Genomic DNA, 57,377 nt, shown 5'->3' with positions numbered 1-57,377 from the left:
TAAAATAGCACGATGCTGTTGTCCCAGACGCCGCTTGCTTTCAGCTCTTCAATAAACTGGCCAAGCGCATAGTCGGCGTAATTTTGCGCCTTGATGTAATTGCCGACGAGCGTGTCGTCGAATGCTTTCGGAAGCGCCATTTTCACCTTCGATTCGGGAATGTCGAAGGGATGATGGGAGCTCATGGAGATGACTTGAGCGTAAAATGGCTGATCCGCTTGGTCCATTTTTTCCAATTGCTTCGCTGTTTTCGCATAGAGCACCTCATCCGATGCGCCGAACGCGACATGATCTTCGTCACCGAAGAACGCTTGGTCATAATAATGATCCCAGCCAAGCGATTTATACAGCTCCGTACGGTTCCAGAATTCGACCTTGTTGGTATGGAACGTTGCAGTCGTATAACCGTTAGCGTGCAGAAGCTTCGGCATGCTCGGGAGTGCTTTATCGACGTAATGCTCCGTTGCGGCTTCATGCTTTGGTACGTACAGCGACGTATTCACGACATATTCGGCATCTGACGTTGTGCCTTGTCCGACCATCGTGAAGAAGTTGTTAAAATGAACGTTCTCGGCCGCAAGCTTGTTCATGTTCGGCGTTACTTCTTTGCCGTCGATTTTCAGCCCGATGAGGAAGTCTTGGAATGACTCCATTTGCAGAACGATTATATTCTTGCCCTTGGCAGTGCCATAATAACGCGGCGATTCAGGCGATTGCAGCGCTTTGATCGAGTCGATCGCTTGCTGCGTAATTTCGCTTTTGTCGATAATTTCTTCATCTTCCGTGCTATCAGCGAAAATCGTGTAAACCTCATAGTTCAGGATGCCCATCTCTTCGGCTTGCTTGTTCTCGTTCATGCTGGCGCGGTTAGGCCATATATTGAACAAGCACAGAATAACGGAAATGCCAAAAACAATTGAAATAATAGGTTTGTTGATCGGCTTCATGATGGCAGCCTGTCGTATCGACTTGGCGCGTGGGCGCCATACTAATACGGCAATCACGATAATATCCAAGAAAATAAGCAAGTAATATGGGTCCAGCAGTGAGTACGTACTGTTTCCCACTTTTGTCACTTTATCGGCTTGGCTGATGGCGTGATACGTCACGATAATGCCGTAATATTTGTAATACATAAGGACGGTAAAATAAAGCAGCGAAAATAATAAATTCGCAATCATGTAATATAAAATTTTTCGTTTGGTTGCGAGCCATTCGATCAGGCAGAAAATCGCCCAGAAGAAGGGGATTTCCGTTACGAGCGTCATAGCGGAAGGGCCTTCGTCGAATACGACAAACCAGGCTAAAGCGCCTTTAATCAATAAGAGGACAGTGAAGTATAAGAATCGTCGGTTGAGTAATCTTGCGATTAGTGGCAAACCTTTCGCACTCCTTTTCAGTTGCTGTTAATTACGACTTGTATGCTCGGAGGATAAGGCTCTTGGTGCTGCGACATGCGCTAGCTCATACAGTCGAATACGGGGCGGCTTCGTCCAATCCCCACGGAAAGAGGCCGTTATTCGGCGAAACATCCCATGAGCAAATACCCCAATTACCTTCCTTTGACGCAGGCTTGCCCGAAATTGCTGGCGGCTCTCAAATTGGCCCATTAGAACGGCCATTCGGCCATCGTGGCTAAGCAATAAACTTGTTGAAACGTAGCCAGGCTGCTGACGCACATGGGCAATTGCGCGATCAAAAGAGGCAAGCAGCTCATTCTGTTTGCCTGGCGTAAGCTTGAACATGACAACGTAGTGAAACAGGCTGGAGCCTTGCTCAATCACAGAACGGTTGCTGCCGGATCTATGGTCAATTCGCTCGATGTGATAGCGGTTAGGCATCGCGTTGGCTCCGAGGCCGGATTCATCGCTTATCGCTTGCGGGCTTAATCGAATAAGGGAGAGGACATCCTTGCCGTTCAATCCTCGCAAAATGGCGCCGCTATGCGCAAAGCCTTCTTCATATACGCGGTTCAGCGAATCGATTGCATGCTGCAGCTGTTCTTTCTGCTCGTGCCGCCATACGACAGGGAAGGGCTGAAGCCTGATCCGTTGATCAGCGGCTTCGTCTAGGTGCATAGCTGGTTGCGTCAGTCCAGCCATATCTGCCCAAGGGACTACTTGTTCAGCACTCATAGGTGTGTGCTCCTCGTCTTAACAATCTACATAATTGTATTCTACAACCACTTGTCTTATTGTCAACCAATTAAAAATGGACATCTCGCGAACGAGATGCCATTGTTTGGGAGCATAGTTATTCGTTTGTTGGATTGGAAGCGGGAGCGCCAGACGCGTCGGTCGGTGCATTTGGATCTGCCGTCGTTGCAGGATTTTCGGTTGGCGTTTTAGGATCTGCCGTCGTTGCAGGATTCTCGCTTGGCGCATTTGGATCAACCGTTGTTTCCGGTGTCTCGCCGGCAGGTTCTGGATTAGTCGGTTGTTCAGGCTTCGTCTCAGGCTCAGGCGTGGTCGGCTTCGCCGGAACGGCATGCACAGAGCTTGCTTTGACCCAGTAGGAGCCTGAAGGCGTTTTGACGAGGAGCCATGTTTTCCACTTCTCAATGACAGGCAAAGCGATGCCGGCTGCGAGCGTCTTCTGGATCGGCTTAGCGTCAAGCGGCGATTGGAAGAGCGGGATTGCCTGATCTGCAATGACTGTCGGCTCGGTTATCGGATCGAAAGGGCCTGTTAGCGTATATTTGGCGTTAATCCAACGCGAACCGCCGGGAACTTTGATTTCGACCCAATCGCCTTTCGTGCGAAGCTGCGTATACTTTCCAGTGAAAATGGAGCCGAGCGGCTTCGCCCGAAGCTCAGGCGATGCGTATGAGGCCTCCGTCCGCGTTAAACGGATCGCTCCTGCTGCTTGTGCTGCCTTTTGACCGCCCATCCATAAGGAATAGGCGCGTTCTGCAAACATCCAGCCGGTGTCGCGATTTTGCCCCCAGATGCGATTCCATTCGGATAATGGCACGTGGCTGTTGCCGTTCGCTCGCCCTAGCTCAGGAGTAAGCGCTGGCTTGTGGAATTGGGTAATAAACCAATCGGTAAAGCCTCCGCCTGATGGATTAGCTGTAGGAGCGACGAGTCGGTAGCCCGTCATGGCAGCATAGGATGTCGCAATCGCACGATCGCGGTTCAGATTGGAAGCGAGCGTATGGAAATTCCAATAGACGATCTCGCCAGCCGTATGATAGGAAATTGCCAGCTCTGGATTAATCATTTTGGTCAGATTAGCCATTGCTTGCGATTCCTTCGCCTGTAAAGGGGCAGTCCCTTTGAAGTTCATATAATGAGGCGCGGAAGCCGGATTAGAAATGTGGGACCAATCGGCCGGATATTGGCGATTCAGATCGACGCCTTTGCCGTTGGCTTTCCATCGGCTGAAATTCGTGCTGCCATCGTTCATGCGAGTGAGTGCAGGGCGGTCAGCTGCTGGGAAAGCGCTTAAGCCTTGCTGCTGGAGCGTGACGCCGTCGGGATTGACCATCGGCACGATGCGGAACGTGACGTGATCAAGCAAATCGCGTACACGCAGTCCATTCCAGGAGGCATTCTCCTCGTAGGCTTTGGCATAATATTCTGTCATGGCCATCAGCCAGATCGTGGTCATCCATTCACGCGCGTGATGAGAGCCATTTAATAGGATGATTGCTGGACCTTTACCAAGCTCGAAGCTATACAGCTCTCGGCCGTATTCGCTTGTGCCGATGCTGGATCGTTTGATGAGCTCGGGATATCGGGCTGCAAGCTTGGTTAAATCGCTGGATAGAACGGAATAGCTGTACACTTGATTGGGACGAACGACGGAGGATGGCGCATTCGTCGTCGCAGCCGCTGCATAACTGTGCCCGGTAGCAGGCGTTAGATTCCATTGGGGAGCGATTCCGCCTGACCATAGGGATAGGCTGAGTGCGGCAATCGCGGTAGCTTTAACTAATTTACGGCGTGTTTGGGCATGTTGCTTCATTTGAGGTTGAAACTCCTTTCTCTCGTTGGCAATGACATAATTCGACAAATTGCCGCCTAATTCCTTCCGGAAAGACAAGAGAAGAAGTTTGACAATCCAATGAACATAATTGAAATGGACGCACCTGGCATAATTGGTATTGACAACGATAATGATAATTCTTATCATTGGTAATAGAGAATTGTTCTCAACGGAAACATCAAATCCAATGCGAGCGTGCGGGGTGAAGGCGTTGAAAATTAAGTATTGCACGAAGAATTTGAAAAACTACGATGCAAAGCCGGTTTATAAAGCGGTAAAGAGCGAGTTTCCTGATTTGAAGCATAAGAAGGAAGAGTGTCTTGGCCGCTGCAGAGTTTGCAAGCATGAATGCTTTGCGCTCGTCGGCAAGTCAACAATCGTAACTGCCCCCACGCCTAAGAAGCTGCGGAAGAAAATCCAAGCTGCTATTGGTTGATAACGGTTATCTTCATTTATGAATTTTTGTCAGCGGGACCTTTTTTTCATTGTCGATTGCAGGCGGGGTATACTATACTTAGTTCAAGCAAACGACAAGAAATGATTGGAAGGAGCGATCCCGCAATGAACGATACATTGGTTGAAGCGTTGAACGAACAGATGAACTTCGAATTTTACTCCGCTCACGTCTATCTCGCCATGGCAGCATACTGCTCGGCAGAGAGCCTTGATGGATTCGCTAACTTTTTCATCGTGCAAGCAGAGGAAGAACGTTTCCACGCGATGAAAATCTATAAGTTCCTCAACGACCGCGGCAGACGCGCGACGCTCGCTGGCATGGATACGCCGAAGAACGAATATGCATCGATGCTTGAAGTATTCGAAGCGGGCTACCATCACGAGCAGGTTAACACGAAGCGGTTTTATCACCTGTCGGACCTCGCATGGAACGACCGGGAGCATGCAACGATCGGCTTCCTGAAATGGTTCATCGACGAGCAAGTGGAAGAGGAAGCGTTGTTCGATGGCATCATCCAGAAGCTGAAGCGCATCGATAAGGATAGCAATGCCTTCTATATGATGGACGCTGACTTCGCAGCGCGTTCGTTTACACCGCCAGCAGGCGAGTAATTAAATAGGCAGCTGCAAAAAAAGAACCGAGGAGCGCGAGCTCTTCGGTTCTTTCTTTTTGATTCTGTCGTTTAAATTAAGAAGAAATGCGGTGGGTCGCGACGATCCGAGATTTTAACCCTTGCAGTTGGCGCTTGGACAACGGGAGATTTTTGTACTCGGTAGCATCGCGGCCAAGGCAAACGCTATCTTCGTTCATCGAAATTACTTTTTGCAGATTGACATAGCAATTGGATGCTACTGCAGCGAAGGTTCCTTCCTGCGTCAATTTGGCTAGCTGCTCACGGGTCATCGGTTTTTTTAAGTTATAGTTGACTCCATGAAAGCTGACAAGCCCTTGCCGATTTACTTTGAAGAATAGAATGTCTTTTTCGACCTCAAAGTCATACAAGTTGTGAACCTGTTCGGATGCTATACGCATTCTTCCTCAAGCCCCCTCGTTGGAAGATATTATTGTTAGCGCTTACATTATAACATGCCTACTTCGACATGGGAATAGGAAGTTTGGGCTAGCCTCACAAAAAAAACAGGTGTGAAGCAAATGCTTACACACCCATTTTTCTGCGATGATTATTCGGTTTTTTCTTGTTTTGCGTTTTCATTTCAGCGACGCCGTTTTGTTGATGCTGCTGCTGTCCGAAGCCTTTGCCTTGCTTCTTCTGCGCGAGAAGGGCTTTGGCTGCTTCTGCTTGGGAAAGCTTCTTAGGCTGCTGCTCTTCAGCTGCGGGTGTCACCGCTTCGTTTTGTTCGCTCATGTGCAATAACTCCTTTGGACATAACGGTTAATGTGAACGATAGCATGTCTTGGCAGCAAGGTCAAGTGGGCGAAGTGAGGTGTGTTAGATGGATTGAATAATTATTCATTTATATGTATATTTATTATAAAAAGACGAGGGAGAGGCGATCGGTACGTGCAAGCGAAAGTGGAGGAGTTTATGATGAATGCATGGCCCGCGCTGCGGACTGTCATGGTTGACGGGTGGGTGGCGCGGTTTTATGATGGCTTTACGAAGCGCGCGAATGCGGTGTATCCGTTATACAGCATTGGCAGCGAAACGGATTGGCAGGAGCGGATTGCCGTGTGCGAGCGATTGTATGCTGAGCAGGGGCAGCCTGCGATCTTCAAGATGACGGATGCGTCTGAGTGGCTACCGTTAGACGAGCAGCTTGCTCGCAATGGCTACAGCAAGGAGGGGCGAAGCACGATCCTTACGCGTGACTTGGCTGATGCGCCGGAGCCGAGCTTGTATACGGTTGAAATGAGCGTAAAGCCGTCGGATCGCTGGATCGCGCAATACTTGGAGATGTCGGGGGCGAGCGAGCCGGCTTCCGGAGCGATAATGAGACAAATATTGAACGGAATTATGCTGCCCGCCTGCTTTTTTACGCTGTATGATGAGAACTGCAACGTTGCATGCGGATCAGCTGTGCTGGAGCGGGGATATGCAGGCTTGTATGACATTGCGGTTTCGCCATCGTGCCGCAATCAGGGCTATGGGGAGCAGCTGGTGCTGAATATTTTGAAATGGGCGAAGCTTAGCGGCGCTCAGCATGCTTATTTGGCTGTTGTGAGCGACAACGCGCCAGCGGTTCGGCTATATGAGAAAACGGGCTTTCAGCTCGCTTATCGCTACTGGTATCGGACGCAGGGAACCTCGTAGCAGCGGATTGCAACCCCTACAGCAGCATTTGGAAAAAATAAAGTCCAGTTAACAAAAGACGGCTTGCCGGCGCATGACTCATGCGGATGGCAGGCCGTCTTTTTTGGTGAGCATGCGTGTTACAGCGCTGAGCAAGGAACGCCATCAATGTAATAGCTGTCCTCGCGGTACGTTCGGAAGGCAACCTCGATGTCCGTTAGGCCCAGGCTGGATAGCTGCTGCGTGACAGCTGCCGCTACTTGACCGCGCACCTCATCGCCGCGTTCAAACCACGCCACCTCGACGAAGGGGAACGACTGGTCGCCTGCTCCGCCATAGACAGCGGTCGTATGGAGGCAATCCATCGTGAAGTTGTCTGTTCCGCATTCGCAGATGTCGGCTAGCTGCTCAGCTAGCTGCTGTGCAAGGGGGCGAAGCTGCTGGGCAGCAATTCCTCGGAATAACAAGTGGGGCATACTTTTGTACAGACTCCTTTGTGCGTGCATCGATGAAGATGCGGATTGATGCTTGTATTGTAGCATGATAGGGCGCCGACCGCGCTAATTAGCCCCTTTGTCTGCGAAATTTTCTTTCAATTCGCGTCAGCGTCAGCAGCGGCCAGATCCAATTGTTGCTTTCGTAATGGACATATACCGTGCCTGCGAGCCCGGCGCCCGTCGGGTAGCGGGTTAGCTGCTGAGCAGGCGTTTCGAGCATATGCAGAAGCGCGTTCACGCCTCGCTCCAGCTCTGGCGTCAGAGCTGGCAGCGAGGCAGCTAGCGCGTCAAGCGCCCAAGCGGTTTGGGAAGGGGTGCTGAAGTTCAGCGGCACGTAATGACGGCGCTGGTCGCTATAGCAGGATTCGCCCCATCCGCCGTCTGGCCGCTGGATCGAGAGCAGCCATTTGACCGCTCGCGCAATAGCCGGATGATCAGGCGTGAGGCCGATAGCAGTCAGCCCGAGCACAGCGGCTCCCGTTCCGTGCGTGTAGGTAATTCCCCAACGGCCGTACCAGCTGCCGTCCTTTTGCTGCTGCGAGAGCATCCATCGCGCAGAGCTCGACAGCCACCTCTGCTGGGTAGACATGCCGAGCGTTTCACCGAGCATTTGCAGCGTACGGCCGGTCAGGTCGGGAGTCGATAAATCCGTTAAGATCTCTGAGGCTCCATTGAAGCCGAATAGTCCTGCCGGAAGCGGTTTGCCGTTGCGCTCGAAAGCGGGCCAGCCACCATCGTCGTTGCGCATCGAGAGCAGCCAGTTCAGCCCGCGCTCCCATGGCTCGGCAGCAGCGGCATGCCCCTGTGTCGGGGAGCCGTGAGAGCGCTGGATAACGCGCAGGGCGGCAGTCGTGCAATCACAGTCAGGGTATCTCGTATTCACATACGAGAATCCCCAGCCTCCCGGCGAAGTTCCGGGATTGCGAATGCGCCAATCGCCGTATCTCGTCTGCTGGCGCTCCTGGATGAATCGCGCTGCACGCCGCAGGGCGGAATGCGAGGGCGAAATGCCGGCTTCCCGCAGCGCAAATGCGAGCATGGCGGTATCCCATACGGTAGGCGTGGCGATTTGTACCATCGGCGGGTTGCCGCATAACAGCGTTCGTATGCCGTTTATCGCGCTAATGAGGATTGGATCGGTAGGCAGCCGCCCGACAGCGTTGAGGGCGAACAGCATGAGTACAGTAGCCGTTGAGTAAGTGAGGAGTGTGCCATCGGGCTCGATTCGTTCGAGTAGGAAGGTAACTGCAGGCTCGTATAAGGAGTCATTGCCGCCGGTCAGCAGCCCGGAGAAGGCGCCGATCAAGTTATTAAGCGCAGCAATGACAGGGGAGTCGTTGTCAAAACGAGGCGGGGCGCCGAGGAACAGGTCAGACAGGTCCGGCGTATAGGCCGTTCGCAGCGCATAACGTTTATTCGCCATGATAAGTATCGGAATCAAATGAACCCTCGCATGTCCGGACAGCTCGAACAATCTCGGGAGCGGCCCGCTTTTGTTAAAGAATGCGCTTAGCGGGATTTGAAGCGAACGAGGCCATAGGGCTATGCCAGCTGCGCAGAGCAGCGCTTGGGTTAGAAAGGAGCGCACTTTGGCAAGTCCGCCTTGCTCCCGAATGAAGCGCTTCGCGCTGACAATGATCGGATCGCGATCGGTATACACGCCGGAGAGCAGCAGCGCGAGGACCGCTTCAGCTGTTGCGTCCAAGCTCCCTTCGCGCTCATCGGGAAATAGCCGCCATACGCCATCTGGCGAACGGCGCGAGACGATTCTTGCCGCAAGAGAGCGTACGAGAGGATCGTCTCGGACATCGAGCAGCCGTAGCGCGGTCAAATAATAGCAGTCGCTCATCGTGCCGCAGTCGATGCACATCCGCCAAGCGCCGTCCGGCGACTGGTCAGCCAGCAGCTGGTTTGCCATCGTGTCTATGCGATGCCGTAATGTCGTCCAATCGATCACGCAGCTCCGCCTCCATCCGTTACAAGCATATCCTTATCTATATGCGGGGGAGGAGGCGGTTACGTCGATTTACGGTGAGTTCTGCTGCTTTTCGATCGATTAAAGGCGAGTTTCCGAGATGGCTTCGCGGACTTTCTCCATCGATTGCTTCGCATCTACGCGATCGCTCATCATAACGTTGACGTAAAGCGCGTCGATCAAGCTTAGCTGGCCGATCCGCGACGCGAGCGCTTCCGACCGATATTCGGTTTCCTCGGAGCTCGTATAGAGCGCGACATCAACCTTTTGGCTGATCGGCGACTTGGGAAACCCGGTAATGCCGATCGTCATGGCACCGTTTTCAATCGCGGTTTCGAGAATGCGTATCGTATCTTTGTTCGTGCCGGAGTGCGAGATGACGACTGCGACATCGTCCTTCGTCAGCTGCGCGGCAGACATGAGCTGAAAGTGCGAATCTAGGAAGGCGAACGACTGCTTGCCCGACCGGATAAATTTGTGGAAAGCGTCCATCGCGATAACGGCTGAACCGCCTGTACCGTAAAAATGAACGCGCTGCGCCCGAACGAGCCGCTCTACCGCACGCTTGATGGCGTTGCCGTCCAAAATCTGATACGTATTTTCGAGCGTTTGGATATTCGATTTGAACACCTTCTCGGCGACGGTTTTTTCGTTATCCTGCTCGCTGATTTGCTCGTAAATTTGTTGGACGGGGCTTCGCACCTCGGTTGCGAGCGCGATTTTCATCGCTTGATAGCCTTTGTAGCCGATCCGTTTGCTGAAGCGGAATACGGTCGCTTCCGCGACATTCAGATCCTCGGCGACTTCATTTATTGTGCTATGAATAAATTTTTCAGGGTTGTTGAGCATGTAGTCGGCGATTTTTTTTTCTTTCTCGCTGAATCTTGCATAGGAGGAGCGAATTTTGCCGAGTATGTTTTGCACCATGGCGGAACGGTCCCTTCTATTAGGAGGCTTTGCGTTAGTATACCATATTTAGAGGGAGTGAAACTTATTTTGATTTTCCGGTTTACGTTATGAAATATTTTTCGTATACTGATGATAGGAAGAAATTTTTTTTCAAGGGAGTTTACATCATTATGAAAATCGGTATCGTTGGACAAGGAAAAATGGGTTACAACCTGTCGCTTAACGCGATGGATCACGGACATCAAGTTGTCGCTTTCGACGTTGACGCAGCGGCGATCAAACGGATCGAGGAAGCAGGCGCAACTGGCGCAGATTCGCTCGAAAAGCTCGTATCGCTCATGGAAGCACCGCGCGTTATCTGGATGATGGTTCCAGCAGGCGAATTGACGGAGAACGTTATCGAGACGCTTCGTCCGCTCCTCTCGGCTGGCGACACGCTTATCGACGGCGGCAACTCTAACTATAAAGACAGCGTTCGCCGCAGCGAATCGCTGTTGCCGCAAGGCATTCACTACCTCGACGTAGGCACGAGCGGCGGCATGGAAGGCGCTCGCAACGGCGCATGCGCAATGATCGGCGGCGACGCGGCAGCTTTCAAGGCTGTTGAGCCATTGTTCGCAGACATCTGCGTAGAAAACGGCTACCTGTATGCAGGCGCAAGCGGCAGCGGCCACTTCCTCAAAATGGTTCACAACGGCATCGAGTACGGCATGATGCAGTCGATCGCAGAAGGCTTTGAAGTACTCGAGCGCAGCGGCTTCGACTTCAACTTCGAGCAAGTTGCGAAAGTATGGAACAACGGTTCCGTTATCCGCTCGTGGCTGATGGAGCTGACGGAAAACGCGTTCTCCAAAGATGCGAAGCTTGACGGCCTCAAAGGCGTTATGCAATCGTCCGGCGAAGGCAAGTGGACGCTCGAAACGGCGCTCGACCTGCAAACGGCAACGCCGGTTATCGCAATGTCGCTCATGATGCGTTACCGCTCGCTGCAAGACGACACGTTCTCGGGCAAAGTAGTAGCAGCGCTTCGCAACGAATTCGGCGGCCACGCAGTCGTTAACTCTTAATTAAAGCAACAAGAGCCTCGGCTCCTCCGGCAATACCGGTGGGGTCGGGGCTTTTTTGTGCTATCATGCCGCAGTGTTCGGAAGGGTGCGCAGTGCTCAAAAGGATGCGCAGTGGCTAACGGACTCTACGGCCGTTATTTGGAGAAAAATCGCGATTTTCCAGTTGTAACGGACACGGTGGACCTTATTTCGTGTATTTGCTGCGTTATCGGGGCATTTGCAGCTATATAAGTGCACCTGCGTCCGTTAGAAATTCTAAAAGCTGTATTTTGATCAAATAGCGGCTCCTGTGTCCGTTAGCGGTTGCAATGTGTAGGCGTAGGGGAGTTGGACCGGATGAACTCAGGCGCAGATAAGGAAGATGGAGTTTGACTGACGCAACTGCAGGTGTAGACAATGATATAGGAGTAGCGGCATAAGCATGCACTCAAACATCCATCCCATGTCCATCGGCCCTAGCGAGTCACACTGCAACAGCTAACGCATCAACAAACTTCTTAAAACCAACTTGACAGGTGTGAATTAACGGATTAATATAAGGACATCAAATTGATTCAACGCTTATTCAATTGCTGCTCATTATTTTAAAGCTAAAATAATGAATGCTGAACGAAATGAACAATAGATGCCGATTGGACGTACCAAAGGCTCGCATACGCTTCTATTTTGATGGCGCTCACGCCGTTATCGAATTGAAGCAGATGTCGAGCCTTTTTTTGTTGCCTGACGGTAGAGGAAGGGGTGCATCGCATAGATACGAGAGAGACGGACGCGCTCGGGGAACTGGATTGGCTGTTTCGCAAAATGGTCCGGAAATTCGTCAAGGAGCGCGACAAAATTACCATCGAAGGCATTACGCTGCCAGGACTGATGATTCTGAACAAAATCGTCCGCGACGGTGAACAGCGGTTAAGCGATTTGGCAGAGGAGCTTGACTTCACCTCCGGGGCGATAACCGCCCTGTGCGACAAGCTGGAAGAGCGAGGCTTCGCTGTTCGCAATCGGAAGCCAGAGGATCGGCGTACGATTTTGCTAGACATTACGGCACGAGGGCAGTCGCTTCTCGATCGCCACCAAAACATTGGGCCAAGCAGCATGGACGTGCTGTTCGGCGGCTTCTCGACGGAGGAGCTGGAAGCCCAGAAGCGGACTTACAGGCGAATGATCGACAATCTAGAGCGATTATCTGAGACGATTCTTGCGCTGGCTGAGGACAACGCAGAGCGTAAGGAAGAGGCCGAGCGGCAACAGCCGCAAGCGAAGGAAACCGAGAAGCGGCCGAGGCAGCCACAGCAGGAGAAGCGGAATTTTATCGGTTATTAAAGCGACAGCTGTCACCAATAAAAATGAGATAAGGGAGATATGAACTATGGGACATCCATCGATTTATCCGACAGGCACGACGGTATTTCATCCAGAGAAGGCATGGGGCGGCTATACAATCTTTCAAGCGGCCGATCAAGGCGCGCTGCTGATCGATATGAGCGGCAAAGAGGTTCATTTATGGAAAGGGCTGCGGGGGTTCCCGAACAAAATTTTGCCGGGCGGCTACGTCATCGGCAGCACGAAGGAGCGCGACCCGCGATTCGGCTTCCAGGATGAAGCGAATTTGGTGCAGGTGGATTGGGATGGCAACATCGTCTGGAAATTTGACCGTTATGAGTATATCGAGGACCCGGAGAACGAGCCGCAATGGATGGCGCGCGCGCATCATGACTACCAGCGTGCCGGCAATCCGGTAGGCTACTATGCCCCAGGTCAGGAGCCGCGCACGAATGGCGGCAATACGCTTATTTTGGCCCATAAGAACGTGCATAAGCCTGAGATTTCCGACAAACTGCTGCTCGACGATACGATTATCGAGGTCGATTGGGAAGGCAATATCGTGTGGGAGTGGGCGGTCAGCGATCATTTTCACGAGCTGGGCTTTGATGAGGCGGCTAAGAACGTACTGTTCCGCGATCCGAACGGCCGCTCATTCGGCAACGATACAGGCGGCGATTGGATGCATATCAACTCGATGTCCGCGGTTGGCCCGAACAAATTTTACGATGCAGGCGACGAGCGTTTCCATCCGGAGAACATTATCTGGGATGCGCGCGAATCGAACATTATTGCCATCATCGACAAGAAGTCAGGCAGCATCGTATGGAAGCTCGGACCGGACTACTCTTTGCCTGAAGTGAAGCATCTCGGTTGGATTATCGGCCAGCATCACGCGCACATCATTCCTAAAGGGCTGCCGGGCGAAGGCAATTTGCTCGTATTCGATAACGGCGGATGGGCAGGCTACGGCGCGCCAAACCCGGCGTCGACGTACGGACAGAAAAATGCAGTGCGCGACCACTCCCGCATTCTCGAAATTAATCCGGTGACGCTGGAGATCGAATGGCAGTACACGCCGACGGAAGCGGGCTTCCAGGCGCCGCTTGATTCTTACCGGTTTTACAGTCCGTATATCAGCTCCGCGCAGCGTCTGCCTAACGGCAATACGCTCATAACGGAAGGGGCGGACGGCCGCCTGTTCGAGGTCACGCGCGAGCATGAGCTGGTGTGGGAGTATATATCGCCGTACAAAAATAAACGTAACGCCAACATGGTATACCGTTCGTATCGCGTGCCGTACGAGTGGGTGCCGCAGCTAGAGAAGCCGGTCGAGACGGCGATTGAGCCGCTGGATATTGCCTCATTCCGCGTGCCGGGCGCTGCAAGCGCAGGCTCCGAATCGGTCGTTGCAATCGCGGGCGCATTTTCGTACGAGGACGGCGCATTGTGCGTCGCGCGTACCGACGAGAAGCTGGACTGACTTGCGCAGGCGCGAACGCGCGAATAGGGCATAGGAATCTGCCCTATCCGGCGCCCAATAGGGCATAGGAATCTGCCCTATTGGGCGCCACAGCGCCCGCGAGAGCGAATAGGGCATAGGAATCTGCCCTATTGGGCGCCACAGCGCCCGCGAGAGCGAATAGGGCATAGGAATCAGCCCTATTGGGCGCCACAGCGCCCGCGGGAGCGAATAGGGCATAGGAATCTGCCCTATTGGGCGCCACAGCGCCCGCGAGAGCGAATAGGGCATAGGAATCTGCCCTATTGGGCGCTACAGCGCCCGCGAGAGCGAATAGGGCATAGGAATCTGCCCTATCCGGCGCCACAGCGCCCGCGAGAGCGAATAGGGCATAGGAATCTGCCCTATTGGGCGCCATAGCACCCGCGGGAGCGAATAGGGCATAAGAATCTGCCCTATTGGGCGCCACAGCGCCCGCGAGAGCGAATAGGGCATAGGAATCTGCCCTATTGGGCGCTACAGCGCCCGCGGGAGCGAATAGGGCATAGGAATCTGCCCTATTGGGCGCCACAGCGCCCAACCAAAAAGGCAGTGCAGGAGAAACGCCCTGCACTGCCTTTTCCACATTAGAATGCCCAGTTCCCCTTGCGGAACACAGGCTCGGACGTGCCGTCGGCGAGAATGCCGTCGATGTCCATTTCGGCGGACCCGATCATGAAGTCGACATGCGTGATGCTCGCGTTGACGCCAGCTGCGACGAGCTCATCTGGCGACATTTGCTTGCCGCCCTCAACGTTGAACGCATAGCCGCTGCCAATGGCCAGATGGTTCGACGCGTTCTCATCGAACAATGTGTTGTAGAACAAAATGTTCGATTGCGAAATCGCGGACTCATGCGGCACGAGTGCGACTTCACCGAGATAATGCGAGCCTTCGTCCGTCTCAACGAGCTGTTGCAAAATATCTTGGCCCTGCTGCGCCTCGGCCGTCACGATCCGGCCGTTCTCGAACGTAATCTTGAAGTTGTCGATAATGTTGCCGCCGTAGCTGAGCGGCTTCGTGCTGGACACGTAGCCATTGACGCCGTTGCGGTAAGGCACGGTAAACACTTCTTCCGTCGGCATGTTTGCCATAAACGGGATATCGTTCTTCGTTTCGCTGGCAGCGCCGACCCACAGATGCTTCTCCGGCAGCTCAATCGTCAGGTCCGTGCCTGGCGCGCGGTAGTGCAGCTTAGCATAACGTTTGGCATTAAGGACATGAACCTTGGCATGCAGGTTTTCATTATGGGCAGCCCAAGCTTCAACTGGATTCGGCGTATTCAGGCGCACCGAGTCAAAAATCGCTTTCCACAGCTGGTCGACCGCTTGCGCGGGCTCGACATTCGGAAACACCTTGGTTGCCCAAGCTTCCGAAGCGGCGGCGACGACGGTCCATGCGACCTGATCGGATTGAATCGCGCGGCGGTAGTTTTTCAAGCCTGCGCCAGATGCTTTTTGGAAGCTGCCGATGCGGTTCGGGTCGATGCCTTTGAGCAGATCCGGGCTGGATGATATGACAGCGACGAATGCGGCGCCACGATTGATGAATGCGTCGCGCTTTTGGGTTTCCCATTCCGGATATTCCGAGAAAATGCGGTCTGCGCCTTTCTCGTATTTTAACCGGGAGGTCACTTCATCCGTCCATTCCATGTGAACGTTGGCTGCACCAGCCTGATAAGCCTGCGCGGCGATGAGTCGGCCAAGCTCGGCTTGGTCGATGGAGCAGGTGACGAACAGCTCCTGTCCTTCCTGAATATTGACGCCGACCTTCACGATCAGTTCTGCATACTGCTCAAGCTGTTGTTTGGTTACGGGCATGCTTGGTTCCTCCCTGCATATGTAGGTAATGTTCTCCTCCTATTGTATCGCGAACGCGAGCAATAATCGAATTGCTCAAGCCCTATGCCAAGAAGTGGAAGAATGCTGTCGATTGGGCGCAGGTTCGCCGATAGAAGCCATAAGGGAGGGATGAACATGGATATTGCAGCGCTTTCGACGGCGATGAGCCGCTCGGCTTTATCGCAATCCGTCGGCATTTCATTGCTTGGGAAGGCGATGTCGCAGGCGGAGACGCAAGCACAAGGCATCGTGCAAATGATGCAGCAGCAATCGGTTCAGCCGCATCTTGGCGGGCAATTGGATATTCGCATCTTATAAAGCAGCAGGCGGCATCGGCGTATCGATGCCGTCTTTTTAATAGGCCATGCGCGGTCTCGTTCAAGTTGTATCCCCCTGCTGAATCGTGTAAACTCGGCAATAGTCGTTCATCAACAAAAAACGGGAGATGGGGAGATTGAACAGCAGCGAAGCTAACGGTACAACAGGGGAAACGAAGCCGCAGCAGGAGGGCCGTATTCTAATCGTCACGGCTGTAGAAGCGGAGCGGGAGGCGGTGCTTCGAGGCTTGGGCCATTCCACGCGGTTTGAAGTAATGGCGGCGGGCGTTGGTCCCGCGATAGCTGCGGCGAATACGGCGACGAAGCTGGCTTTGTCCAGCGTTCCTTATCGTCTTGTCATTAGCGCTGGCATCGGCGGGGGCTTCCCGGGACAAGCAGAACTTGGCGATATTGTCGTCTCAACGCGAATCATCGCGGCTGATCTGGGCGCCCAGACGCAGGAGGAGGGCGGATTCCTCAGCGTCGACGAGCTTGGATTTGGTTCATCGCAAGTCGCAGTCGAACCGGCTGTCGTTTCGCGCGTGAAGGAGGCCTTGCTCGCAGCGGGCATGCAGGCTGTAGGCGGGGCGGCGCTTACGGTATCGACCGCAACAGGCACGGCTGAGCGTGCGGCGCAGCTGATCAAGCATAATCCGGACGCTGCGTCCGAAGGGATGGAAGGCCACGGCGCAGCCGTCGCAGCACAGCTGGCGGGCATTCCGGCCATGGAGCTGCGCGCCATTTCGAATGCGGTAGGTCCGCGGGACCGAGCCGCGTGGCGAATTGGGGACGCGCTGCAGTCGCTGACAAGAGCATTTGAAATTTTAACGGAGGTGCTATGACATCATGGCTCTAAATATTGCGTATTCCCCTTGTCCAAACGATACTTTCGTGTTCCATGCCTGGGCGCATGGGCTTATTCCGGGCGCGCCGGAGCTGAACGTGACGTATGCCGATATTGATATTACGAACAAATGGGCAGCGAAGGGCGAGGGACCCGAGGTGCTCAAAATCTCATACGCAGCGTTGCCCTATGTGCTCGATGAATACGCGCTGCTGCCTTGCGGAGGCGCGCTTGGACGCGGCTGCGGGCCGCTCGTCCTGACGAAGGGCGGGAAAGAAGGCGAGCCTCCAATGGAGCCGGCTGCTCTCGCAGGCAAGCGGGTGGCTGTGCCAAGCGATCGGTCGACCGCTTACTTGCTGTTCAGGCTGTGGGCAGCGGATCATGTTCCAGGCGGAAAGCTGGACATCGTCGTCATGCCGTTCCATGAAATTATGCCGGCTGTGCGCGACGGCTTGATCGACGCAGGGCTCGTCATCCATGAGGCGCGATTCACTTATCCGAATTATGGCTTGCAGCTCATGCAGGACTTGGGCAGTTGGTGGGAGTCGGATACGGGGCTGCCGATTCCGCTTGGCGCAATTATTGCCCGCCGTTCGATGGACATCGCTTCGCTTGCGCGCTGGGCGCGCGCGTCGGTGGAATATGCTTGGGCGCATCCCGAGCAATCGCAGGAGTACGTCATGTGCCACGCTCAGGAAATGTCGCCTGAGGTCGCGAAGCAGCATATTGATCTGTATGTGAACGAGTTTACGGCCAATCTCGGCGAGGACGGCTATGCAGCGGTAAGTGCATTGCTTAATCGCGCTGCGGACGAAGGGCTTGTTCCACGCGTTGATCCGAAGAAGCTGCTGTGGCAGGAAAATTCCGAACCGGTACGATAACCGTCAAAATATTCTGGAACACCTCGCAATAAAAAACCGCAGCATGCCTATCCTCCATGGACAAGCATGCTGCGGTTTTTTGGTATGTAGGATTTGGCTTATAGCATTAGCGACAGCCTAGCTACGCCTTCTTCGCCGCAACAGAGAAGATAACGGTCTTCGCGGCGTTATCGACCAGGACATTCACCGTGTCCGATCCGATCGTAATCTGCTTGGAAGCGAGCGGACGGCCAGCCGCTACCTCGGTGCAGACGGCAGCGAACCATTTGTGGAACGCAAATGCATCATAGCCGAACAGCTGGTTGCCGAACAGCTCAATCGATTCGGCATTGCGAGCGAGCGTCCCTTCGCGCAAACGAACGGTTATGCCATACGTGTTGTAAGCAGGGTCCAGCCACATCGCGACTTCCTCGGTCGGCTTCTCGGCGCCAGGCGCTCCGCCGCTTACTACTGCGTTTCGTTCATTCTGATCCTTGAACAAGCGAAGCGTCGTATTGAGCAGGTCATGATTCGCGCCGCGCAGCTCGCCAGCCTTCACGAGCGCATCGTAAGCATCCCACATTCGCTTGTCCGGGAATACGATCACCTTCTGCCCGCCGCCTGAGGTCGGAACGAGTCGTTGCAGCTTGTCCGCGGACGGCGCGACTGGAATCCGCTTGCTTTTATCCGTCAGCCGGTTCAAAATCACGAGCGATTCCGCTCGAGTCACATACTCGCCAACGCCGAATCGTCCGTTCGGATATCCCTGCATAATCCCTTTCACGAGCGATTCCGCGATAAATTTCTGCATCCGATCCGATGCGCTTGTCAGGTCGCCATAGGATTGCGCTACCGAACGGCTGAACTGCTCGTCTTCCAGATACTCGGTCTCTTGCAGCGCGTAATAAAGCACCTCCGCTACATTTTCCCGCGTCATATTTCCTTGGAAGTCGCTGTAACGGCTTTTGTTCAGAAAATGCAAATCGCTTGCCACATCGATATAGGGCTTCGCCCAGTAGTCGGTTGTGCCCGGCTTAAAGTCGTAATAGCGGTAATCCTGCGAGAGAATCGTCCGATTCTCCTCGCTCAGCGAGTCGAGAAACGATTGTCGCCAGCTGCGCTCGCCGTTCGGATGCAGATCCGTGTAGGACAAAATGAGCATTTTGATAAATTGGTCGACCTTCACGGGTTCATTCGGCCGGAAGCTTCCATCCGGGTACCCGTCCAAAATGCCGCGTGCGACCATATCTTCAATCGTCGTTTTGCTCCAATGCTTGCTAATATCTGTAAAAGAGATAGTCTGCGCGGCATGCGCCGCAGGCAGGGGCGTGTTCAGGACGCCTGTCATTAGCAGTGCGCCTATTGTCAGAATAACGGTCCAGCGTTTCATGTCGATCCTCCTAGTTGTCGTTTCATGGTTGAAATTCGACAGTATTTAATTAACCACATTCTGGTGAGATTGTGAACGGGTCCCGACGACTATTGTCGAAACTGGGGATTTGGTTATACGAGCATAAGGCGATATGCCCACTAAAATCCAACACATGCTTGTCCAGCATTAGTGTCATGGCCTTAGAGAAGATAATCGGCTGTACGTGCCTAATAACCTTCGTTAGTGCGGGGGGATGCTGGTCATTGCACTTCATACAACGAGAGCGGCCTGATTGGCTGTCTTGAAAGCTCCCGTTGCAGTTCATGCAACGAGATCTGACCTCGAAGGGGGATGTTGCACCCAAAACCTACAAGTCCCGCATATCCCGTTGCGCAAAATGCAATGAACGCCTTCTACTTCCGCGCCTCGAGCCGATTTCATTGCACGAATTGCAATGAGTAGGCTGTTGAACGATCAACGCCACCAGCGCCACCAGAGCTACCGACGCATCAACGCCATCCTACTTACATCCTCCGCAGCCCGCGCTTAACACACCGCCAACCGCTGCAGCGCAAAAACAAGGGCGTCCTTCGGCCGTTGCGGCTTTTGGGACACCCTCTGAATAATATTTCTCCTATACGCCCGAATAGGCAAGAAACCCGCCATCTACAGGCACGACGATTCCGGTTACGAAGCCGGACATCGTCTCGTCGGTCAGCCAGAGCAGCGCGCCGAGCAGATCCTCCGGCTTGCCGAAGCGCCGCATCGGCGTATGCGAGATGATCTTGTTTGAGCGCGCCGTCAGGCTGCCGTCCTCATTCATGAGCAGCTTGCGGTTCTGCTCGGTGACGAAAAACCCCGGAGCGATCGCATTGACGCGAATGCCCGCTTCGGCGAAATGGACGGCGAGCCATTGCGTGAAGTTTTCGATGGCAGCTTTCGCTGCGCTGTACGCGGGAACCTTGGTCATCGGCGAAGGCGCGCTCATCGACGATATATTGAGGATCGACGCGCCCTCGCGGCCGATCATCTGCTTCGCAAACGCCTGCGTCGGAATCAACGTGCCGACGAAGTTCAAATCCAGGACGTTACGGAAGCCAGCTACGCTAAGGTCGAAGAATGAGTTGATGTCCGGAGCTGTGACATCGCCCAGCGAGAACGTTTCGTTCGTCGTGTTCGCGCTCGGATGGTTGCCGCCTGCGCCGTTGATCAGAATGTCGCAAGGGCCGAGCTGGCTCAGCACGGCTTCCGCAGCCTGTTTGACGCTCGCTTCATCGGTAACGTCGCACGCGATCGCTAACGCTTCGCCGCCTGCTTCGCGGATTTCCGCAACGACGGCTTCGCCTTTCTCTTGCGTCCGATTCAAGATGGCAATGCGCGCGCCTTGGCGTGACAGCTCAAGCGCCATAACGCGGCAGAGCACGCCCGCTCCGCCTGTAATCACAACGACCTTGCCAGCGATGGCCGGCATCTGGATTGCGAGTGTCATGAGCCGATCACCGATCCTTTCACCGCTGCTTCCGCTGCAGTTCTGCGATAGCCGTCCCATAAGCCCCACAGGTACATAATGCCGAGCGCGCGGTCATACAGGCCATAGCCTGGGCGACACTGCTCATCCCAAATATGGCGGCCATGGTCGGGGCGGCAGAAGCCTTCGTAGCCTTCCTCGGCATAAGCTTTCACGATGCCCTCGATGTCGACGGTGCCATCCTGCGTCCGGTGGGACGTCTCGATGAAATCGCCGTTGTCGTAGACGCGCACGTTTCGTATGTGCGTGAACGGAATGCGGTCGATGAATTCATGAACCATGCTGACGATATCGTTAGCCGGATTCGCGCCGAACGAGCCGCTGCACAGCGTGATGCAGTTGTAAGGGCTGTCGTGTAAGGCGAGGTAACGACGCACGTTGGCTTGGCTCGTAATGATGCGCGGCAAGCCGAAGATCGGCCATGGCGGATCGTCCGGGTGAATCGCCATTTTAATGTCATGCTCCGCGGCAACCGGGATAATGGCGTCCAAGAAATATTTGGCGTTATCGAACAGCTGCTCCTCGGTCATGCCTTTATAAGCTTCGAACAGCTTCGTCAGGTGGGCGAGGCGCTCAGGCTCCCAGCCGGGCATCGTCAATGTCGAGTTCTCGTTAATTTGTTTGACCAGCTCAAGCGGCGCGATGTTGGCAATACGGCTTTTTTCATAAAATAGCGCCGTCGAACCGTCCGCCATCTCCTTGTGCAGATCCGTGCGCAGCCAGTCGAAGACCGGCATGAAGTTGTAGCAGATCACTTTGACGCCCACCTGCGCAAGCTTGGCTATCGTCTTTTTGTAATTCTCGATATATAGGTCTCGCGAAGGCAGGCCGAGCTTGATGTCCTCATGAATGTTCACGCTTTCAACAACGTTAAGATGAAGGCCGGCGCGGTCGGCTTGCGCTTTGATCGCCAATATTTTGTCCATCGGCCATTCATCGCCCGCAGGCACGTCATGCAGGGACCAGACGATCCCCTCGACGCCGGGGATTTGACGGATTTGATCCAGCGTTACCGTGTCGTTGCCTTCGCCGAACCATCGAAATGTCATTTTCATTAGGAGAGGCCTCCATTGATTGTCGAATTCAGCGTCTATCCTGCGGAGAGGCGCTGTTAGCTTTTGAAATAATCCGGATATTTGGCTCTGAGCAGCGATTGGTCTTCAATAGTCAAATGCATATGGGCAGTCATCAGTTCGGCAGCGTGCTGCTCATCATGGATGCGAATGGCCTCGACGATGCCAAGATGCTGCTCGAATAAATGGTCCCATTGCTGATCTGCCGCAAGGCGCAGCATCCGACTGCGGTTCAGATGGGCATTAATGCTGCCGAGCACCTGCCATGTATTCGTTTTGTTGCAGCCCTCGAAGATCGTTCGATGGAACGCCTCGTCCAATTCGAACATCAGTCGGTAGTCATGGGCTTCGATCGATGCACGCTGCTGCGAGAGGTTGCGTTCTAGTTCCGTCAGCCGCTCGGCAGGGAACTCGGCGCATGCTAGCCGTACGACGGCGACCTCCAGCTGCTCGCGCATAAACCGCGCTTCTTCAACCAAATTCATGTCAATGAGAGAGACGTAGGAGCCGCGCTGCGGATACACCTCTAGCAGGCCTTCCTGAGCAAGCCGCACGAAGCTTTCGCGGACCGGCGTTCGGCTGACGTTGAATTTGAGGGAAATATCTTTCTCGGAAATCGCTGTCCCTGGCGGCAGCTCCAGCTGCAAGATCAAGGCTCGCAGGGCATCGTAAACCGCATCGCGAGTGGACACGGGCTGGATCGGTTTTAACGTAAAGTCCAATGGATCACCTCCGCAACGGATTAGTTTGTTAAGGGTATCCTACCACACTTGTATGGTAGTGTGGTAGTGAAAACCTTTTTAATCGTCATATTCTCGTAACTATCCCGCCTTCATTATGAATTAATCGCCAAATCGCATAGTTATTGTCAACAATCCGGCATAGTCGATTAGTTGAATTCCTGTTAGTTTTGAACATATAGGAGGGATTTAGATGAGTCGATTATCGATTAGCAGCTGGAGCACCCATCGTTTGCTGAAGACAAGCTTATGGACAGCATGGGATGCAAGGAAGGCTACCCAAATTACGCATGTGGAGAGCCGCGATTCGGGCTTAACGCTGCTTGAACTTCCGAAAGCGGTTGCACAAAGAGGGATTCGTGTCCTGGAGGCTTGCCATTTTCATTTTGCATCGGATGATGAGGCTTATGCCAAGGAGTTAAGGCATGCGTTCGAGGATGCAGGCGTTGCGTTCCATACGCTATTAATTGACTATGGCGATCTCTCGTCGCCGGATGGCGTTCGAGCAGCATCAGACGAAGCGTTCATCCGCAAATGGATCGACGTGGCTGCGCATGCAGGAGCTGCGGCAGTACGCGTTGTTGCGGGCGAGCAGCAAGCGGGAGACGAGGAAGCGATCATACGCAGCGCGGCAGCGCTGAGAAGGCTCTATGCTTATGGGCAAGAGCGCGGCGTTCGCGTAGTCACGGAAAACTTCCGCGAGCTGACGGAAACCGTGGCGAGCTGGCAATCGGTCATGGAGCATGCCGGCAGCGAAATAACCGCTATCGTCGATTTCGGGAATATGAAGCCCGAGGAGAAGGAGCAAGCGATTCGGTACGGCGCGCCTATGGCGTATGCGATTCATGCAAAGCCGGAATATTCCAGTGACGGCGTGATCGATGAGGCGGAGCTGACGCGCAATCTCGCAATTGCCGACGAGCTGGGCTGCACAGCGCCGATTTCGGTCATTTTTGACCAAGAAGGCGACGTATGGGAAGGCATAGAACAAATTGCGGCCATCGTAGCTAAGGGCAGATAAGGAAGCCGCGTTTGCAGCAGCCATTGAATTAAATCGATTTCATACCTTTGCAGACGATTTGCAAAAAGGCGCATCCCATCGGCGGGACGCGCCTTTTTGTTGCATGTGTATTCGGTAATACGATCAAGATAAGGTTTCCCAACGCGCCCATAGCTCCGGCGGATTCAGCTCGTATTGCTCTTTGTCCCGGAACATGAATTGATGCATGATGAACTCTCTGCGAATCGTGGCAAAATCATCATGGAACTGCTTTATATACTCGTTTATTTCTTTCTCGGTATACGTCCGGCTTCTCTCCAGCCCTTCGACGATATGCTCAAGCGTAATGAGCTTTTTCTTAAGCTGCGACGGAATTTGCTTTAAGCGGCCGTCCTTAAAGAAGTTGCGGATGACGGACTGCTTCAGCTTCGATTGCGCTGCGTCCACGGGATGCACCTCTCCTCTTGCGTTCGCCCCGCGATAAATGAACTCGGCAGCAGCGATCGCATTGTTTTTAATAAAATAATGGTCGAGGGAGAAGTAGATCGTATTCTTTTCTCTCCGCTCATGAATCAGGCTCGCTTCCCGAAGCTTGGCGGCATGATGGGTGATGGTGGCAGGCGTGACGCCGAGCTTCTCGGCCAGCTCCTGCCCATGCCGTTCGCCGTCTGCCAGCAGCACGAGCATGCGCAGGCGAGTAGCATCGGCAAGCGCCTTGTGATAACCGACTACTTTATCAAGCTGCATAGGGTATGTTCCTTTCTGATTTGATAATCATCTAATTAGATATATGTTAAAATGAATATAAACGAAGCCCTCGGCTATGTCAATGCCGGGGGCTTTATGCCATACGCAGCCTAGCCTACCTAAGCTGACTGCTTACGGTTTTGATGACGGCGGCAATGCGGATTTCGCAGCCTTCGACCGTTCCCTGGCGCTGCGCGATGTCTTGCAGCACCGATTGCAGCGTAGTTAAGGAGCGGATTGCCGATTTGGCATCGCTCCCGCGCAGCGCGTATGTAAAGTCGCTCCATTCGGATGTTTTCTGTTTATTGAGCTGGCTGATGGCGGATCGTTCCGGTGAAATCGCCTTTTCCTCCTTATCGATCGCCGCGAGCTGGTCGCGCAGCCGTTTCATCATGCTGCTTGCGTTCGTTTTTGCCTGCTTCAGCTCGGCTTCCGCAGCTTGAATCTCGGCTTTGGCTGCTTTCGCGCGTATTTCGAGCAGATCCGCTTGCAGCTCCATAAAGGCGATAAGCGTCTTGCTGCCCAGCTTCTTGGCTGCCTTTAATTGCACAACAGCGAGGGCATATTGATCGAATATCGGCTGGCCGCTTGCTTTGACCGTCTCGACTTTGCTCGCCAGCTTCTCGATTTTTGCTTTGTCGATCAATTGGATTCGTTGGCGCAGCGTCTTTTCGTTGTCATCATTTTGCTTGCTGGCCGCCTTGAGGCGCGTATCGCGCTCCGCATTTTGCTGCTGCAGCAGGATGAAGGTGTCGTATAGCCTTTGGAGCGTGGCGGCATCAGCTGGGACGGCAGCTGCTTTCGTTTTGTCGAACTGCTTTTGAGCGGTTGACGTGAGCTGCTCGGCAGCCGCCTCAGCGATTGGCAGGGCAAGCGGGACCGATACCATCACAACCGCCAGCATCGCTGCCAATAGCACGGTGACGATCCTCATGTTGGCCCGAGATAAACGGGGCTCCATCTGGTTTACTTTCATTTCATTTCCCTCCTAGAGCTAGAATCATAGCGAAAACGACAAAAAGCACCCTTCAAACTGACCGCGGCCGGCCAGCTCGAAGGGTGCTTCCCTACGACAAACGTACGTTTTTCGCCTATGTGACTTCAATATACACGCTGAAACGAAAAGCTGTCAATATTTCCAAAAACTCCGTTCATTCGACGTATATCGGGAGCGTTCGGGGCGTACAATGCAAGAGATGCAAAAATAGGTTGCAACCCGTGCGGAAGTCGCTATTTTCTAGGATGGGACAAGAAGGAAGTCCTGCCGGATACGAGGAATATAGTACGCGTTACGCGATTGTGTGTGATTGAGGTCGTACACCATTTTATCTATAGGGAGAAGGTCAGCGTGAAGGTAGCCCCGGAAGAGTGGATCGTTGAGGCGGACATCAGAATGATGCAATCCGCTATGGAAGCGGGAACGTTAAACGCGGTGCAGCTTGTACAGCTTTATGTTGAACGAATTCGCAAGTATGATGGACCGATCAACTCGATTCTTGAGCTTAATCCGGATGCGCTTGAAATCGCTTTCTCCCTTGACGAGGAACGGCGTCGTTCGGGCAGCCGCGGCTTGCTGCATGGCATTCCGATTTTATTGAAGGACAATATTGATACGCGTGATCGCATGCATACAAGCGCGGGCTCGGTGGCATTGGCGAATTCCATTGCGCCAGCGGATGCGTTCGTTGCGGCGAAGCTTCGTGAGGCAGGGGCGGTTTTGTTAGGCAAAGCTAATATGACGGAGTGGGCGAACGCGATGTCCGACACCATGTGGGCTGGCTACAGCTCAAGGGGCGGTATCGTACTAAATCCCTATGGCCCGGGCAATGTGTTCGTCGGCGGATCCAGCTCGGGATCGGCGGCGGCTGTGGCAGCGAGCTTCTGTGCGGCGTCGATCGGAACGGAGACCTCGGGGTCTATCGTTTGCCCTGCAAGCTACAACTTCGCCGTCGGCATTAAGCCGACCGTCGGGCTTGTAAGCCGCTCTGGCATCATTCCGTTGTCCAGGAGCCAGGATACGGCAGGGCCGATCGCTAGAACCGTTACGGATGCTGCGATTTTGCTGGGCGCAATAACGGGAGAAGACGAGCAGGACGAGGCAACGCTGCATGCCAAACAGCGCGTTTATGAGGATTACACGCCTTTCTTGGATGCTCGTTTCATTCGCCAAGCGAGAATCGGAATTCCCCGCTATTATTGCGAGCAGCTGGATGAAGCGGCATTGACCATACTAGAGTCGGCAATCGCAGTGCTGCGTTCGCTTGGGGCAACGATTGTCGATCCGGTTGAGCTCCCGTGTGCAGGAATTGAGTGGGACCGCAACATGATTCGGCATGAGTTTAAGAAGGACTTGAACGATTATTTGGCTCGCTTGTTGCCTGAAGTGCCTGTGCGCACGATGAAGGAGCTGATCGCTTATAACGAAGCCAACGCTGAGGCAGCGTTGAGGTATGGCCAAGGCGGCCTGGAACGATGCGAAGAGACGAGCGGCTCGCTGCTGGAGCCTGTTTATCTGCAGGCATTGCGGCATAATCGGACGATGTCTCGCGAGCAAGGAATCGATTATGCGCTGCAGGCGCATCGGCTTGATGCATTGTTGTTCCAAGGCCATCATGGCTCGGAAATTGCGGCAAGGGCGGGGTATCCGCTTGTGACTGTGCCGGGCGGCTATGCGAGCAACGGCTCGGTGTCGAAAGCGGGCTATGTAACCGATGGGCCATACGGCATCACCTTCTCAGGCACGGCTTATAGCGAACCGACATTAATCAAGCTTGCGTATGCGTTCGAGCAGGCGACGAAACATCGCTTCCCGCCGAGCTTAAGCGCCAGCTTGCAGAATAAGCGGTTTGAGGAGCTTGCTCCTTTGTATGAAATCTAGCGAAACAGCGCAAAAAGGCGTCAAATCAACGATCGAGGATCGCGGGTTTGACGCCTTATTATTATTGCTTTGGCGTTTCCGTGCGGAATGGGCGTAAAAACGCTTTTGGAATGTCGCTTTCGAACCGCATAAGCTCGCCTGTTGTCGGATGCAGGAACGACAAGATTCTGGCGTGCAGCCCAAGGCGGCCAATTTCGCGCGAACGCGAGCCATATTTTTTATCGCCTGCGATGGGATGACCAATATCCTCCATGTGGACGCGGATTTGGTTTTTGCGACCGGTCTCCAGATGGACTTCGAGCAGGGAGTAATGCTGATTCGTTTGCAGCGTTTTGTAATGGGTCACGGCATGCTGGCCGTCGCCTTCACGGAAGCTGGAATACATTTTGAGCGTGCTGCTCTCGCGAAGCCAAGACGTGATCGTGCCTTCCGCCTTGCGGACTTTCCCGTCCACGAGCGCGATATAGGACCGTTCCTTCACGACTTCTTGCCAGTTATTTTGCAGCTGCTGCTGTGCCGCTTCGGTTTTGGCAAACATCATGACGCCTGACGTATCGCGATCGAGGCGATGAACGACGAAAATCCGATTGCGCGGATTATGGACGCGAACATGTGCCGTCAATTGACGATAAGCCGTCAATTCATTTTCTTTGTTCTCTTTATCCGATGAGATCGACAGCAGGCCAGCATCCTTCTGGACAACGACAATATCATCGTCCTCATGCAGAATGACAAGGCCGATAAGCGGCGGCGCTTCCTCGATCTTTTCTTTGCTCACCGTTACGGTGAAGCCGGGCTTCAGCGGGTAGTTATAAGCCGTTGTAGCTTGTCCGTTCACCGATACTTGCCCGCGAGCGAGAATGGACTTGACCGCATTGCGGCCGGTAGAAGAGAGGGCAGTTAGCAGGAAGGGGAGCAGCTCTCCCGCTTCCTTGACCTCATAGTTGCGCGGCGGTATTTTGGCTGGCGCCTTCGCCTGCGGCTTGGATGATGCTCCGCGCTGCGGCGCGGCTGCTGATTTTGGACGTGATTTGTGCTTAGGCTGAAACTTGGGTGCTGCTTTCTTGTTAGACATCGACCGATCCTCCTGAATGTGCATGCGAATAAGTATACCATTAACGAGAGTGACATTAAACCGACTTCCACTACGTGCAAAAAGGGGCTGGCCGCAAGTGGTGACCAATAGGATTTCGTACAGATTTTCGGAACCGGAACATCCCTTTTATCTGTTTGTTATGCCGTTGCATTCTGCACAATGGGAAAGGCAGAAGAGGCCTGTCTCGAAGGTTCCCATTGCAGTTCATGCAACGAGATACAGGCCAGAAGAGCCGCAATGCGCCCCAAAACTAGCAGGCCGTCTTACCCATTGCACGATATGCAATGATGCCTTCTCGTTTCCGCATACGAGCGGATTTTATTGTACGAACTGCAATGAGAAGGCAGCCTTCAAATCAACGCCAAGCGATGCAGCTGCAAAAATAGGGGTGTCCCCCAGCCGTCGCGGCTTGTGGGACACCCCTATGTGTCCCCCAGCCGTCGCGGCTTGTGGGACACCCCTATGTGTCCCCCAGCCGTCGCGGCTTGTGGGACACCCCTATTTTTCATTGTAATTAGTACTTCACTTCGTCCACATATACCGTAGCCTCGCCGGTTCCCGAAGGCGCGACGATTTGGAGTCCGATCGCTTGCGTCGTTGCCAGATCGACGATGCCGCTGAGAGGCAGCGTCACCGTAGCGAAGCCGCTGTCCGAAACAGCCGTTAGCCCGCTGTCGTGCCATGTCCAGCCGCTTCCGGTCTTGATGAACAGCTTCGCTTGCACGCCTGATCCCAAGCTAGCGCCTGCTGCTGGAACAACCTTGACTTTGGCTGTCAGGGCGGTTGAGCCGCTCAAGTCCGCAATTCCGATATGCTGCAAATGGAACGTTCCTCCGTTCAGCTCGAACAGCGCCTGAAGCGAATGGGTGTTCAGCGCAGCTTGGTCGGTCGTGAAGCTAAGCTGTGATGCATTGGCGGTGTTGTAAGCGCCGTTGTTATCCGTATTAATGGACCAGTTCTCTACGGATGACTCAAAATCAAAAACCGTCGCAGCTGGTACGCTTGCGGATTCGAGCAAGACATTGTCTACATAGAGGATCGCCGCACCTGAACCCATGAATTTATCCAGCGTAACGCCAATCTCGCGAACATCATCCCGATCGGCGACGCCTGCGAGTGGGAGAGACAAAGTCATGAAGCCGGAAGCATCTACTGTGCTCGCGCCGCTATCGTACCAGCTCCAGCCGGCGCCTGTTTTGATGTAGAAGCGCGCATCGGCAGTGCCTGTCGACAGCTTGACCTTCGCGCTGATCGTATCGACAGCCGACAGATCGAGCGCTGCTGTTTTCTTCACATCGAATGAAGTGCCCGCCAGATCAAAGGCGGTTTGCAGCGCGTGCGCGCCCAAAGCGGCATCGCCAGCAACGGAAGCGGGGGCAGCTGCGCTTGCCGTATTCCCGCCAAGCTCCCAGCCTGCCGCATCCGACTCAAAATCGTAAAGCGTGCCCGGCTGAGCAGCGCTGCTGCCTGAGCCTGTGCCGCCGTTCGGTACCGTTCCTGCGGCGCTGTCGAATTCGGCGCCGATGTCATCGAATACCATCGCGCTTTGGAGCATCGCGCCGCCAACCGAGTTCGTATAGATGGAAAACTGCTCGACGTTTTTCAAATTCGTCTTCGTCAGCGTACCCGTCGCGCCGTGCACAGGCACAAAATCGTTGAACGGAATGTTGAGCAGACTAGCTGTCGTTCCGGCTGCGGAAGGGTAATACTCAAAGTATTTGCCATCCACTTTGAGCTGGATTACCAGCTTTTGATTTTGACCGTCAGGCTTATACCAGAAGCTGAGCTGGTTAAACGTCGACCAGTTTACGCCCCCTAAGCTCTTCGTGACGCCCGCATAGCCCGACCCGGCAAGCGTATATTCATATTTCATTGCATATGTGCCGGTCCCGGAGATCGACGGAACGAGCGACAAGGCTGTTGCGTCTCCGCCAGCGTGGCGAATGGCCAAATTCAAGGAATCATTGCTGCCTGCATAGTATTCAAAATGATCGACAATAGCCGGATTCAGCGGTGCCTGCACGTATGCGCTGTACAGCTTCACATTGTCGATATAGATGGCGAGGTTTCCTTGGGCGCTAGCGAGCCCGCTGCCTACGAGCGAGAAGGCCAAGCCTGTTGCGCTAGCCGATGCGGAAGCCTGATTCAGATCGATGGAAACGGAATATTTGGCATATTCGACGCCGTCGATTGTCTGTTTATCTAACTCTGACAGCTTGCGAAGGGTAGTCGTCTCGCCATACTTCGTGTTCCAGTCCGGAGGCAGCATGACGATGCCGCGCAGGCTGGCGTCAGGGTTCCCTGCTCCGGCGCTTGTTGGTACCCATGCATCGAATTTCACGCGATTCACATCGGCTAACGAGACAGAGGACGCAATATCATTGAGCTCCAGCTTCAGCTCTTGCCATGTATCGGCCGCGTCCAAGCCAGACGTATCGATCCGCAATGCGCCGTCTCCATTCAGCGTGCTATGGGAGAGGGTCGTCGAAATGCTTGACGGGTAAGCGCCATTGCTTTTTACGTCAACAATGTCCTGATCGAAGCTAATCGTCTTCATAAGGAGCTCGCTGACGCGCACGAATGCCGCTGCGCGCTGCTCTGCAACCGTTCCGTCTGCCGCATAAACCTTGACGGTTATGCCGACGTTTTTGCCGTTCAGCCTTGCCTCAGGCGACCAGCTCGCGGAGTAATAGCCGTCTGCATCCGGAAGCATGATCTCCTCGGTTGACGAGCCGTCCACAAGATAGGTGACCTTCGTCGGCGTCTGGTTCAATACTCGTGCCCGCACGCGTGTTGTCGGCTCGCTGATTGTCGACATGTTTGCTGGCGAAGCGATATGGAAGAACGGCTGCTCGGCTGCTGCCGTCACCGTCTGGCTGTACACGCCGCTCAGCTCTCCACGGAACAAGGTATACGGGTCTTGATAATACGCGATAAAGTCTGGCAGCAGTTCGTGGTCGCCCAGCCCTGGCGCAGCTTTATAAGGGACGAACAGATTGCCGTCCAGATTAAAGTTCGCCCATGTTTGCATGTATGCGATACGGCTGGCATCAGGATCTGATTTAATCGCTTGAAGCAGCTTGGTGAACCATGCAAGATCGCCGTTGCCTGTCGTTTTCATCCCGCTCGGGCTATAGCCGAATTCGGAGAATGTAGCGATTTTGTGCTTGCGATCGGCAAGCTTATTGATCATGGCTAAGTCAGCTGTGAGATTGTTGAAGAAGGCTTGTGTGCCCGGAGCGCTTTGATTATCATATTGATCCATGCCGAGAATATCGACGTAATCGTCGCCTGGATAGGTCGTTAGGTAATTCGACTCGCTGCCTCCGAACGTTCCGTTAGGGGAGTAGACATACAGCATGTTGTGCACGTGTTTGATATCGCGCAAATACTCGACCGTGTACCGGAAAAGCTCGATATATTGGTCGGTCGGCGTCCAAGCTGCTCCCCACCAGAACCAACTGCCGTTCTGCTCATGAAGCGGGCGGAACATTATCGGAATCTCGGCGCCCTGGTCATCCTTGAGCTGTAGCGCGAAATCAGCAATCATGTCCAAATAATCGTTATATGCGCCGTTCTTGTCTCCGCCGGGCAAAATATGCTCAACGACGGAGCCGGCTGTATCGTTGAACGAGCCGCCTGTCACGAAGTTCGGCATATGCGCGCTTAAGGTAATGATGCCGCCCATCTGATGGGCTTCTTTCGCTTCACGCGTTAAATTCAACCGGCTTTGCTCCCGATTATTCAATACGCCAGGCACTTCTTTGCCTTCCAGGCTCAGCGTGTCCCAGCCGAACACGGCAGGGAAATCGCCGACCGCTTTGTTAACATCCGATTGCGGAGTCGAGAGGCTTGGATCAATTGTGAACCCTACGTCAGTCGAATGCTGCTGTCCGAACAGGATGCCTTTACCGCGGATGTCTGCCAAATAAGCGAACAAGGCTTTCGTTCGCGCAGTCGCATTCGCATCCACAAAATTCTCGCTTCGCACATTCCCTCCATTATTCGAGCTTCCGCCGGAGCCGCCACTGCTCGAACCGCCAGTGCTGCCTCCCGTTGTTCCGGTCGTTCCGTCCTCATTGAGGGGTTCTAGCTTGCCATCCGAATAGCGGTATTGCCCCGCAGGGTAGCTTGTGCCGTTAACAAGCGCAGAAGCTGCTGTAATCACGATGCGGTTTATGCTGCCAGGGCCAGATACCTGAAGGGAGCCGGATTGCCCAATCGTCAGGCTTCCCAACGTGCTGCTGCCACTGCCTGTGAAGCGAAGCGCTAACGGCGCATTCACCATCACCCCGTCGAAGCTGCTGTCTTTGATCGTAATGGCGTGCGCACCGCCTCCTGCGATGAAGGTTTGACCTTTTACAGCGATGCGTTCCAGAGAAACCTCTTGGTTGCCTGCGCCAGAGGTGATATAGAGGTTGCGGGTGATGCTGGCATCATGGAGCTGAACGCCTCCGGCATGAATGATGGCATTGCCGTTAATCGCGCCGCCTTCATAGCTGCCTTCTTTGTAAAAGTAAGCTGTCGTTAGCTTATCGATGAGAGCGACGGTTTCCGCACGGGTTAATAAGGACTGAGGGCGCAGCGTTCCATCGCTGTAGCCGCTAAGGATATTTTGCAGCGCATTAATGGCATCGACCGCATAAGGGCTAATCGCGTCCGAGTCTTGGAAAGAGGCTGCGAACGAAGCGCGATCAGCTGCTTGCAATTGATAGACGCGGGCAAGCAGCGCAGCTGCATCTTGCCTGGCAATGGCTTGCGCTGCCCGTGCTTCGTTATTCGGAAATCCGAGATAATAGCCGGCTTCGCGAGCGTAGGAAAGCTGATCGGCATACCAAGCGTTGGACGGCACATCGGAGAATGCCTGTTCCGAACGATGCGAAAATCCGAACAAGCGATTAATGACCGTGATGAACTCGGCGCGCGTTATGGCACGGTTCGGTTCGAAGGCTTGATTTGCGTAACCGTTTACAACACCGCGCAGCATCCAAGTATGAACGGCATGTTCTGCCCAATGTCCTTCTAGATCGTTTCTAGCATGTTCGCCGCTCGTCGATGCAGAGATAGGCGAGACCGTATTGCTAGACGCTTCACCATAAATTGGCGATGCCGTGGTGAGGGAGGAAACGGTCAGAAGGGAAGCGGTAAAAATAGAAGCTAACTGAGTTTTTGTTAGTTTCACTGTTATTATACCTCCTAAGTTGGTTGATTTGACTTTGTAAGCGCTATATCGACCATAATACTACTGAAATCGGCTGGAACACAACAGCTTTATTGAAATTTGTTTGATTTTATTAGGTTTAATTAACCTAACAAAATGTATTTTGTTAGGTTCTATGAAAGTGATTGATTGCGCGAAAACAAAATCATAAGACATTGGTCAATAGACAATAGAGTTTCCAAATGATAGGATGGATTTGATAGATTAATAGGAGAATATATGGAGGAAATACCGACGTGAAAAGACGCACCGCCCAATGGATTTTGACCCCGGTTCTGGCAGCCGCGCTTGCATTTGCACCGTTTGTTGGCGCATCGCCAACCGTGCACGCTGCAACGCCGCAAGTCGCAGCAACACAAACGCCTATTTCGGTTTACGTTGATGGCAAGAGGCTTGCCCTTACGCAAGCGCCTTATGAATCAGCGGGTTCGACGCTAGTCCCGATGAAAGCGATTTTTAACGCGCTTCATGTGACGAACATCGTGTGGGAGCAAAGCAGCAAGACGCTCATCGCTCGTAAAGACCGGCTGACGATTACGATGCAAGTTGGCTCCAAATCGGCCATTGTGAATGGCAAAACGTATAAGCTGAACGCTCCTGTAACGGTACGCAATGGAACGACCTTCATTCCGCTCCGTTTTGTAGGCGAAACGCTGGGCGCTAACGTTCTATGGGACGCCAAGGCGCGTAAAGTGACGATTACCTCGCAGGAAGCGCAGTTTGCCGCACTGCAGAAGCAATGGGAGCAAGAGCGCGCGAGCCATCTCAAGACGACTGCGCAGATCGTGCAGGAGAACGATGAGAAAATCGTGATGATTACGACGGACTTTGGCTTGGGAAGCGGCGTCGTCATCGGCGAGAATGAGATTTTGACCAATTACCATGTCATGGATGGCGCAACCAAAGCGACCGCGCTTACGGTTGATCAGGAGACGTTCGAGGTTGCTGGCGTAGTGGCGAGCAGCGAGAAGAACGATCTTGCGATTATCAGAACGAAAAAGCCGCTCAATATCGAGCCGGTTGATCTGAACTGGGACTATGACTTTGAAAAAGGCGATTCGGTCATTGCGATCGGCAGTCCATTGGGGGTTCAAAATACAGCATCGGACGGCATCATTAGTAATATTACGTTCGATGGCAGCGTGGAATATATTCAATTCAGCGCGCCGATCGACCACGGCAGCTCAGGCGGCGGCCTCTTCAATCAATATGGAGAGCTGATCGGCATTACGTCAGCAGGCTATGATGACACGAACGCGGATCTTAACTTTGCCGTTTCGATCTACCATATTGCAGAGCTGCTCGATGAGTATGATGCTCATCCGGATGCGAAGCCTGCATTCCTTCCTTCCAAGCTGCCTGCAACGCTGAAAGGCGCGTCGATGGAGGAAATTAAGGCTGTGATGGACAAGTATTTCTCTTCCATTCAGACGTCGTACGAGACTGCGGCATTGACGAACTGGACAGTGAAGCGGGATGAGAAGGGCTGGTTCGTATTCGAAGCGAAGATCGATCCGACCTTCTATCTCGTCTATGGCGAGCAAACGTCTCACCAGCTTGGAACGTGGGCGCTTAACACGGGCTACGAGCTGAAGCGAATGCTGCCAGGCGAAACGATTCAAATGACGATTAATTTTGAACAAACGGTCGAGTTTGAACCGCGCGGCTACAAGCAAGAAGAGGTGACGGCGCTAGGCGATAACAAATGGCGCGTCGCTTTCCCGGTCATCGAGTACCAAGCGAAGACGACGCCTTTGCTCAAGGTTCGTTCGTCGTAAAATAGGCATATATGAAGCAGCTGCTCTCCATAGGAGGGCAGCCAGATTGTAGAGAAACCCACGTTTTTTCAAAACGCTGGGTTTCTCTTTGTTTTATCGAGGCTGTATTTAAAGGCAAAAAGGGTGGTTTAACGCCTTACGCCCTCCTTTCGAGGTGGAGGGCAATCTTTTTCATGTTCTGCACCGCAGCGGTCATCAACGCTTGTTCCATCACGTTTTTTAACCCCCGCAAACGGCAATAGCGAAACCCGTGGAGCTGTTTAGCATCCGCGAAGCTTCGCTCAATCGTTTCTTTTCTCTTTTTGTAGAGCCTTTTGCCCGACTTACTGAGGCGGTTTAATCGCACTTGTTCTTTACTGTCTTCCCAAATATGTCTGGTGATCACTTTGCGTTTGGTAGCGGAACGTGTACACTGCTCCAGCATCGGACATGTTTCACATTGTTTTGGATCCGACGCATAATGCCGGTAGCCATGTCGATCGGTTGTTCGGTATGACAGTTCTTGCTGCTGCGGACAAACATACAAATTACGTTCTGCATCATAGATAAACTTCCATTTTGGATGTAAGCCTTGTGTGGGATGGAATCGTCGATGTGCAATGACACCAAAGATTTTACGTTTCTCTAATCCTTTGCAAATCGGAGTCGTCAAATAGCCGGAATCCAATGCAACTGCCTCTACTGTAAACCCAAAACGCTGACGTTGACGGTCTAAACGAGAAAGATACGGTACGGAATCATGGACATTGCCGGCGGTGACGAAAACATCGGTAACTAGGTTGTACTTCACATCAACTGTGCGATGATCCAAGTAGAAGAAGCCTTCCGGCTTACCTTCTCGGTACATATATCCGCTGTCCGGATCAGTCGTGCTAACCTTCACTTCCTTGTCTTCCGTCACCTCCTCCCGTGGTTTTAGTGCTTTTTTCCTTGCGATTTACGGTCTGCTTCTACCGCCGCATTCAGTTCATCCACGTAATCCCGCGTGTTCTGTTGCACTTGCTCTTTCGTGTATTTATGTTTATTCGCATTAGCCTTTACATGAGTTGAATCGGAGATCAGGACACGTCCGCCAATCATTCGATGTGACACAGCCTGAAGTACAATCTCATCAAAAATATCTTGGAACACAGACGTATCTTTGAACCGGGTTCGCCGGTTCCAGCTAATCGTCGTGTGATCAGGGACTCGATCAGTTAGTCCAAGCCCAAGAAACCAACGGTAGGCGAGGTTGGTTTGAACTTCGCGTTCCAATTGACGTTCCGAACGAATGCCATAGAAGTAACCCAGAAAAATCATCTTGAACAGCACGAGGGGGTCGATGGCTGGACGCCCGTTATCTTGGCAGTAAAGGTGGCGTACTTTCTCATCGATGAAAGAAAAGTCGATATACTTATCGATCTTGCGGAGCATATGATCAGCGGGAACTAAATCTTCAATGGAGACTAACTCATAGTTTTGTTGTTTATCTCGATTAGAACGCAGCATGCGACACCATCCGTTCATAGTTATTACCACTATTATACTATATTAACGCGGTGTCGTGTTAAATTACATGCACATAAGAAAGGCTGCCGAGACTTTCTCGACAGCCTGGCTGCTCTCCATAGGAGGGCAGCTTTTTTCATTGGAAGCAGCGGTCGAGCGAAGTAGTTTACGCAGCGGAAGTTAGGAACTGTTAAGCAGGCTCATTGTAGTTGGCGATGTCGCATTGGGGGCTGCAATAGCAGGCTGCTGTAGGTATGGATACAATTATGTAGAATTAGAACTTAAAAAGGGAACCTTCAGTGGTGGATCTGGCGAGGAGTCTAGAGTGGTATGGAGATAGAGTTGTTAACAAAATTAATCGATAATGATCTAATGTCCTGGAAAACATGAAAGGGAGAGTCCCTCACGACGAAAAACCAAAGTGCACTCTTAAAATTATCAAGATGCATCTAATCAACGAGAAGAAAACCCGACGTTAAAAACGTGGGTTTCCAGCATTGTTATGGGCGAGGGGGACGTCGGGAGAGTAATTTATGAAATCCGAGTGCGAAAGCCAAGCAGATTCAGGAAAGATTTTTTCGGAGCGGGGTGACGCTGCGAGCGTGGCGTATAGAACGGCATAGATAGCGCAGCTGCGTTCGTATGCTCTGGCGTATGCGAGCGTGGCTGGGTTTCCGATGCGGCAGCGGCCTCGAGCGTCAGGAAGCTGTCGTTGTCGAACGGGTTCGTGCCTTCGCCAGGGTCGAGCCCGTCCTCAGATGAATCATAACCATGATCATCGTTTGGAAAGCCGAGCACCTCCATCGCAAGCGACATCAACGATTCGGGCTGGGCTCTGCGCGCGCCCGCTTTGCCGTGAAGGATGACTTGCGCTTGCAGGTCCTCCTCGTTTGGCGCTATGTTTTCTGTAATAGCGCTTTCCGAGCTAGTCGACTGCAACGACGACGCCATTGCTGGGTCTTTGCTGTCCACGCTGATCATCATCAATGCCGTTGTCGAGTCCATGCCATCCGAGCTAATCGGCTGATGCTGCGCGGTGGCTGAGTCCGCGCTACCTGAGCTGACGAACTGCTGCGCAGTCGCAGAGTTAGCGTTGTCGGCGTTGATTGGCTGCAAGTCCGCCGTCGAATTGGTGCTGTCCGAGCTTATCGCCTGCTGCTGCACGATCGTCGCATCCACGTCGTCTGCGCTAATCGCCTGCTGTTGAGCGATCGCCGTATCCACGCCTTCCGCACTTATCGGCTGCAGTGCCGCCGCCGAGTCTGCGCCGACCGCGCCAATCGCCTGCTGCTGCGCGATGGCCGCATCCACGATCGCCGCATCCGCGCTGGCGGCAGCTTCGCTCAACGCGGCAATCGCTTTCGCCTTCGCGATCGTTCTCGCTGCGCTGGCTTCCAGCTGCGCCCGCGCAGCCTGCACCTCGAGCAAATAATGCTCGAATTCGTCCAAGCGAGTTGCAATTCGTTCGTTGTACTGCTGCACTTCCTGTATCATTCCATAAAGCAGCTTCATCGTTAGCTTTGGCGGCTGATCAGCATGCTCCCGTTTTTCCTCATCGCGACTGGTCCACTCCGGCACTCCCGGTTCCTTTTCCGTTCCTGCATGTTCTACCACGGCAAGGCCTCCTTCAGCGTTATTCAGTACGCATTTTTTTTCGCGCTCCACGAGCTTGTCCTTATCGTATCGCATCCGACACGGATAAGCTGTCGAACATTGCTGTCGGCTTGTTGGAACATTTGCGGCACATTGTGGCAGGAATGCCTAAGGGCTTTAGTTCTACTTCGAACGGGAAAAATGGTACAATAGAGTGCAGTATGCATTTTGTGAACAGTAGAGAGGGTATGACCGTTATGAAAATCGTTCTGGCAACGCTGAATGCCAAGTATATACACACATCGCTCGCGCTGCGCTGCCTGAAGGCGTTCGCCGAGAAGGATTTCCCGGATATCGACATTGCGGAGTATACGATTAAGGACCCTGCGATGAACATCGTGTCGGATTTGTTCGCGCGCCGTCCGGATGTAATCGGCTTCTCCTGCTATATTTGGAACATCGAAGAGACGATCGTCGTCATCGACATGCTCCGCAAAATTATGCCGGAGGTAAAGATTCTCCTCGGCGGGCCGGAAGTGAGCTACGACACCGAGTTTTGGATGGAACGCATTCCGCAGGTCGATTTTATCGTCGTTGGCGAGGGAGAAGAGACGTTTCACCACATGCTGCAGGAGCTGGAGACGACGCGCAAGTTCCATCTCGTGTTTGGTCTGGCGTATCGCAAAGAGAAGGAGGGCAAGAGCCAGATCGTCGTTAACCCTGGCCGGCCGAAGCTCGATCTTGCGACGCTGCCATCTCCTTATCGATTCGAAGAGGATATTCCGACACTCGCCAATCGCGTCGTTTATTTTGAAACGAGCCGGGGATGCCCGTTCAGCTGCCAATTCTGCTTGTCCAGCATCGAGGTTGGCGTGCGTTATTTTGACATCAACCGGACGAAAGCGGACATTAATTATTTGATCGATCAAGGCGCGAAGCTGATCAAATTCGTCGATCGGACCTTTAACATTAAGCGCGACTATGCACTCGAAATGTTCCAATTTCTGATCGAAAATCATCGCGGCTGCGTGTTCCAATTCGAAATTACTGCCGATATTATGCGCCCCGAGGTGCTGGATTATTTGGCTGAGCATGCGCCGCCGGGCGTGTTCCGGTTCGAGATCGGCGTTCAATCGACGAACGATATTACGAATGAAGCGGTTAAGCGCCGCCAGAATTTTACGAAGCTGACGCGCACGGTCAACAAGGTCCGGGATTCGGGCAAGATCGACCAGCATCTCGACTTGATCGCAGGCTTGCCGCATGAAGATTACGATACGTTCCGCAAAACGTTTAACGATGTATTCGCACTCCGTCCGGAGGAGCTGCAGTTAGGCTTCCTCAAAATGCTTCGCGGCACCGGCATGCGCCATGATGCAGAGAAGCACGGCTACGTGTATATGGATCGCGCGCCTTATGAGATTTTGGGCAATGATCTGCTTCCGTTCTCGGATATTGTTCGAATCAAGCGGGTAGAGGATGTGCTGGAGAAGTATTGGAATGCGCATCGTTTGGATCATACGCTTCTTTATCTGGTGGAGCAGGTATTCCCGTCGCCATTCGATTTCTTCCAAGCGTTCGGCGACTATTGGGAAGGCCGCGGCTGGCAGCGGATCGGCCATCAACTGGAGGATTTGTTCGCTCGACTGTGGGCGTTCCTTGCTGATCGCGGCGCAGAAGCATCGGAGGGACGGCTTGATCTCGACGTTACGCTTGGGCTGATGAAGCTGGACTATTTCCTGAATCACAAATACAAACCGCGCAAAGTATGGTGGGATTTCGTCATGGACAAAGCGGAGTGGAGCAGCTGGATGAAACAATTGTCCGAACGGCCTGAGACGGTATCAGGCGACTTCGCTGCGCTTGGCTTGGCAGACAAAGAGCTGCACAAGCACGCCGTCATCGACCGCGTCCCATTCGACCTCGCGCTGTATTTAGCCGATGGAGCAATCGACAAATCAGCGGACTCGCTGCTCGTCATGATCTACGGCGGCGAAGCCGCAGGCAAGCCGTATGCGCTTCGCATCACGGGGCAAGAAGCTGTGGAGCAGCTTGCTACGACCGAGTAGAGAAGGCGATAAGGTACAAAAAAAGTGCCGTAAACGGCGTCTGCGCCAGCATGGACGCGAATAGGGAACAAAAAAGTGTCGTAATCGCCGCCCACGCCAGCATGAGCGCGAATAGGGAACAAAAAAGTGTCGTAATCGCCGCCTACGCCAGCATGAGCGCGAATAGGGAACAAAAAAGTGTCGTAATCACCGCCCGCGCCAGCGTGGGCGCGAATAGAGAACAAAAAAGTACCGTAATCACCGCCCGCGCCAGCGTGGGCGCGAATAGGGAACAAAAAAGTGCCGTAATCACAGCCCGCGCCAGCGTGGGCGCGAATAGGGAACAAAAAAGTGCCGTAAACGGCGCACGCCAGCATGGGCGCGAATAGGGAACAAAAAAGTGCCGTAATCGCCGTTCACGCCAGTGTGGGCGCGAATAGGGAACAAAAAAGTGCCGTAAACGGCGCCCGCGCCAGTGTGGGCGCGAATAGGGAACAAAAAGTGCCGTAAACGGCGCCCGCGCCAGCATGAGCGCGAATAGGGAACAAAAAAGTACCGTAATCACCGCCCGCGCCAGCATGAGCGCGAATAGGGAACAAAAAAGTGCCGTAATCACCGCCCACGCCAGCATGGGCGCGAATAGGGAACAAAAAAGTGCCGTAATCACCGCCCGCGCCAGCGTGGGCGCGAATAGAGAACAAAAAAGTGCCGTAATCACCGCCCACGCCAGCATGGGCGTGAATAGGGAACAAAAAAGTGCCATAATCCTCGCCCGCGCCAGCATGAGCGTGAATAAGTCATAAAAAGAGGCCGTTTCAGACGTGGCATACGTCTGAAACGGCCTCTTTTTGAATGGGTCATAATAGAGACTACTGCGCCGTCCCCGGCTGGAACAGCTCGAACAGCTCGCCATCCGGCCCGTAGAAGAAGAAGTAACGGCTGCCGTCTGGCAGCGTCGTAATTTCCGTATCGCGAAGCGGCACTTGCAGCTGCTTGATCCGTGTGAATTCGACCTCGACATCATCTACGGTGAAGGCAACGTGATGAACCTTGCCCTCTGCAGGAAGCTCGCTATTGTAGCCTTCGATCAGCTCGATTTCCGTTTCTTCATGCCCCGGGAACGCAAGGAAAGCGAGGCGAATGACGCCATTCGAATGCGTCATCGTTTTACGATGCTCCAGACCGAGCACCTTCGTGTAATAGCTAATGGAAAGCTCAATATTCGTTACCATAATGCCGACATGCTCGATTTTGCGAATGGCCATCGTTAATCTCTCCCTTTATTTTATATTGGATGTTGCGTTACTGCCGCTTGCGGCTGCGCTCGATCGCGACCAAATAAGGGGCGGTCGGCTTTTGCGCCATTCGGTAGACGACAGCTTGTCCGGCAGTTGACGGCAGTGCAGCGCACCATTGCGCTACAGCGTCGGCTTCGTCATCGCCGCCGGGGTGCCCGGGGTAAAGGACGCAAGTCAGAATGCCGCCGGGCTTCAGCAGCGCGAGCGCTTCGGACAACGCAGCAATCGATGAATCCGGCTTTGTGATGATCGTGGGGTCTGCGCCGGGCAAGTAGCCCAGATTAAACATAACGGCCGCGATTGCGCCTGCGTGCTTAGGCTGCACATGCGCAGCCATTCGTTCATGGCTGTCCAGCACGAGCTGCAAAGCGGGAAGCCGCCCCTCGTCTTCTAGCGGCGCCAAGCGCTCGCGTGTCGCTAGAAGCGCAGCCTCTTGAATGTCAAAAGCATAAACGGCGCCGCGCGGACCGACGAGCTCTGCGAGAAACCGAGTATCGACGCCGTTGCCGGCAGTCGCGTCAATAACGGCATCTCCCGGAGAGACGCGCTCTCGGATCCACTGATGGGCCGTGCTGAGCACGGATAGGAAGCCCATCGCGGCTACCCTTGCCAGAGTCGGCCTTGCCACGTGTTACGGCGGGCCAGCTCTGCGTCGATTGCGTTAAGCACTTCCCATTTTTTCAGACTCCACATCGGGCCGATGAGCAGATCGCGAGGCGCATCGCCCGTCAGGCGATGGACGATCATTTCGGGAGGCAGCAGCTCCAGCGAGTCGGCGATAAGGCCGATATATTCGTCCATTTCGAGGAAACGGAGAAGTCCGGCTTCGTGCTGCTTGACCATCGGCGTTTTGCGCATGAGATGGAGCAGATGAATTTTGATGCCTTGCACATCCATTCGAGCGACAGCTCGGCAAGTGTCCATCATCATCTGGTGCGTCTCCTGCGGGAGGCCGTAGATGATATGCGCGCAGACGCGGATTCCTCTTGCGCGCAGACGCCGAACGGCATCCTCGTAGCAGGCGGTATCATGAGCGCGATTAATGAGCTCAGAGGTCGATTCATGAATCGTCTGCAAGCCCATTTCGAGCCACAGGTATGTCCGTTCATTCAGTTCGGCCAAGTAATCGATAACGTCGTCAGGCAGACAGTCGGGGCGTGTCGCAATGGATAAACCAACGACGCCCGGCTGCTCCAGAATGACTTCAAAATATTCCCGAAGCTCTTCAACTGGCGCGTACGTATTGGTGTAGGCTTGGAAATAGCCGATGTATTTGGCGTTCGGCCATTTTTGATGCTGGCGGTCGCGAATCGTATTGAACTGCGTCACGAGGTCGTCGCGCCGGCGTCCGGCAAAATCGCCCGAGCCGCGAGCGCTGCAAAACGTACAGCCGCCCTTGGCGATCGAGCCGTCCCGATTGGGGCAGGTGAAGCCCGCGTCGAGCATAACCTTGAACACCTTTTCGCCGAACTGCTCCCGCATCTCATAATTCCATGTATGAAACCGTTTGTCGCTCCACAGCATCGGCTGCTGCTCCGGCGTAACGGCGTTGCTTGCGATTGTCATAATAGCTCCTTCTCTTGAATCACGATGTTCCGGGATTGCCCGCTAACGTTTATTGTAGCGAAATTCCGGTCGGAATGCCACGATAAGGCGAAAACGCAGTTTAAAATCTACTGGAAATAAATTAGCCCGATTTTCGAAAAATGCTTGCTATACCTTACATGATGTGTTAAATTAAAAGTGCGACAAATCAATGAAAAACTCATTTTCTCTTCCATCGCAACGTATGACATATAATGTCGATTTTCTGGTAATAATATTGAAAAAATCGATGAGGTGATGCGCAATGAATACGGGATTGAAGATTCCACATGGCGAAGATAAAGTGAAGGTTGAGCTGACGGTTAAAGAACTGATGGTGCTGGCAGGGGCGCGCTTCCCTAACAATCATGTGTTGGAAGTGTCCGCTCGCAAGAAGCTGAACGAAGTGCTGGAGCAAACTTATGAAATTGAAAACGGCGGCAGCCGAGACGGTATTTCGTACGACTACTTAAATTAATAGGCGCCTGTTAGCAAGCGCTTACGACCCATATGTTGGTAATTCAAGTAACAGCCCGCGATCAAGCGCAGGCTGTTTTTTCTTTTTATATCCGCCTCTTTACTTTCCGGCGTAACTTAGGCACAATAGTTCTAGTTTTGAATTGGAGGACGAACAGACGATGCGATTACGCGGTAGAAAAGGAATTCTTGAAAGCATAGAGAGCCAGCCGGAGCTTGTCGTACTAGACGGGACCGCTTACAAAGGGCGCTGGCATGAGTTTTTCGGCAATGATCATCCGATCTATGTCGAGCTGGGAATGGGCAAAGGACAGTTTATTAGCACGATGAGCTTCCGCAATCCGGAAATTAACTACATCGGCGTAGACATGTACGATGAGCTGATTCGCCGAGGCGCGGAGAAGGCGCGTAACATTTGGGCAGAGCGCGGTGTGGACAGCCCTCCGAACCTGGCGCTGCTTCGCGCGAATATCGAAGGCATCGAAAACATCTTCGACAAAGGCGAGCTTGAGCGCGTCTACTTGAACTTCAGCGATCCATGGCCGAAAGCCAAGCATGCGCGCCGTCGCCTGACGCATCCGCGATTCGTGCGCAAGTATATGGAGGCGCTCAATGCGCGCGGGGAGATTCATTTTAAAACCGATTCCCAGTCGTTGTTCGAGTTTTCGCTGAATAGCTTCGCGGATATGGAGCTCTTAACCCGCAACATCGCGCTTAACCTGCATAAGGATGGCTTGCGCGATGATCTCGTGCCGACAGAGTATGAGATGAAGTTTTACGAGCGCGGACAAAACATTCACCGCATCGAGGTGCTGATCGGCGAAGAGCCAATCGCGGCTTGGCGCCAAGCGAAGCGAGAAGCATCCCAGGTAGATGCGGAGGCTGCGAAGCAGGATCAATCCGATGATGAGGACGATGCGGCTTCAGAAGAATAGAAGCTTTAGATGGGCCACAGCGAGACGATGCTTGCGCTTGTAGCCGTGCCTAGCAGGAAGCCTGCTGTCACATCGGATGGGTAGTGAAGCCCGAGGTACATGCGGGACCATGCGACTGACAAGCCAACGAGCAGCGCCGCGGGGATCATGTATAGGGCGGACGCGCTTGCTGCAAGCGTTAGGGGAAGCAGCCAAGAGAAAATGGCTGTCGTATGGCCGGAGGGGAACGAAGAGTCTTGAAGCGGGTGATGGCAAGCGTTAATGAAAGGAAGCTTTTGGTAGGGACGCAGCCTGCGGAAGCGGCGCTTCATAATGGCTACCGGCAAATGGCTTAGCGCGACGGCAAGCAAACACTGCCAGCCCGCTGTACGCCATAGATCCGAGCTGCTCGCCAAGGCGATAAGCAGGCCGGTTGCAAGCGTAAACGTTGCGCCGCCCATATGGGTAATGGTGCCGAGCCATCTGCCGAGGCAGGCCTGGATCCAGCGGTTGGCTGATCGCTTATTCGCGATCAACAGCAATTGGCGGTCTTGGGTACGAAGCCACCCCATCATGCGCTCCATCCAGATCCCTCCGTTTAGGGGCACCAATGCCCGAAATGAAACCGTTCCGCATACGTGCGGAGCGGTTTTTTGTGCTGCTGATAATGTAGCATTGCATTGTTCGCGCTGTGTCAACGGGATGATAAACGAATATTAATGAACCCTTAAATCGGCGTTGACTTCAAGGTAACAGTCCTTGCTTATATTTAACGAATGTTAGCGCAATGGCTGCGTACAATGAGGCTGAGGCGCGATTTTTAGCCGATTAAGTCCCGAAGCGGAGGCGATCTACGATGCGTTTGGCTCTATTCACCGATACGTATGACCCAGAGGTTAACGGGGTTGCCCGGACGCTGGGCCGATGGACGGAATATTTGCGTTTACAAGGGGTGGAGGTCCAAGTGTTTGCGCCTGATCCTGCCTCCGGCCACCCGCCGCGCCACTCGTCGATTCATGTGCAGCGGTTTGCTTCATTGCCGTTTTTCCTATATCCGGAATGCAGGTGGGCGCTGCCTAATCCGTTTCCGATTCGTCGCGCGTTGCTTGAATTCAAGCCAACGCTTATTCATGTTGCTACGCCATTCAACATGGGGCTGTTCGGTGTTCATTATGCAAAGAAGCTGCACATTCCGCTGGTCGCTTCGTACCATACCAACTTTGACCGCTACTTGCCGTTTTACAATCTTCAGTGGATGGTAAAGATGTTATGGAGGTACATGGAGTGGTTCCATCAGGACTGCCAGTCTATTTTCGTACCGTCGCCCTCCACACGCTCTGATCTCGTCAAACGGGGATGGCGCGAGGAGCGGCTTCAGGTATGGCCAAGAGGCATTGCCCAAAATCAGTATTTCCCTGGAGTCGATCGCTCGAAGGTGTTGGCGTCGCTTGGAATCGAGCCAGAGCGGTTTGTCGTGCTTTATGTTGGAAGACTCGCGCCGGAGAAGGATGTTGGCGTAGCGATTGATGCTTTTGAACGATTCCGTCAATCCAGCTGTCCAGAGGCAGTCCTACTTATTGCGGGAGACGGCCCATCTGCGGCAGAATTGGCTGAACGCTGCAAGCGGGACCAACTGCCGGTTTCATTCCTAGGCTTCACGGAGCTGCCTGCGCTTCGAGCGTTGTACGCGGCGGCAGATGTATTTCTGTTCCCTTCATCGACAGAAACCTTTGGCAATGTGGTCCTTGAAGCGATGGCTTCAGGTACGCCGGTCGTATGTGCTGCGGCAGGCGGAGTTGCGGACACAGTCACGCACCGAGAAAATGGGCTGCTGTGCGAGCCTGGCGATGTGGAGGCTTTCGCGAGCGCGCTGGAGCTGTTGTACCGGAATCCGGAGCAGCGGCTTGTTTTGGCGGAGCGCGGGATCGCTTATGCGCAGAGCCAGTCGTGGGAGGCTATATTTGATCGGCTGCTGTCACAATTTCGGGAAGCTGAAGCTGGAGAAGGGGGCAAGACGGTTCACCGTTTTGTCACATGAGGGGGCAAATCGAACGGAACCGAAATGTCGATTCATTCGTTAAGGAGTACGTAAGCATTAAAATTGCCGCAAATGGATGAAAATAAGGGGGAAGCGGGCGTAATTCGGGGCAACAGTGAAGTTCGGTTGCCGTGGAAGCGTTTTTCCAAGCGTAAAAGGCGGTATGGGCGCGAAAACCGTTTTTGACAAAGCTGCCAGAACGGTGCAAAATTCACTATGGTCGCAAAATAATAAGGATTTACGAAAAATAGATAGAACGTCGCGAAGACGGCGACCGTAGATGGATGTAGTTGCGATTATCATGCTGCCAGTTACCAAATAACAGAGAGAGAACACATTAAAAAAGGGGTCTCAAGGGGGCAAAACAAAAGATGTTAAATGTTTTAGTGATGGCGTTTCAAGTATTCTTGGCGTTTGTCGGCGTGTACCAATTCGTGCTTGCGCTGTTCGGTATTTACCGGAAGAAAAGCAGTCGCCGCCATGAACCGAAGAAGTCATTCGCCGTACTCGTCGCTGCGCATAACGAAGAGCAAGTCGTAGGCGCGCTGATCGAGAATCTGAAAAATCTGGATTATCCAAAAGAGCTGTATGATGTGTTTGTCATTTGCGACAACTGCACGGACGGAACAGCAGACATCGCCCGCAGCTACGGGGTGAAAGCATGCGTCCGCAAAAATACTACGCTTAAGGGCAAGGGCTACGCGATCGAATGGATGCTCAAAGAGCTGTGGAGCATGCCGCGCCAATATGACGCGGTCGTGATGTTCGATGCGGACAACCTGTGCAACAGCGATTTCCTTCACCTCATGAATGATGATCTGTGCGATGGTCATCAAGTTATTCAAGGCTATCTTGATACGAAAAATCCGAACGATTCGTGGGTTACCGCGGCATACGGCATTACGTACTGGTATTGCAACCGGTTGTGGCAGCTTTCCCGCCGCAATCTCAAAATGGCTAACTTTTTGGGCGGCACAGGCATGTGCTTCGATTCCAAGCTGCTTAAAGATATGGGCTGGGGCGCTACGAGCCTCGTTGAAGACCTCGAGTTCACAATGCGCTGCATTCAGCGCGGCGTACATCCGGTATTGAATTACGATGCCAAGGTGTACGATGAGAAGCCGGTATCGTTCCGCGCTTCCGCGCGCCAACGCCTTCGTTGGATGCAAGGGCACTTTAACGTAGCCCGCAACTATTTCTTCCCGCTGCTGTGGGCAAGCATCAAGGAACGCAGCTTCGTTAAATTTGATGCGGCGCTATATTCAGTCTCGGTTTACAACACGTTCCTTGGCTTCTTGATGACGATGGTGCTGTGGGGCGACAATTTGATCCCTGCGGACAATATTTTCGGCTCGATCTATGAGTACCTGCCTTGGTGGGTGGCTGGCGTAGCCATCGTGGCTTCCGTCGCGATGTTCCCACTCTCGCTTATCCTTGAAAATGTCCGCAACTGGCGGATGTATGCGCATCTGCTTACGCTGCCGTTCTTCCTCCTGTCATGGTGGCCGATTACGTTCTACGCGTTCTTTACGCAGAACAACAAGCAATGGAGCCATACGCAGCATACGCGCGTTATTCGGCTTGAAGAAGTGCAGAGCAAGCAGGTTAGCTGATCAGCAATCTTTTGCAGTATGAGTGTTGACGCTGATATCTCAGTGTGCTATAGTAATCCGGTAACACTAAAATTTATCGCTTAAGAAGAGGCACCCGCTTCTCACCTGCCTGACATTGATGTCAGATGGTTATATGCGACCGATCGAAGACGCTGCACGTTATCCGCTTGCGATAACATTGCACGAACGAATGGTTATGGCATGCGGGTCCTGTTGGACCCGCATTTTTATTTGGGTGAATACATGAGAAACTAATTTATGGAGGTGGCACGTTATTAGCAGAGAACATCAAATTAACGACGAAATCCGGGCTCGCGAGGTACGCGTAGTAGGCGCAGAAGGTGAACAGATCGGAATTAAACCGATTCGCGAAGCACTTCAGATGGCAATCGATCTCAGCATGGATCTCGTCAATGTCGCACCGCAAGCCAAGCCGCCGGTATGCCGCATCATGGATTACGGCAAATTCCGTTACGAGCAGCAGAAGAAAGAGAAGGAAGCGCGCAAAAACCAAAAGATCGTTGATCTTAAGGAAGTGTGGTTCCGTTCGAACATCGAGGAAAACGACTACCAGACGAAGCTTCGCAACGTCGTGAAGTTTCTGAAGGAAGGCGATAAAGTGAAGTGCTCCGTTCGTTATCGCGGACGCGAGATCGCACATGCTGCGATCGGGCAACGGATTCTCGATCGTCTCTCTAAAGAAGTCGCCGAATTATGCAGCGTGGAGCGTGTCCCTAAATTGGAAGGCCGCAGTATGATCATGATTTTGGCGCCCAAAATAACTACTTAACATTATCAAGGAGGAACAATCGAATGCCTAAGATGAAAACGCACAGCAGTCTGAAAGACCGCTTCAAAATTACCGGTACAGGCAAAGTGAAACGTTTCAAAGCATACAGAAACCACTTGCTTTCTCACAAATCCGGCCGTCAAAAACGCGTTTTGGCTGGTCAACCGCTCATGGCAGCTGGCGACGTTCGCCGTCTGCAACAAGGTTTGGCTAACCTGAAATAGTCCATAATCGCGAGACTCGCGATGCAGTTCATAAACTAAACAAACACTCAGGAGGTCTTCTCTCATGGCAAGAGTTAAAGGCGGATTCGTCCGCGCTCGTCGTCGTAAACGGATTTTGAAGCTTGCGAAAGGTTACTTCGGTTCGAAACATCGCCTGTTTAAAACAGCAAAAGAGCAAGTAATGAAATCGTTGCTGTACGCATACCGCGACCGTCGCCAAGTTAAACGCGACTTCCGCAAACTGTGGATCGTTCGTATCAACGCAGCAGCGCGTCTTAACGGCCTTTCCTACAACAAATTCATGTACGGCTTGAAACTTGCTGGCATCGAAGTTAACCGTAAAATCCTCGCTGACCTCGCAGTCAACGACATTAACGCGTTCAACTCGCTTGCAGGCGTAGCTAAACAAAAAATCAACGCTTAGTATAGCGTGATACAAAAGACTCGTCCCGATGTGGGACGAGTCTTTTTGCTGTACGCATATACTGGGGGTACAAACAAACAAGCCGGCTCCCGTCCTTTCGCATAGTCTGTAAGACAACGGGAAAGGAGGGATTTGACATGCAGCATGTTTCCGAACATGATGTAAGGAAACTGATCGGCAAATCCATCTATGCGACTCGGCGGGATGGCTCGGTCGTCCTTGGCAAGTTAACGCGTTTTCACGATAACAAACTCTATTTGGAGCCGTTTGGTAAAAGCAGCGGCGTACAAACGAGAGCGATATTGCCTCTCATTTTGTTTGATCTGCTGGCGATCGGCTTGTTTGCAGGCGGTGGCTTCGGCGGCGGCTTTGGGGGCAAATGTTGCCCGCCTTACGGCGGCGGTCCAGGCTATGGCGGCGGTGGCTACGGCGGCTATGGCGGCGGACCGGGATATGGCCAGTATGGGGGCGTAGGATATAACCAATATGGCGGCGGCGGGCCTTATGGCAGCAGCGGCTATGGACCGAAAGGCAGCGGCGGTTATTATTAATAACGAAGCGGAGACGCAGCGGTTAAGGTCGGCGGTTTGAGGAACGCCGGGTTAGCAAGCGACTGCCTAACGGTTTAATCATTTCATGGCAGCGAATCGATTCTGCAAATCGAGTGGCGCGGTAACCGAGATTCTCATAAAACCGAAGTGCCGCGCCGTTGCTTTGGTCAACGTATAATAGGGCAGTGGTGCAGCCGCTAGCTGCGCCATATGCTTCTGCCTTCTCCATTAATTGCTTGCCTGTTCCGCGTTTGCGGCAAGTCGGATGGACGGCCAGCAGATCAACATATAAGGTTTCACCTTGCGCAATAGAGTGAACGAAGGCGTAGGGATAGTTCGTAGCCGTGTAAGCAGCAACGTAAGTAGCGCCAATATCAAGCCGGGCGCGGAGTTCCTCTGAAGATGGCGCATCATGTATAGAATAGAGATAGGAGTAAGGAATGATTTCGTTGCGGATCAGCTGCAGAATCGGCGAATCGTCTTGCAAAGCCTTTCTTGTACGAATAGGCATGGGCGGCAGCCTCCTTCCGCAGTCGTTGCAGCAGTATATGCCGTACTGCATTTGCGGGTTAAAGCGATACATAACTTTTCCGGTTCAGTTGCATACTAGGCTTGACGAACGTAATCACCAGGCATATAATAGGGTTTAAGCTAATACGTTATCGGCAATGATGAGGACGAAGTGTTAAGGGCTCTTTTGCTCAGAGAGCGGATGGAATTTGCTGCAACCATCGCCAAAACCCCTTTTCGACGAGCTCACCTCGGAGCCATTCTCTTGAAAAGCGAATGACAGTTCGCGCATTAGGGAGAATCGCTTGGCACACGTTACTGTGCTCATGGTAAGAATGTTAGACGTTAACGCGTTTCTTACCTGTCGAGGTTATGCATTGCGAGATGCGTAACAAATCTGGGTGGTACCACGGAAGATATGCCTTTCGTCCCGTTGCTTATTGGAAGCAACGGCGGCGAGAGGCTTTTTTGTTGTTTGGTTGAATGAAAGGAGAGATGAAGGATGGCGACGCAAGGCACAACGCTTCGTTCGAAACAAGAGCTAATCGAGAAAATGAGCAAACCGGAGGTCATTTCCGGTTCGGAGATATTGCTTCGCAGTCTAGTGCTTGAGGGCGTCGAATGCGTATTCGGCTACCCGGGCGGTGCCGTATTGTATATTTACGATGCGATGCATGGCTTTGATGACTTCCACCATATTCTGACCCGCCATGAGCAAGGGGCGATCCATGCTGCTGACGGCTATGCGCGTGCAAGCGGCAAAGTCGGCGTTTGTATCGCAACGTCCGGACCAGGCGCTACGAACCTGGTAACGGGCATCGCAACAGCGTATATGGACTCCGTTCCGCTTGTTGTAATTACAGGCAACGTTGCGACGTCTGCTATTGGGACGGATGCGTTCCAAGAAGCGGACATCACAGGCATTACGATGCCAATTACGAAGCACAGCTACCTCGTTCGGAATGTAGAGGATCTGCCGCGCGTGATTCACGAGGCGTTCCATATCGCGAATTCCGGCCGTAAAGGCCCGGTTCTCATCGATATTCCGAAGGACGTATCGGCGCATAAAACGCTGTTCAAGCCAGCGACTGGCGAAGTGAGCCTTCGCGGATACAACCCGACGGTATCGCCTAAGAAGCAGCAGGTCGACAAAATGCTGAAAGCGATCGAAGAAGCAGAGCGTCCGCTCATTCTTGCTGGCGGCGGCGTAGTCTACTCCGGCGCGCATGAGGAACTGTTGGCATTTGCTACGAAAACGAACATTCCGGTGACGACAACGCTTCTCGGTCTTGGCGGCTTCCCTAGCGGCAACGATCTGTGGGTAGGCATGCCGGGGATGCATGGTGCTTATGCATCGAACAAAGCGATCCAAGGATCGGATCTTCTCATTAATATCGGCGCGCGCTTCGATGACCGCGTGACGATGAAGCTTGACGGCTTCGCGCCGAACGCGAAGATCGTTCATATCGATATCGATCCGGCGGAGATCGGCAAGAACGTTGCGACGGACATTCCGATCGTAGGCGATATCAAAACAGTGCTTGAGCTCGCGAATCAAGACGCTAAGCCAGCGACGAAAGCAGACGCTTGGCGCGCGCTGATTGCGCAAATGAAAGCGGAGAAGCCGCTCTCGTACGTGGATTCGGATGTTGAGCTGAAGCCGCAATGGGTGGTTGAGCTTCTGCATGAAACGACCAATGGCGATGCGATCGTTACGACGGACGTAGGCCAGCACCAAATGTGGGCGGCTCAATATTACAAATTTAATAAGCCGCGCTCGTTTGTTACATCCGGCGGCCTTGGCACGATGGGCTTCGGTTTCCCATCGGCAATCGGCGCACAGATGGCAAACCCTGATCGCGTAGTCGTTTCCATCAATGGCGACGGCGGCATGCAGATGTGTGCGCAAGAGCTCGCAATCTGCTCGATCAACAACATTCCGGTTAAAGTTGCGATCATTAATAACCAAGTGCTGGGCATGGTTCGTCAATGGCAAGAAATTATCTATGACAACCGTTACAGCCACATCGATCTGGCGGGAAGTCCAGACTTCGTTAAGCTTGCAGAAGCTTACGGGGTAAAAGGCTTCCGCGCTACGAACAAGGAAGAGGCGCGCCAAGCATGGGAAGCTGCGCTTGCGCATCCAGGTCCTGCGGTCGTTGAATTCGTCGTCCGCAAAGGCGAAAACGTGTATCCAATGGTTACGCAAGGAAACACGATCGACGAAATGATCTTGGGGGAAACGGAATGAAAAAGCATACGGTAGCAGTCCTCGTTAATGATCAGCCCGGCGTTCTTCAGCGCGTATCTGGCCTGTTCGGCCGCCGCGGCTTTAATATTGAAAGCATCACGGTAGGCTCGAGCGAAGAGCCGGGCTTGTCGCGCATGGTAATCGTAACGTCCGGCGACGACAACACGCTGGAGCAAATTACGAAGCAGCTTTATAAGCTGATCGACGTAATCAAAGTCGTCGATGTCAGCGGCAGCCCGATGGTTGCTCGCGAGCTCGCGCTCATCAAGGTGGGCGCGGAGCCTGCGGCTCGTCCGGAGGTGCTCGGCGTTGTCGAGACGTTCCGTGCAGCTGTAGTCGACATCGGTCCTTCGACGATGATCGTGCAAGTCGTTGGCGATACGGAGAAGATCGACGCAATGGTCGAACTTCTCAAGCCTTACGGCATTCGCGAGCTGTCCCGTACAGGTGTCACGGCTATGATTCGCGGCAACGCGAAATAGTATCGTACGGGCCAACTTATCTTCTTTGCATAACGAAACCCATTATCTTTCGACGCTCAGATCATGTATGATGGATAATGGCGTGTGCAAACCGCACTCATTGAACTTGCTCAGATGGCGGACAAGCCGACGAGCCTATCATTCACCAACAGCCTTTCATTGGGCGGGTGTTTAAGCAGGGAACACGACGGGGCGCTGGTTCGTCCGTGCCTTAGCCGCTTCTCCGTTTAAACACCCGCTCAATGAGGGTTCAATTTAAAGGAGGCAATTTTACAATGGCAGTTACTTTGTACTATGAAAAAGACGCAGACCAAAGCGTTCTCGCAAACAAAACGATCGCAGTTATCGGCTACGGCTCCCAAGGCCACGCACAAGCACAAAACCTTCGCGACAGTGGCCTGAAAGTAATCATCGGCCTTCGCCCAGGCAAATCGGCTGACAAAGCTAAAAACGATGGCTTCGAAGTATTGAACGTAGCTGAAGCAGTTAAAGTAGCTGACGTTGTTCAAATCCTTATGCCAGACGAAACGCAAGCAAAAGTATACGCGGAAGAAATCAAGCCTAACCTCAAAAAAGGCGCAGCTTTGATGTTCTCCCACGGCTTCAACGTTCACTACGGCCAAATCGTGCCAGACAAAGATACGGACGTTCTTCTCGTTGCTCCTAAATCGCCGGGCCACATGGTTCGTCGTACGTATGAAGAAGGCTTCGGCGTTCCAGGCTTGATCGCAATCGAGCAAGACGCTACGGGCAATGCAAAAGCAATCGGCCTTGCTTATGCAAAAGGCATCGGTTGTACGCGTGCGGGCGTTATCGAAACGTCGTTCCGTGAAGAGACGGAAACGGATCTGTTCGGTGAGCAAGCTGTACTTTGCGGCGGCGCTACTGCCCTCGTTAAAGCAGGCTTCGAGACGCTGGTTGAAGCTGGCTATGCACCAGAAATGGCTTATTTCGAGTGCTTGCATGAGCTGAAGCTGATCGTTGACATGATGTACGAAGGCGGCATGGCTTCGATGCGTGACTCGATCTCCAACACTGCTGAATACGGCGACTACGTTACAGGCCCACGCGTTGTAACGGACGAGACGAAGAAAGCGATGAAAGCAGTTCTGGACGACATCCAATCCGGACGTTTCGCTCGCGACTTCATCCTCGAGAACCAATCGAACAAAGCAATGATGACGGCTACTCGTCGTCGCGAAGCAGAGCATCCAATCGAGCAAGTTGGCGGACAACTGCGTGAATTGATGCACTGGATCAAAAAATAATAACCGCTTGAACAAGCGATTATAAGCTTTAACTTATCCCGGTTCACAGACAGCCGTGAGCGTCCATCCGATGATGGATGCCCACGGGGCATGTCTGCTTGCACCGGGACATTTAGTTTCCCGGAGGTGTAACGGCATGCGCAAGATTTATATTTTCGACACGACACTCCGCGACGGGGAGCAATCTCCGGGCGTTAACTTGAATACCAAAGAGAAGGTAGAAATCGCTTTGCAGCTTGAGAAGCTCGGCGTCGACCGGATGGAGGCTGGCTTCCCGGCTGCTTCCCCAGGCGACTTGGCCGCGGTAAATGCGGTTGCCCGTGCCGTTAAGAATGCAAGCGTCATCGGCTTGTCGCGTTCCCGCGAGCAAGACATCGATGCAGCGCGCGAAGCGCTGAAAGACGCACAGGATCCTTGCCTTCATCTGTTCCTGGCAACGAGCCCGATCCATCGCAAGCACAAGCTGCGCATGGAGAAGGATCAAGTGCTGGAAACGGCTGAGCGCGCGATCCGTTATGCGAAGCAGTATTTTTCCAAAATCGAGTTTTCGCCAGAGGATGCGGGACGTACGGAGCTTGACTTCCTCGTGCAGGTAACCGAAATGGCGATTCGCGCAGGCGCGACGGTCGTTAACATCCCGGATACGGTGGGTTATTTGAATCCGCTGGAGTTCGGCAACATTTTCAAAACGCTCAAAGAGAACGTGACGGGCATCGAGAAAATTCAGCTGAGCGCGCACTGCCATGATGACCTTGGCATGGCGACGGCGAATGCACTGGCTGCTGTACTCAATGGCGCTGACCAAATTGAAGGCACGATCAACGGGATCGGCGAACGTGCGGGCAATACGGCGATCGAAGAGGTAGCGCTGGCGCTGGCAACTCGAGCGGATTACTTCGGAGCGACGACGTCGCTTAATCTGAAGGAAATCGCGAAGACGAGCCGACTGGTCAGCAAGCTTACGGGCATGCCGGTTCCAGGCAACAAAGCGATTGTTGGCGCGAACGCGTTTGCCCATGAGTCGGGCATCCATCAGGATGGCATGCTCAAGGAGAAAACGACGTACGAGATCATCTCGCCGGAGACGATCGGGCTGAAGGAATCCAAGCTGGTGCTTGGCAAACACTCGGGCCGCCACGCTTTCCGCGAGAAGCTGATCGACCTTGGATATGAGTTGGAAGATGAAGCGGTGAACGCGGCATTCGCCAAGTTTAAGGACGTTGCTGACCGTAAGAAGGACGTAACGGACGAAGACATTCATGCCATGCTGGAAGAGAAGTTGGCGGAGTCCCCAAGCATCTATTCCTTCCAGACGATCGAAGTGCATTACGGCAACCAATCGGTACCGTCTGCAACGATCCGAATCGAGAAAACGAACGAAGGCGTTAAAGAAGCAACTGCGGAGGGCAATGGTTCCGTAGACGCGATCTATAATGCCATCGATAAGCTGACGGGCGAGGAAGTCGAGCTGGAGGATTACTCCATCAAATCCGTCTCGCACGGCAAAGACGCGCTTGGCGAAGTTCATGTCGTTCTGCTTCAGAACGACGTAACGGCGCAGGGCCGCGGATTGAGCACGGATATTCTCGAAGCGAGCGCACGCGCTTATGTTGACGCGTTGAACCGTTTGATTGACAAGCGTCAATCGCCAGGTCGCCGCGACAAGATGAGCCTTATCTAACTGCTAGAACAGCAACAGCCCCTTAAACGAAAATGACAGCCGTGAGAATGGCCATTGACGTTTAAGGGGCTTTTTAATGTTATATAGTCGATAGACAGCAGAAAGCGGTGAAGAGATGACGGTTTATATTGCATTGCTCCGAGGCATTAACGTAGGCGGGAAAAATAAAATCAAGATGGCGGATTTAAGGGAAGCGCTCGAAGGGCTGGGCCTCTCGAAGGTTCAAACCTACATTCAAAGCGGCAATATTCTATTTGAATCGAATGAGGACGAGGCAACGCTGCGTGTGCGGATCGAGCAAGAGGTGGAGAAGTCGTTTCAGATTACGCTCAGCGTGATCATCCGAACGTCGGAGCAGTTGAACGCGATTGCTGCGAACTGCCCTTTTACGGAGGAACAGCTCGCAACGGCAGCGGCGACCTGCGAGGGAGAGAGCCTGTATGTTACGATGCTGCAGGAGAAGCCCGACTCGGATAAGCTGGACAAGCTGCAGCAATATCAGACGGCTGACGAGCAGTATCGGCTGGCGGACAGGGACGTTTATTTGCTATTTGGACGAAGCATACGCAATGCCAAGTTAGCGGTACAGGTTGAGAAGCTAGGCGTTCCGACAACGACGCGGAATTGGAACACGATCAACAAGCTTGTGCAATTAGCGAAGGAGCGGGTTGAACAGGAGTAGCGCATAGGGAGGGGCGAGTAGGACTTTAGCAGGTCTTTAAACAGGGAGCCAGCAGGGGCATGGTATAATAGACGGACTTCTATTGTTGCAGGTAAGGGGATTACGGTTATGACGCTCGCGATGGCAATATTGTGGATCACTGCGCTGCTGCTGCTGCTAACGAATCGGCGGAGCCCGGTATTTAGATGGCTTAGCT

The 57,377-nt window shown here is 53.2% G+C and carries 52 protein-coding genes (2 of these 52 cut by a window edge); 28 read left to right on the top strand and 24 right to left on the bottom strand.

The genetic code is table 11. The features are described 5' to 3' along the window. From PAECUDRAFT_RS06570 to PAECUDRAFT_RS24465, 3 genes are all read right to left on the bottom strand, one after another. Positions 1-1,379: the 5' portion of an LTA synthase family protein gene (locus PAECUDRAFT_RS06570; protein WP_006037341.1), read on the bottom strand. The gene continues 472 nt to the left of window position 1, outside the view; only the first 1,379 of its 1,851 coding nucleotides appear in the window; the start codon lies at positions 1,377-1,379; its stop codon lies beyond the left edge, outside the window. A gap of 27 nt (positions 1,380-1,406) precedes the next feature. Next, positions 1,407-2,135: an antibiotic biosynthesis monooxygenase family protein gene (locus PAECUDRAFT_RS06565; protein WP_006037340.1), complete on the bottom strand. Its 729-nt coding sequence runs from the start codon at positions 2,133-2,135 to the stop codon at positions 1,407-1,409. 118 nt (positions 2,136-2,253) lie between these two features. Next, positions 2,254-3,969: a M14 family metallopeptidase gene (locus tag PAECUDRAFT_RS24465; protein ID WP_006037339.1), complete on the bottom strand. Its 1,716-nt coding sequence runs from the start codon at positions 3,967-3,969 to the stop codon at positions 2,254-2,256. A gap of 223 nt (positions 3,970-4,192) precedes the next feature. Here PAECUDRAFT_RS24465 and PAECUDRAFT_RS06555 point away from each other — a divergent pair, with 223 nt between their 5' ends. Continuing rightward, positions 4,193-4,426: a DUF1450 domain-containing protein gene (locus PAECUDRAFT_RS06555; protein ID WP_006037338.1), complete on the top strand. Its 234-nt coding sequence runs from the start codon at positions 4,193-4,195 to the stop codon at positions 4,424-4,426. A 125-nt stretch (positions 4,427-4,551) separates the two neighbouring features. Next, a complete protein-coding gene (locus PAECUDRAFT_RS06550) occupies positions 4,552-5,058 on the top strand; it encodes a ferritin (protein WP_006037337.1) in 507 nt (168 codons plus the stop codon). Positions 5,059-5,134: 76 nt separating this feature from the next. Here PAECUDRAFT_RS06550 and PAECUDRAFT_RS06545 read toward each other — a convergent pair whose 3' ends face one another. Continuing rightward, positions 5,135-5,479, bottom strand: a complete 345-nt coding sequence (locus PAECUDRAFT_RS06545) for a hypothetical protein (protein WP_006037336.1) — start codon at positions 5,477-5,479, stop codon at positions 5,135-5,137. A 124-nt stretch (positions 5,480-5,603) separates the two neighbouring features. Continuing rightward, the gene (locus tag PAECUDRAFT_RS06540) at positions 5,604-5,813 is read right to left on the bottom strand and encodes a hypothetical protein (RefSeq protein WP_006037335.1); all 210 of its coding nucleotides are present in this window, start codon (positions 5,811-5,813) and stop codon (positions 5,604-5,606) included. A gap of 180 nt (positions 5,814-5,993) precedes the next feature. Between PAECUDRAFT_RS06540 and PAECUDRAFT_RS06535 the strand changes: the two genes are divergently transcribed. Continuing rightward, positions 5,994-6,719: a GNAT family N-acetyltransferase gene (locus PAECUDRAFT_RS06535; protein WP_040711855.1), complete on the top strand. Its 726-nt coding sequence runs from the start codon at positions 5,994-5,996 to the stop codon at positions 6,717-6,719. Positions 6,720-6,838: 119 nt separating this feature from the next. Here PAECUDRAFT_RS06535 and PAECUDRAFT_RS06530 read toward each other — a convergent pair whose 3' ends face one another. The 3 genes from PAECUDRAFT_RS06530 to PAECUDRAFT_RS06520 form a co-directional block, all read right to left on the bottom strand. Further along, the gene (locus PAECUDRAFT_RS06530; RefSeq protein WP_006037333.1) at positions 6,839-7,174 is read right to left on the bottom strand and encodes a DUF1904 family protein; all 336 of its coding nucleotides are present in this window, start codon (positions 7,172-7,174) and stop codon (positions 6,839-6,841) included. A gap of 88 nt (positions 7,175-7,262) precedes the next feature. Next, on the bottom strand, positions 7,263-9,152 hold the full coding sequence (locus PAECUDRAFT_RS06525; protein ID WP_006037332.1) for a prenyltransferase/squalene oxidase repeat-containing protein: 1,890 nt from the start codon (positions 9,150-9,152) through the stop codon (positions 7,263-7,265). A gap of 99 nt (positions 9,153-9,251) precedes the next feature. Next, positions 9,252-10,097, bottom strand: coding sequence for a MurR/RpiR family transcriptional regulator (locus tag PAECUDRAFT_RS06520; RefSeq protein ID WP_006037331.1), 846 nt, complete (start codon positions 10,095-10,097; stop codon positions 9,252-9,254). A 152-nt stretch (positions 10,098-10,249) separates the two neighbouring features. Here PAECUDRAFT_RS06520 and gnd point away from each other — a divergent pair, with 152 nt between their 5' ends. From gnd to PAECUDRAFT_RS06505, 3 genes are all read left to right on the top strand, one after another. Further along, a complete protein-coding gene (gnd, locus tag PAECUDRAFT_RS06515) occupies positions 10,250-11,146 on the top strand; it encodes a phosphogluconate dehydrogenase (NAD(+)-dependent, decarboxylating) (protein WP_006037330.1) in 897 nt (298 codons plus the stop codon). 741 nt (positions 11,147-11,887) lie between these two features. Next, a complete protein-coding gene (locus tag PAECUDRAFT_RS06510; protein WP_006037329.1) occupies positions 11,888-12,469 on the top strand; it encodes a MarR family winged helix-turn-helix transcriptional regulator in 582 nt (193 codons plus the stop codon). Between the two features lie 46 nt (positions 12,470-12,515). Further along, positions 12,516-13,952, top strand: coding sequence for an aryl-sulfate sulfotransferase (locus tag PAECUDRAFT_RS06505; RefSeq protein ID WP_006037328.1), 1,437 nt, complete (start codon positions 12,516-12,518; stop codon positions 13,950-13,952). Positions 13,953-14,557: 605 nt separating this feature from the next. Here PAECUDRAFT_RS06505 and PAECUDRAFT_RS06495 read toward each other — a convergent pair. Next, positions 14,558-15,790, bottom strand: a complete 1,233-nt coding sequence (locus tag PAECUDRAFT_RS06495) for an aminopeptidase (RefSeq protein WP_006037326.1) — start codon at positions 15,788-15,790, stop codon at positions 14,558-14,560. A 156-nt stretch (positions 15,791-15,946) separates the two neighbouring features. On the opposite strand from PAECUDRAFT_RS06495, the gene PAECUDRAFT_RS06490 reads away from it, so the two are divergent. The 3 genes from PAECUDRAFT_RS06490 to PAECUDRAFT_RS06480 all read left to right on the top strand — a co-directional run bounded on the left by PAECUDRAFT_RS06490 (position 15,947) and on the right by PAECUDRAFT_RS06480 (position 17,853). Beyond that, positions 15,947-16,129, top strand: coding sequence for a YjfB family protein (locus PAECUDRAFT_RS06490; RefSeq protein WP_006037325.1), 183 nt, complete (start codon positions 15,947-15,949; stop codon positions 16,127-16,129). Positions 16,130-16,256: 127 nt separating this feature from the next. Beyond that, positions 16,257-16,970 (top strand): futalosine hydrolase, encoded by a 714-nt coding sequence (locus tag PAECUDRAFT_RS06485; protein ID WP_050794288.1) that lies wholly within the window; start codon positions 16,257-16,259, stop codon positions 16,968-16,970. A gap of 4 nt (positions 16,971-16,974) precedes the next feature. Then, entirely contained in the window at positions 16,975-17,853 is an 879-nt protein-coding gene (locus tag PAECUDRAFT_RS06480) for a 1,4-dihydroxy-6-naphthoate synthase (RefSeq protein WP_006037323.1), read from the top strand. Between the two features lie 121 nt (positions 17,854-17,974). Here PAECUDRAFT_RS06480 and PAECUDRAFT_RS06475 read toward each other — a convergent pair whose 3' ends face one another. From PAECUDRAFT_RS06475 to PAECUDRAFT_RS06460, 4 genes are all read right to left on the bottom strand, one after another. Further along, the gene (locus PAECUDRAFT_RS06475; protein ID WP_006037322.1) at positions 17,975-19,222 is read right to left on the bottom strand and encodes an S-layer homology domain-containing protein; all 1,248 of its coding nucleotides are present in this window, start codon (positions 19,220-19,222) and stop codon (positions 17,975-17,977) included. A 616-nt stretch (positions 19,223-19,838) separates the two neighbouring features. Beyond that, on the bottom strand, positions 19,839-20,693 hold the full coding sequence (locus PAECUDRAFT_RS06470; protein WP_006037321.1) for an SDR family oxidoreductase: 855 nt from the start codon (positions 20,691-20,693) through the stop codon (positions 19,839-19,841). After that, positions 20,690-21,787: a mannonate dehydratase gene (gene uxuA, locus PAECUDRAFT_RS06465; RefSeq protein ID WP_006037320.1), complete on the bottom strand. Its 1,098-nt coding sequence runs from the start codon at positions 21,785-21,787 to the stop codon at positions 20,690-20,692. The genes PAECUDRAFT_RS06470 and uxuA overlap by 4 nt, the downstream gene beginning before the upstream one ends. A 56-nt stretch (positions 21,788-21,843) precedes the next feature. Then, positions 21,844-22,527, bottom strand: a complete 684-nt coding sequence (locus PAECUDRAFT_RS06460) for a GntR family transcriptional regulator (protein WP_006037319.1) — start codon at positions 22,525-22,527, stop codon at positions 21,844-21,846. Between the two features lie 211 nt (positions 22,528-22,738). Between PAECUDRAFT_RS06460 and PAECUDRAFT_RS06455 the strand changes: the two genes are divergently transcribed. After that, a complete protein-coding gene (locus tag PAECUDRAFT_RS06455) occupies positions 22,739-23,566 on the top strand; it encodes a sugar phosphate isomerase/epimerase family protein (protein WP_006037318.1) in 828 nt (275 codons plus the stop codon). Positions 23,567-23,689: 123 nt separating this feature from the next. Here the strand turns inward: PAECUDRAFT_RS06455 and PAECUDRAFT_RS06450 are convergent, their stop codons facing one another. Further along, complete coding sequence (locus PAECUDRAFT_RS06450; protein ID WP_006037317.1) at positions 23,690-24,292, bottom strand: DUF2087 domain-containing protein; 603 nt, start codon at positions 24,290-24,292, stop codon at positions 23,690-23,692. 115 nt (positions 24,293-24,407) lie between these two features. Continuing rightward, entirely contained in the window at positions 24,408-25,268 is an 861-nt protein-coding gene (locus tag PAECUDRAFT_RS06445; protein ID WP_006037316.1) for a hypothetical protein, read from the bottom strand. A gap of 372 nt (positions 25,269-25,640) precedes the next feature. On the opposite strand from PAECUDRAFT_RS06445, the gene PAECUDRAFT_RS06440 reads away from it, so the two are divergent. Beyond that, entirely contained in the window at positions 25,641-27,170 is a 1,530-nt protein-coding gene (locus PAECUDRAFT_RS06440) for an amidase family protein (RefSeq protein ID WP_006037315.1), read from the top strand. 61 nt (positions 27,171-27,231) lie between these two features. On the opposite strand, the gene PAECUDRAFT_RS06435 is transcribed toward PAECUDRAFT_RS06440, so the two are convergent. Together PAECUDRAFT_RS06435 and PAECUDRAFT_RS06430 are read right to left on the bottom strand one after the other, a co-directional pair. Next, complete coding sequence (locus tag PAECUDRAFT_RS06435; RefSeq protein ID WP_006037313.1) at positions 27,232-28,245, bottom strand: RluA family pseudouridine synthase; 1,014 nt, start codon at positions 28,243-28,245, stop codon at positions 27,232-27,234. A 535-nt stretch (positions 28,246-28,780) separates the two neighbouring features. Next, on the bottom strand, positions 28,781-33,448 hold the full coding sequence (locus PAECUDRAFT_RS06430; RefSeq protein ID WP_006037312.1) for a glycosyl hydrolase: 4,668 nt from the start codon (positions 33,446-33,448) through the stop codon (positions 28,781-28,783). Between the two features lie 275 nt (positions 33,449-33,723). On the opposite strand from PAECUDRAFT_RS06430, the gene PAECUDRAFT_RS06425 reads away from it, so the two are divergent. After that, positions 33,724-35,265, top strand: coding sequence for a stalk domain-containing protein (locus PAECUDRAFT_RS06425; RefSeq protein ID WP_006037311.1), 1,542 nt, complete (start codon positions 33,724-33,726; stop codon positions 35,263-35,265). Between the two features lie 136 nt (positions 35,266-35,401). On the opposite strand, the gene PAECUDRAFT_RS25190 is transcribed toward PAECUDRAFT_RS06425, so the two are convergent. Next, a protein-coding gene (locus PAECUDRAFT_RS25190; protein ID WP_085979454.1) for an IS1182 family transposase occupies positions 35,402-36,753 on the bottom strand; the annotation gives its coding sequence in 2 pieces (ribosomal slippage) (positions 35,402-36,186 and positions 36,186-36,753; 1,353 coding nt in all). 531 nt (positions 36,754-37,284) lie between these two features. Beyond that, positions 37,285-38,367, bottom strand: coding sequence for a hypothetical protein (locus PAECUDRAFT_RS06410; RefSeq protein WP_006037310.1), 1,083 nt, complete (start codon positions 38,365-38,367; stop codon positions 37,285-37,287). Positions 38,368-38,603: 236 nt separating this feature from the next. Between PAECUDRAFT_RS06410 and PAECUDRAFT_RS06405 the strand changes: the two genes are divergently transcribed. Together PAECUDRAFT_RS06405 and PAECUDRAFT_RS06395 are read left to right on the top strand one after the other, a co-directional pair. Beyond that, entirely contained in the window at positions 38,604-40,415 is a 1,812-nt protein-coding gene (locus PAECUDRAFT_RS06405; protein WP_040711788.1) for a B12-binding domain-containing radical SAM protein, read from the top strand. Between the two features lie 506 nt (positions 40,416-40,921). After that, positions 40,922-41,197 (top strand): hypothetical protein, encoded by a 276-nt coding sequence (locus PAECUDRAFT_RS06395; protein ID WP_040711783.1) that lies wholly within the window; start codon positions 40,922-40,924, stop codon positions 41,195-41,197. A gap of 66 nt (positions 41,198-41,263) precedes the next feature. Here the strand turns inward: PAECUDRAFT_RS06395 and PAECUDRAFT_RS06390 are convergent, their stop codons facing one another. Genes PAECUDRAFT_RS06390 through PAECUDRAFT_RS06380 form a run of 3 tightly spaced genes read right to left on the bottom strand, consistent with a single transcriptional unit; the run spans position 41,264 to position 43,258 of the window. After that, positions 41,264-41,659 (bottom strand): VOC family protein, encoded by a 396-nt coding sequence (locus PAECUDRAFT_RS06390; protein WP_006037308.1) that lies wholly within the window; start codon positions 41,657-41,659, stop codon positions 41,264-41,266. Positions 41,660-41,696: 37 nt separating this feature from the next. Continuing rightward, positions 41,697-42,287 (bottom strand): class I SAM-dependent methyltransferase, encoded by a 591-nt coding sequence (locus PAECUDRAFT_RS06385; RefSeq protein WP_006037307.1) that lies wholly within the window; start codon positions 42,285-42,287, stop codon positions 41,697-41,699. Between the two features lie 5 nt (positions 42,288-42,292). Then, a complete protein-coding gene (locus PAECUDRAFT_RS06380) occupies positions 42,293-43,258 on the bottom strand; it encodes a TIGR01212 family radical SAM protein (RefSeq protein ID WP_006037306.1) in 966 nt (321 codons plus the stop codon). A 283-nt stretch (positions 43,259-43,541) separates the two neighbouring features. Here PAECUDRAFT_RS06380 and PAECUDRAFT_RS06375 point away from each other — a divergent pair, with 283 nt between their 5' ends. Together PAECUDRAFT_RS06375 and trmB are read left to right on the top strand one after the other, a co-directional pair. Continuing rightward, on the top strand, positions 43,542-43,754 hold the full coding sequence (locus PAECUDRAFT_RS06375; protein ID WP_006037305.1) for a hypothetical protein: 213 nt from the start codon (positions 43,542-43,544) through the stop codon (positions 43,752-43,754). A gap of 160 nt (positions 43,755-43,914) precedes the next feature. Next, positions 43,915-44,688, top strand: coding sequence for a tRNA (guanosine(46)-N7)-methyltransferase TrmB (gene trmB / locus PAECUDRAFT_RS06370; RefSeq protein WP_006037304.1), 774 nt, complete (start codon positions 43,915-43,917; stop codon positions 44,686-44,688). A 5-nt stretch (positions 44,689-44,693) separates the two neighbouring features. Here trmB and PAECUDRAFT_RS06365 read toward each other — a convergent pair whose 3' ends face one another. After that, on the bottom strand, positions 44,694-45,251 hold the full coding sequence (locus PAECUDRAFT_RS06365) for a phosphatase PAP2 family protein (protein ID WP_006037303.1): 558 nt from the start codon (positions 45,249-45,251) through the stop codon (positions 44,694-44,696). A 272-nt stretch (positions 45,252-45,523) separates the two neighbouring features. Between PAECUDRAFT_RS06365 and PAECUDRAFT_RS06360 the strand changes: the two genes are divergently transcribed. The 6 genes from PAECUDRAFT_RS06360 (at position 45,524) to PAECUDRAFT_RS26080 (ending at position 50,307) form a co-directional block, all read left to right on the top strand. After that, positions 45,524-46,705: a glycosyltransferase family 4 protein gene (locus PAECUDRAFT_RS06360; protein ID WP_006037302.1), complete on the top strand. Its 1,182-nt coding sequence runs from the start codon at positions 45,524-45,526 to the stop codon at positions 46,703-46,705. A gap of 371 nt (positions 46,706-47,076) precedes the next feature. After that, a complete protein-coding gene (locus PAECUDRAFT_RS06355; RefSeq protein WP_006037301.1) occupies positions 47,077-48,318 on the top strand; it encodes a glycosyltransferase family 2 protein in 1,242 nt (413 codons plus the stop codon). A gap of 292 nt (positions 48,319-48,610) precedes the next feature. Continuing rightward, positions 48,611-49,108, top strand: coding sequence for a translation initiation factor IF-3 (gene infC / locus PAECUDRAFT_RS06350; RefSeq protein WP_040711781.1), 498 nt, complete (start codon positions 48,611-48,613; stop codon positions 49,106-49,108). Between the two features lie 23 nt (positions 49,109-49,131). Then, entirely contained in the window at positions 49,132-49,332 is a 201-nt protein-coding gene (rpmI, locus tag PAECUDRAFT_RS06345; RefSeq protein ID WP_006037299.1) for a 50S ribosomal protein L35, read from the top strand. Between the two features lie 64 nt (positions 49,333-49,396). Beyond that, positions 49,397-49,756: a 50S ribosomal protein L20 gene (gene rplT / locus PAECUDRAFT_RS06340; protein WP_006037298.1), complete on the top strand. Its 360-nt coding sequence runs from the start codon at positions 49,397-49,399 to the stop codon at positions 49,754-49,756. A 137-nt stretch (positions 49,757-49,893) separates the two neighbouring features. After that, complete coding sequence (locus PAECUDRAFT_RS26080; protein ID WP_006037297.1) at positions 49,894-50,307, top strand: hypothetical protein; 414 nt, start codon at positions 49,894-49,896, stop codon at positions 50,305-50,307. Between the two features lie 22 nt (positions 50,308-50,329). Here PAECUDRAFT_RS26080 and PAECUDRAFT_RS06330 read toward each other — a convergent pair whose 3' ends face one another. Then, complete coding sequence (locus PAECUDRAFT_RS06330) at positions 50,330-50,818, bottom strand: GNAT family N-acetyltransferase (RefSeq protein WP_006037296.1); 489 nt, start codon at positions 50,816-50,818, stop codon at positions 50,330-50,332. Positions 50,819-51,319: 501 nt separating this feature from the next. Here PAECUDRAFT_RS06330 and ilvB point away from each other — a divergent pair. The 6 genes from ilvB to PAECUDRAFT_RS06300 all read left to right on the top strand — a co-directional run. Further along, positions 51,320-53,068: a biosynthetic-type acetolactate synthase large subunit gene (gene ilvB, locus PAECUDRAFT_RS06325; RefSeq protein ID WP_006037295.1), complete on the top strand. Its 1,749-nt coding sequence runs from the start codon at positions 51,320-51,322 to the stop codon at positions 53,066-53,068. Next, complete coding sequence (gene ilvN, locus PAECUDRAFT_RS06320) at positions 53,065-53,550, top strand: acetolactate synthase small subunit (RefSeq protein WP_006037294.1); 486 nt, start codon at positions 53,065-53,067, stop codon at positions 53,548-53,550. The genes ilvB and ilvN overlap by 4 nt, the downstream gene beginning before the upstream one ends. A 275-nt stretch (positions 53,551-53,825) precedes the next feature. After that, complete coding sequence (gene ilvC / locus PAECUDRAFT_RS06315; protein ID WP_006037293.1) at positions 53,826-54,818, top strand: ketol-acid reductoisomerase; 993 nt, start codon at positions 53,826-53,828, stop codon at positions 54,816-54,818. A gap of 136 nt (positions 54,819-54,954) precedes the next feature. Further along, positions 54,955-56,499 carry a 2-isopropylmalate synthase gene (locus tag PAECUDRAFT_RS06310; protein WP_006037292.1) on the top strand — a complete coding sequence of 515 codons (1,545 nt, stop codon included), beginning with the start codon at positions 54,955-54,957 and terminating at the stop codon, positions 56,497-56,499. Positions 56,500-56,614: 115 nt separating this feature from the next. After that, a complete protein-coding gene (locus PAECUDRAFT_RS06305) occupies positions 56,615-57,181 on the top strand; it encodes a DUF1697 domain-containing protein (protein WP_006037291.1) in 567 nt (188 codons plus the stop codon). 108 nt (positions 57,182-57,289) lie between these two features. Next, positions 57,290-57,377, top strand: the 5' portion of a protein-coding gene (locus PAECUDRAFT_RS06300; RefSeq protein WP_006037290.1) for a sensor histidine kinase. 1,349 nt of this gene lie beyond the right edge of the window; the window shows 88 of its 1,437 coding nt (coding positions 1-88); the start codon lies at positions 57,290-57,292; the stop codon falls past the right edge of the window.

The sequence above is a fragment of the Paenibacillus curdlanolyticus YK9 genome, from assembly GCF_000179615.1.
Taxonomy (GTDB): Bacteria; Bacillota; Bacilli; order Paenibacillales; family Paenibacillaceae; genus Paenibacillus_T; species Paenibacillus_T curdlanolyticus.
This window is presented reverse-complemented; position numbering and strand designations above follow the sequence as displayed.

Bases quoted from the DNA above. Each gene is read 5' to 3' on its own strand.
- PAECUDRAFT_RS06490 (WP_006037325.1), top strand. From the start codon at position 15,947: ATGGATATTGCAGCGCTTTCGACGGCGATGAGCCGCTCGGCTTTATCG.
- ilvC (WP_006037293.1), top strand. From the start codon at position 53,826: ATGGCAGTTACTTTGTACTATGAAAAAGACGCAGACCAAAGCGTTCTC.
- gnd (WP_006037330.1), top strand. From the start codon at position 10,250: ATGAAAATCGGTATCGTTGGACAAGGAAAAATGGGTTACAACCTGTCG.
- PAECUDRAFT_RS06540 (WP_006037335.1), bottom strand. From the start codon at position 5,813: ATGAGCGAACAAAACGAAGCGGTGACACCCGCAGCTGAAGAGCAGCAG.
- PAECUDRAFT_RS06445 (WP_006037316.1), bottom strand. From the start codon at position 25,268: ATGAAAGTAAACCAGATGGAGCCCCGTTTATCTCGGGCCAACATGAGG.
- PAECUDRAFT_RS06310 (WP_006037292.1), top strand. From the start codon at position 54,955: ATGCGCAAGATTTATATTTTCGACACGACACTCCGCGACGGGGAGCAA.
- PAECUDRAFT_RS06455 (WP_006037318.1), top strand. From the start codon at position 22,739: ATGAGTCGATTATCGATTAGCAGCTGGAGCACCCATCGTTTGCTGAAG.
- PAECUDRAFT_RS06495 (WP_006037326.1), bottom strand. From the start codon at position 15,790: ATGCCCGTAACCAAACAACAGCTTGAGCAGTATGCAGAACTGATCGTG.
- PAECUDRAFT_RS06475 (WP_006037322.1), bottom strand. From the start codon at position 19,222: ATGAAACGCTGGACCGTTATTCTGACAATAGGCGCACTGCTAATGACA.
- rpmI (WP_006037299.1), top strand. From the start codon at position 49,132: ATGCCTAAGATGAAAACGCACAGCAGTCTGAAAGACCGCTTCAAAATT.
- PAECUDRAFT_RS06480 (WP_006037323.1), top strand. From the start codon at position 16,975: ATGGCTCTAAATATTGCGTATTCCCCTTGTCCAAACGATACTTTCGTG.
- PAECUDRAFT_RS06545 (WP_006037336.1), bottom strand. From the start codon at position 5,479: ATGCGTATAGCATCCGAACAGGTTCACAACTTGTATGACTTTGAGGTC.
- PAECUDRAFT_RS06395 (WP_040711783.1), top strand. From the start codon at position 40,922: ATGAGCGCGAATAGGGAACAAAAAAGTACCGTAATCACCGCCCGCGCC.
- PAECUDRAFT_RS06435 (WP_006037313.1), bottom strand. From the start codon at position 28,245: ATGTCTAACAAGAAAGCAGCACCCAAGTTTCAGCCTAAGCACAAATCA.
- PAECUDRAFT_RS06470 (WP_006037321.1), bottom strand. From the start codon at position 20,693: ATGACACTCGCAATCCAGATGCCGGCCATCGCTGGCAAGGTCGTTGTG.
- uxuA (WP_006037320.1), bottom strand. From the start codon at position 21,787: ATGAAAATGACATTTCGATGGTTCGGCGAAGGCAACGACACGGTAACG.
- PAECUDRAFT_RS06330 (WP_006037296.1), bottom strand. From the start codon at position 50,818: ATGCCTATTCGTACAAGAAAGGCTTTGCAAGACGATTCGCCGATTCTG.
- PAECUDRAFT_RS06565 (WP_006037340.1), bottom strand. From the start codon at position 2,135: ATGAGTGCTGAACAAGTAGTCCCTTGGGCAGATATGGCTGGACTGACG.
- PAECUDRAFT_RS06380 (WP_006037306.1), bottom strand. From the start codon at position 43,258: ATGACAATCGCAAGCAACGCCGTTACGCCGGAGCAGCAGCCGATGCTG.
- PAECUDRAFT_RS24465 (WP_006037339.1), bottom strand. From the start codon at position 3,969: ATGAAGCAACATGCCCAAACACGCCGTAAATTAGTTAAAGCTACCGCG.
- PAECUDRAFT_RS06305 (WP_006037291.1), top strand. From the start codon at position 56,615: ATGACGGTTTATATTGCATTGCTCCGAGGCATTAACGTAGGCGGGAAA.
- PAECUDRAFT_RS06385 (WP_006037307.1), bottom strand. From the start codon at position 42,287: ATGGGCTTCCTATCCGTGCTCAGCACGGCCCATCAGTGGATCCGAGAG.
- PAECUDRAFT_RS26080 (WP_006037297.1), top strand. From the start codon at position 49,894: ATGCAGCATGTTTCCGAACATGATGTAAGGAAACTGATCGGCAAATCC.
- PAECUDRAFT_RS06550 (WP_006037337.1), top strand. From the start codon at position 4,552: ATGAACGATACATTGGTTGAAGCGTTGAACGAACAGATGAACTTCGAA.
- trmB (WP_006037304.1), top strand. From the start codon at position 43,915: ATGCGATTACGCGGTAGAAAAGGAATTCTTGAAAGCATAGAGAGCCAG.
- PAECUDRAFT_RS06365 (WP_006037303.1), bottom strand. From the start codon at position 45,251: ATGGAGCGCATGATGGGGTGGCTTCGTACCCAAGACCGCCAATTGCTG.
- ilvN (WP_006037294.1), top strand. From the start codon at position 53,065: ATGAAAAAGCATACGGTAGCAGTCCTCGTTAATGATCAGCCCGGCGTT.
- PAECUDRAFT_RS06530 (WP_006037333.1), bottom strand. From the start codon at position 7,174: ATGCCCCACTTGTTATTCCGAGGAATTGCTGCCCAGCAGCTTCGCCCC.
- ilvB (WP_006037295.1), top strand. From the start codon at position 51,320: ATGGCGACGCAAGGCACAACGCTTCGTTCGAAACAAGAGCTAATCGAG.
- PAECUDRAFT_RS06390 (WP_006037308.1), bottom strand. From the start codon at position 41,659: ATGGCCATTCGCAAAATCGAGCATGTCGGCATTATGGTAACGAATATT.
- PAECUDRAFT_RS06375 (WP_006037305.1), top strand. From the start codon at position 43,542: ATGAATACGGGATTGAAGATTCCACATGGCGAAGATAAAGTGAAGGTT.
- PAECUDRAFT_RS06355 (WP_006037301.1), top strand. From the start codon at position 47,077: ATGTTAAATGTTTTAGTGATGGCGTTTCAAGTATTCTTGGCGTTTGTC.
- PAECUDRAFT_RS06450 (WP_006037317.1), bottom strand. From the start codon at position 24,292: ATGCAGCTTGATAAAGTAGTCGGTTATCACAAGGCGCTTGCCGATGCT.
- PAECUDRAFT_RS06505 (WP_006037328.1), top strand. From the start codon at position 12,516: ATGGGACATCCATCGATTTATCCGACAGGCACGACGGTATTTCATCCA.
- PAECUDRAFT_RS06520 (WP_006037331.1), bottom strand. From the start codon at position 10,097: ATGGTGCAAAACATACTCGGCAAAATTCGCTCCTCCTATGCAAGATTC.
- PAECUDRAFT_RS06485 (WP_050794288.1), top strand. From the start codon at position 16,257: ATGGGGAGATTGAACAGCAGCGAAGCTAACGGTACAACAGGGGAAACG.
- PAECUDRAFT_RS06360 (WP_006037302.1), top strand. From the start codon at position 45,524: ATGCGTTTGGCTCTATTCACCGATACGTATGACCCAGAGGTTAACGGG.
- rplT (WP_006037298.1), top strand. From the start codon at position 49,397: ATGGCAAGAGTTAAAGGCGGATTCGTCCGCGCTCGTCGTCGTAAACGG.
- PAECUDRAFT_RS06405 (WP_040711788.1), top strand. From the start codon at position 38,604: ATGAAAATCGTTCTGGCAACGCTGAATGCCAAGTATATACACACATCG.
- PAECUDRAFT_RS06535 (WP_040711855.1), top strand. From the start codon at position 5,994: ATGATGAATGCATGGCCCGCGCTGCGGACTGTCATGGTTGACGGGTGG.